This is a genomic window from Bradyrhizobium commune, from assembly GCF_015624505.1.
Taxonomy (GTDB): domain Bacteria; phylum Pseudomonadota; class Alphaproteobacteria; order Rhizobiales; family Xanthobacteraceae; genus Bradyrhizobium; species Bradyrhizobium commune.
Map to the genome: position 1 here is coordinate 1,871,111 of NZ_CP061379.1, position 57,671 is coordinate 1,928,781.

Annotated in this window: 49 protein-coding genes and 1 other RNA gene (2 of these 50 running past the window's edge); 37 read left to right on the forward strand and 13 right to left on the reverse strand. The window is 65.2% G+C overall.

Going from position 1 to position 57,671, the window contains the following annotated elements; genetic code table 11:
- Both IC761_RS08870 and IC761_RS08875 read left to right on the forward strand, forming a co-directional pair.
- Positions 1–1,296 carry the 3' portion of an MATE family efflux transporter gene (locus tag IC761_RS08870; protein WP_195802877.1) on the forward strand. 111 nt of this gene lie to the left of the window's left edge, so 1,296 of the gene's 1,407 nt are visible here — the last part of the coding sequence; its start codon lies beyond the left edge, outside the window; it ends in the stop codon at positions 1,294–1,296.
- A gap of 74 nt (positions 1,297–1,370) precedes the next feature.
- Positions 1,371–2,654 (forward strand): O-antigen ligase family protein, encoded by a 1,284-nt coding sequence (locus IC761_RS08875; protein WP_195802878.1) that lies wholly within the window; start codon positions 1,371–1,373, stop codon positions 2,652–2,654.
- On the opposite strand, the gene IC761_RS08880 is transcribed toward IC761_RS08875, so the two are convergent.
- Both IC761_RS08880 and IC761_RS08885 read right to left on the reverse strand, forming a co-directional pair.
- Positions 2,582–3,370: an FkbM family methyltransferase gene (locus IC761_RS08880; protein ID WP_195802879.1), complete on the reverse strand. Its 789-nt coding sequence runs from the start codon at positions 3,368–3,370 to the stop codon at positions 2,582–2,584. The two genes, IC761_RS08875 and IC761_RS08880, sit on opposite strands and share 73 nt — an antisense overlap.
- 203 nt (positions 3,371–3,573) lie before the next feature.
- Positions 3,574–4,317 carry a sulfite exporter TauE/SafE family protein gene (locus IC761_RS08885; RefSeq protein ID WP_195802880.1) on the reverse strand — a complete coding sequence of 248 codons (744 nt, stop codon included), beginning with the start codon at positions 4,315–4,317 and terminating at the stop codon, positions 3,574–3,576.
- Positions 4,318–4,543: 226 nt separating this feature from the next.
- Here IC761_RS08885 and IC761_RS08890 point away from each other — a divergent pair, with 226 nt between their 5' ends.
- Positions 4,544–4,804, forward strand: coding sequence for a hypothetical protein (locus IC761_RS08890; protein ID WP_195802881.1), 261 nt, complete (start codon positions 4,544–4,546; stop codon positions 4,802–4,804).
- Between the two features lie 7 nt (positions 4,805–4,811).
- Here IC761_RS08890 and IC761_RS08895 read toward each other — a convergent pair whose 3' ends face one another.
- Positions 4,812–6,182 (reverse strand): aminotransferase-like domain-containing protein, encoded by a 1,371-nt coding sequence (locus IC761_RS08895; protein WP_195802882.1) that lies wholly within the window; start codon positions 6,180–6,182, stop codon positions 4,812–4,814.
- A gap of 79 nt (positions 6,183–6,261) precedes the next feature.
- On the opposite strand from IC761_RS08895, the gene IC761_RS08900 reads away from it, so the two are divergent.
- Both IC761_RS08900 and IC761_RS08905 read left to right on the forward strand, forming a co-directional pair.
- The gene (locus tag IC761_RS08900; RefSeq protein WP_246791470.1) at positions 6,262–6,696 is read left to right on the forward strand and encodes a DUF983 domain-containing protein; all 435 of its coding nucleotides are present in this window, start codon (positions 6,262–6,264) and stop codon (positions 6,694–6,696) included.
- A gap of 75 nt (positions 6,697–6,771) precedes the next feature.
- Positions 6,772–7,485, forward strand: coding sequence for an alpha/beta fold hydrolase (locus tag IC761_RS08905; RefSeq protein WP_195802884.1), 714 nt, complete (start codon positions 6,772–6,774; stop codon positions 7,483–7,485).
- 103 nt (positions 7,486–7,588) lie between these two features.
- On the opposite strand, the gene rnpB is transcribed toward IC761_RS08905, so the two are convergent.
- Positions 7,589–8,005: RNase P RNA component class A (gene rnpB, locus IC761_RS08910), an RNA gene on the reverse strand.
- 150 nt (positions 8,006–8,155) lie between these two features.
- On the opposite strand from rnpB, the gene IC761_RS08915 reads away from it, so the two are divergent.
- Positions 8,156–8,506: a YciI family protein gene (locus IC761_RS08915; protein ID WP_195802885.1), complete on the forward strand. Its 351-nt coding sequence runs from the start codon at positions 8,156–8,158 to the stop codon at positions 8,504–8,506.
- Entirely contained in the window at positions 8,503–9,738 is a 1,236-nt protein-coding gene (locus tag IC761_RS08920) for an RNA polymerase sigma factor (RefSeq protein WP_438265097.1), read from the forward strand. The genes IC761_RS08915 and IC761_RS08920 overlap by 4 nt, the downstream gene beginning before the upstream one ends.
- 17 nt (positions 9,739–9,755) lie before the next feature.
- On the opposite strand, the gene IC761_RS08925 is transcribed toward IC761_RS08920, so the two are convergent.
- The gene (locus IC761_RS08925) at positions 9,756–10,778 is read right to left on the reverse strand and encodes a D-cysteine desulfhydrase family protein (protein ID WP_195802886.1); all 1,023 of its coding nucleotides are present in this window, start codon (positions 10,776–10,778) and stop codon (positions 9,756–9,758) included.
- 48 nt (positions 10,779–10,826) lie between these two features.
- Positions 10,827–11,609 carry an N-acetylmuramoyl-L-alanine amidase gene (locus IC761_RS08930; RefSeq protein WP_195802887.1) on the reverse strand — a complete coding sequence of 261 codons (783 nt, stop codon included), beginning with the start codon at positions 11,607–11,609 and terminating at the stop codon, positions 10,827–10,829.
- Between the two features lie 527 nt (positions 11,610–12,136).
- Between IC761_RS08930 and rsmH the strand changes: the two genes are divergently transcribed.
- The 20 genes from rsmH to ligA all read left to right on the forward strand — a co-directional run bounded on the left by rsmH (position 12,137) and on the right by ligA (position 38,351).
- Complete coding sequence (gene rsmH / locus IC761_RS08935; protein WP_195802888.1) at positions 12,137–13,126, forward strand: 16S rRNA (cytosine(1402)-N(4))-methyltransferase RsmH; 990 nt, start codon at positions 12,137–12,139, stop codon at positions 13,124–13,126.
- A gap of 3 nt (positions 13,127–13,129) precedes the next feature.
- The gene (gene ftsL / locus IC761_RS08940; RefSeq protein ID WP_195802889.1) at positions 13,130–13,522 is read left to right on the forward strand and encodes a cell division protein FtsL; all 393 of its coding nucleotides are present in this window, start codon (positions 13,130–13,132) and stop codon (positions 13,520–13,522) included.
- Positions 13,519–15,261: a peptidoglycan D,D-transpeptidase FtsI family protein gene (locus tag IC761_RS08945; protein ID WP_195802890.1), complete on the forward strand. Its 1,743-nt coding sequence runs from the start codon at positions 13,519–13,521 to the stop codon at positions 15,259–15,261. The genes ftsL and IC761_RS08945 overlap by 4 nt, the downstream gene beginning before the upstream one ends.
- 85 nt (positions 15,262–15,346) lie before the next feature.
- A complete protein-coding gene (locus tag IC761_RS08950) occupies positions 15,347–16,819 on the forward strand; it encodes a UDP-N-acetylmuramoyl-L-alanyl-D-glutamate--2,6-diaminopimelate ligase (RefSeq protein ID WP_195804597.1) in 1,473 nt (490 codons plus the stop codon).
- Entirely contained in the window at positions 16,816–18,195 is a 1,380-nt protein-coding gene (locus IC761_RS08955) for a UDP-N-acetylmuramoyl-tripeptide--D-alanyl-D-alanine ligase (RefSeq protein ID WP_195802891.1), read from the forward strand. Before IC761_RS08950 ends, IC761_RS08955 begins: the two co-directional genes overlap by 4 nt.
- A gap of 71 nt (positions 18,196–18,266) precedes the next feature.
- Entirely contained in the window at positions 18,267–19,370 is a 1,104-nt protein-coding gene (gene mraY / locus IC761_RS08960; protein WP_195802892.1) for a phospho-N-acetylmuramoyl-pentapeptide-transferase, read from the forward strand.
- Positions 19,371–19,377: 7 nt separating this feature from the next.
- Positions 19,378–20,778, forward strand: coding sequence for a UDP-N-acetylmuramoyl-L-alanine--D-glutamate ligase (gene murD, locus IC761_RS08965; protein ID WP_195802893.1), 1,401 nt, complete (start codon positions 19,378–19,380; stop codon positions 20,776–20,778).
- Between the two features lie 2 nt (positions 20,779–20,780).
- Entirely contained in the window at positions 20,781–21,185 is a 405-nt protein-coding gene (locus IC761_RS08970; protein WP_195802894.1) for a hypothetical protein, read from the forward strand.
- Between the two features lie 99 nt (positions 21,186–21,284).
- On the forward strand, positions 21,285–22,436 hold the full coding sequence (gene ftsW, locus IC761_RS08975) for a putative lipid II flippase FtsW (protein WP_195802895.1): 1,152 nt from the start codon (positions 21,285–21,287) through the stop codon (positions 22,434–22,436).
- A gap of 177 nt (positions 22,437–22,613) precedes the next feature.
- Complete coding sequence (gene murG / locus IC761_RS08980) at positions 22,614–23,714, forward strand: undecaprenyldiphospho-muramoylpentapeptide beta-N-acetylglucosaminyltransferase (RefSeq protein ID WP_195802896.1); 1,101 nt, start codon at positions 22,614–22,616, stop codon at positions 23,712–23,714.
- Positions 23,715–23,838: 124 nt separating this feature from the next.
- Complete coding sequence (murC, locus tag IC761_RS08985) at positions 23,839–25,242, forward strand: UDP-N-acetylmuramate--L-alanine ligase (RefSeq protein ID WP_195802897.1); 1,404 nt, start codon at positions 23,839–23,841, stop codon at positions 25,240–25,242.
- Positions 25,243–25,429: 187 nt separating this feature from the next.
- Positions 25,430–26,350 carry a UDP-N-acetylmuramate dehydrogenase gene (gene murB / locus IC761_RS08990; protein WP_195802898.1) on the forward strand — a complete coding sequence of 307 codons (921 nt, stop codon included), beginning with the start codon at positions 25,430–25,432 and terminating at the stop codon, positions 26,348–26,350.
- Positions 26,351–26,372: 22 nt separating this feature from the next.
- On the forward strand, positions 26,373–27,359 hold the full coding sequence (locus tag IC761_RS08995) for a D-alanine--D-alanine ligase family protein (protein ID WP_195802899.1): 987 nt from the start codon (positions 26,373–26,375) through the stop codon (positions 27,357–27,359).
- A 349-nt stretch (positions 27,360–27,708) separates the two neighbouring features.
- Entirely contained in the window at positions 27,709–28,749 is a 1,041-nt protein-coding gene (locus IC761_RS09000; protein WP_195802900.1) for a cell division protein FtsQ/DivIB, read from the forward strand.
- A complete protein-coding gene (gene ftsA / locus IC761_RS09005) occupies positions 28,746–30,068 on the forward strand; it encodes a cell division protein FtsA (protein WP_195802901.1) in 1,323 nt (440 codons plus the stop codon). The genes IC761_RS09000 and ftsA overlap by 4 nt, the downstream gene beginning before the upstream one ends.
- A gap of 87 nt (positions 30,069–30,155) precedes the next feature.
- On the forward strand, positions 30,156–31,937 hold the full coding sequence (gene ftsZ / locus IC761_RS09010) for a cell division protein FtsZ (RefSeq protein ID WP_195802902.1): 1,782 nt from the start codon (positions 30,156–30,158) through the stop codon (positions 31,935–31,937).
- A 361-nt stretch (positions 31,938–32,298) separates the two neighbouring features.
- Positions 32,299–33,261 carry a UDP-3-O-acyl-N-acetylglucosamine deacetylase gene (gene lpxC, locus IC761_RS09015; protein ID WP_195802903.1) on the forward strand — a complete coding sequence of 321 codons (963 nt, stop codon included), beginning with the start codon at positions 32,299–32,301 and terminating at the stop codon, positions 33,259–33,261.
- A gap of 243 nt (positions 33,262–33,504) precedes the next feature.
- Positions 33,505–34,419: an outer membrane protein assembly factor BamD gene (locus IC761_RS09020; RefSeq protein ID WP_195802904.1), complete on the forward strand. Its 915-nt coding sequence runs from the start codon at positions 33,505–33,507 to the stop codon at positions 34,417–34,419.
- Between the two features lie 13 nt (positions 34,420–34,432).
- Entirely contained in the window at positions 34,433–36,106 is a 1,674-nt protein-coding gene (recN, locus tag IC761_RS09025) for a DNA repair protein RecN (RefSeq protein WP_195802905.1), read from the forward strand.
- 94 nt (positions 36,107–36,200) lie between these two features.
- On the forward strand, positions 36,201–38,351 hold the full coding sequence (gene ligA, locus IC761_RS09030) for an NAD-dependent DNA ligase LigA (RefSeq protein ID WP_195802906.1): 2,151 nt from the start codon (positions 36,201–36,203) through the stop codon (positions 38,349–38,351).
- Positions 38,352–38,496: 145 nt separating this feature from the next.
- Here ligA and IC761_RS09035 read toward each other — a convergent pair whose 3' ends face one another.
- Both IC761_RS09035 and IC761_RS09040 read right to left on the reverse strand, forming a co-directional pair.
- Positions 38,497–39,777, reverse strand: a complete 1,281-nt coding sequence (locus tag IC761_RS09035) for a multidrug effflux MFS transporter (RefSeq protein WP_195802907.1) — start codon at positions 39,775–39,777, stop codon at positions 38,497–38,499.
- 219 nt (positions 39,778–39,996) lie between these two features.
- On the reverse strand, positions 39,997–41,826 hold the full coding sequence (locus IC761_RS09040) for an aminopeptidase P family protein (RefSeq protein ID WP_195802908.1): 1,830 nt from the start codon (positions 41,824–41,826) through the stop codon (positions 39,997–39,999).
- Positions 41,827–42,011: 185 nt separating this feature from the next.
- Between IC761_RS09040 and IC761_RS09045 the strand changes: the two genes are divergently transcribed.
- Both IC761_RS09045 and IC761_RS09050 read left to right on the forward strand, forming a co-directional pair.
- On the forward strand, positions 42,012–42,185 hold the full coding sequence (locus IC761_RS09045) for a hypothetical protein (protein ID WP_195802909.1): 174 nt from the start codon (positions 42,012–42,014) through the stop codon (positions 42,183–42,185).
- A 114-nt stretch (positions 42,186–42,299) separates the two neighbouring features.
- Positions 42,300–43,583 (forward strand): IS701 family transposase, encoded by a 1,284-nt coding sequence (locus tag IC761_RS09050; protein ID WP_195800564.1) that lies wholly within the window; start codon positions 42,300–42,302, stop codon positions 43,581–43,583.
- Positions 43,584–43,805: 222 nt separating this feature from the next.
- Here IC761_RS09050 and IC761_RS09055 read toward each other — a convergent pair whose 3' ends face one another.
- Positions 43,806–44,693 (reverse strand): 50S ribosomal protein L11 methyltransferase, encoded by an 888-nt coding sequence (locus IC761_RS09055; RefSeq protein WP_195802910.1) that lies wholly within the window; start codon positions 44,691–44,693, stop codon positions 43,806–43,808.
- A gap of 163 nt (positions 44,694–44,856) precedes the next feature.
- Between IC761_RS09055 and IC761_RS09060 the strand changes: the two genes are divergently transcribed.
- Positions 44,857–45,012 (forward strand): Flp family type IVb pilin, encoded by a 156-nt coding sequence (locus IC761_RS09060; RefSeq protein ID WP_438265134.1) that lies wholly within the window; start codon positions 44,857–44,859, stop codon positions 45,010–45,012.
- A gap of 298 nt (positions 45,013–45,310) precedes the next feature.
- Here IC761_RS09060 and IC761_RS09065 read toward each other — a convergent pair whose 3' ends face one another.
- A complete protein-coding gene (locus tag IC761_RS09065; protein ID WP_195802912.1) occupies positions 45,311–46,927 on the reverse strand; it encodes a phytoene desaturase family protein in 1,617 nt (538 codons plus the stop codon).
- Between the two features lie 103 nt (positions 46,928–47,030).
- On the opposite strand from IC761_RS09065, the gene IC761_RS09070 reads away from it, so the two are divergent.
- From IC761_RS09070 to IC761_RS09080, 3 genes are all read left to right on the forward strand, one after another.
- Positions 47,031–47,741: a hypothetical protein gene (locus tag IC761_RS09070; RefSeq protein WP_195802913.1), complete on the forward strand. Its 711-nt coding sequence runs from the start codon at positions 47,031–47,033 to the stop codon at positions 47,739–47,741.
- Between the two features lie 5 nt (positions 47,742–47,746).
- Entirely contained in the window at positions 47,747–48,139 is a 393-nt protein-coding gene (locus IC761_RS09075; protein WP_195802914.1) for a DUF6915 family protein, read from the forward strand.
- A 147-nt stretch (positions 48,140–48,286) separates the two neighbouring features.
- Entirely contained in the window at positions 48,287–50,569 is a 2,283-nt protein-coding gene (locus IC761_RS09080; RefSeq protein WP_195802915.1) for a spermidine synthase, read from the forward strand.
- Between the two features lie 13 nt (positions 50,570–50,582).
- On the opposite strand, the gene IC761_RS09085 is transcribed toward IC761_RS09080, so the two are convergent.
- Complete coding sequence (locus IC761_RS09085; protein WP_195802916.1) at positions 50,583–51,440, reverse strand: alpha/beta fold hydrolase; 858 nt, start codon at positions 51,438–51,440, stop codon at positions 50,583–50,585.
- Positions 51,441–51,771: 331 nt separating this feature from the next.
- On the opposite strand from IC761_RS09085, the gene IC761_RS09090 reads away from it, so the two are divergent.
- Genes IC761_RS09090 through IC761_RS09100 form a run of 3 tightly spaced genes read left to right on the forward strand, consistent with a single transcriptional unit; the run spans position 51,772 to position 55,137 of the window.
- The gene (locus tag IC761_RS09090) at positions 51,772–52,731 is read left to right on the forward strand and encodes an acyl-CoA desaturase (RefSeq protein ID WP_246791471.1); all 960 of its coding nucleotides are present in this window, start codon (positions 51,772–51,774) and stop codon (positions 52,729–52,731) included.
- 38 nt (positions 52,732–52,769) lie between these two features.
- On the forward strand, positions 52,770–54,152 hold the full coding sequence (locus tag IC761_RS09095) for an MBOAT family O-acyltransferase (protein WP_195802917.1): 1,383 nt from the start codon (positions 52,770–52,772) through the stop codon (positions 54,150–54,152).
- 28 nt (positions 54,153–54,180) lie between these two features.
- On the forward strand, positions 54,181–55,137 hold the full coding sequence (locus IC761_RS09100) for a hypothetical protein (RefSeq protein ID WP_246791472.1): 957 nt from the start codon (positions 54,181–54,183) through the stop codon (positions 55,135–55,137).
- Between the two features lie 12 nt (positions 55,138–55,149).
- Here the strand turns inward: IC761_RS09100 and IC761_RS09105 are convergent, their stop codons facing one another.
- Together IC761_RS09105 and IC761_RS09110 are read right to left on the reverse strand one after the other, a co-directional pair.
- Complete coding sequence (locus IC761_RS09105) at positions 55,150–56,850, reverse strand: fatty acyl-AMP ligase (RefSeq protein ID WP_195802919.1); 1,701 nt, start codon at positions 56,848–56,850, stop codon at positions 55,150–55,152.
- Between the two features lie 25 nt (positions 56,851–56,875).
- Complete coding sequence (locus IC761_RS09110; RefSeq protein WP_195802920.1) at positions 56,876–57,130, reverse strand: acyl carrier protein; 255 nt, start codon at positions 57,128–57,130, stop codon at positions 56,876–56,878.
- A gap of 219 nt (positions 57,131–57,349) precedes the next feature.
- On the opposite strand from IC761_RS09110, the gene IC761_RS09115 reads away from it, so the two are divergent.
- Positions 57,350–57,671, forward strand: the start of a protein-coding gene (locus tag IC761_RS09115) for a CHAT domain-containing tetratricopeptide repeat protein (RefSeq protein ID WP_195802921.1). Its footprint extends 2,876 nt past the window's final position; the window shows 322 of its 3,198 coding nt (coding positions 1–322); the start codon lies at positions 57,350–57,352; its stop codon lies off the right edge, out of view.

Genomic DNA, 57,671 nt, shown 5'->3' on the forward strand with positions numbered 1-57,671 from the left:
GTGTCGGGCCTGGGCGATGCCGCCGTTGCGGGTGTTGCCGCGGCCGGCAATGCCGGCTTTCTCGTCAACGCGCTGCTGCAGGTGCTCGGTGTCGGCGCGGTGGCGCTGATCGCGCATGCCGTGGGACGCAAGGACCGGCCGGACGCCAATCTGATCTTCAACCAGGCGGTCGCGCTGTCGGTGATATTCGGCCTGTTGACCCTGGTCGCGGGCGCAGCGCTGTCGCGGCGCTACATGCGTTCGGTTGCGGCGGACCAGGCCACGATCGAGGCCGGGACGACTTACCTGTTGTGGTTCATGCCGGCGCTCGCGCTGGAATTCGTCATGCAGGTGATTGCATCCGCGTTGCGCGCGACCGGCATCGTGCGCCCAGCCATGCTGGTGCGGGTCCTCGCTGTTATCATCAACATCGCGCTGGCGCCGGTGCTGATCTCGGGCTGGGGCACCGGCTACGCGCTCGGGGTTGCCGGTGCGGGGCTCGCGAGCTCGATAGCGGTCGCCATCGGCGTTCTGATGCTGCTGGCGTATTTCCGCAAGGTCGAGCGCTATGTCGCCTTCAATGCGGCGCAGTGGCGTCCGCAGCCGCGCCATCTGAAGCGCATCCTCAATGTCGGCTTGCCGGCCGGCGGCGAGTTCGCGATGATGTTCATTTTCATGGCGGTGGTGTATTACGTGCTGCGCGATTTCGGCGCGGCGGCGCAGGCGGGATTCGGGATCGGGCAGCGGATGCTCGGCCTGATCCAGATGCCGGCGCTCGCGGTTGCGCTCGCGGCAGGACCGATCGCCGGCCAGAACGTCGGCGCTGGCAACGGTGCGCGCGTGCGGGAAACCTTCGTCAAGGCGGCGCTGATCACCACCGTCGTGATGATCGGCTTCATGCTGCTTGCGCAGCTGAAGCCGCAGTTCCTGCTCGCCGGATTCTCCAACGACCAGGAGACCATGGCGATCGCCTATCTGTTCCTGCGGATCATCTCGCTCAACATGGTGGCGCAGGGGCTGATCTTCACCTGCTCGAGCATGTTCCAGGGCCTCGGCAACACCAAGCCGGTGCTCGTGAGCTCGGCAACGCGCGTCTTCACCTATTCGCTGCCGGCGATCTGGCTGTCGACGCGGCCGGGCTTCCGCATGGAGCACGTCTGGTACCTGTCGGTCGCAGCGACCACGCTGCAGGCGGCCTTGAGTCTGTGGCTGCTGCATCGCGAGTTCGGGAAGCGCGTTGCGCTGCCGCCGCGGGAGAAGGCTAAGGAGCCTGTCGGCGACGAGCCCGCCGCACCTCTCGCACGCGAGCTAGCGTAACCACGGCTTGTTCCATCCCCGCAGCTCCGGTTAGTTTGCCGGCTGCGGGGATGGATGGGCAGCAGAAGGGCTGAATGGACGGCGCAACGAACGAGCAGCGGCCGGTGTCCATGCTCTCCGCAATCTGGGCGGCGCGCTATCGTACGCCGGCCCGCTTCGTTGCGCTGATCGCGCTGCTGTTGCCATGGACGACGACCGGGCTGACCTTTGCGCTGATCCCCTGGCTGATCGCATTCGCCTTCGTCGATCTCCGCGAGTTTCCGCGCTCGCTGCTTCGTCCGATCTGCCTGCTGCCGATCGCGCTGGTCGTCCTCGCCGTCGTCGGCACGCTCTGGTCGGACGCGCCCTGGCCGGAGCGAATCCACGCGATCGGTCCGGCGGCAAAACTGCTGGTGATCCCGCTCCTGATCTACCAGTTCGAGCGCTGGCCCTACGGCAACTGGGTGTCTTCCGCGTTCCTGGCCTCCTGCGCGCTGCTGATGCTGTATTCGTTCGCTGTCGCGATCGACCCCAGCCTCTCGCTGAAACTCTATTTGTCGCGCGGGCCCTACAAGGTCGAGAGCGGGATTGCCGTGCGCAACTATATCGACCAGAGCCAGGAGTTCGCGCTCTGCGCGATTGGGCTGGTCTATCCGGTCGTGACGCTGTTTCGGGCCGGCCGCATTCGTGTCGCAGTGCTGCTCGCGGTGTTGGCGATCGGCTTCCTTGCCAACATGATGTTCGTCGTGGTCTCGCGCACCGCGCTGGTGACGTTGCCGATCCTGCTTGTGGTGTTTGCGCTGCTGCATCTGCGCTGGCGTATGGCGCTCCCCGCCGTCGGCGCGATGGCGCTGCTGGCCGTGCTGCTATGGAACGTCTCGCCAAATCTGCGCACGACCGTCGCAAAATTCGGTGGCGATTACGAACTCAGTGCCGTCGAGAACGAAGTCAGCGGCATGGGCTCACGTCTGGAATATTGGCGGAAATCGGCGCGGTTCATCGCCGACGCACCGCTGCTCGGTCACGGCACCGGTTCGATTCGCGACCTGTTCGCGAGCGCGGCTGCCGATGCGGAGATCGATCCGCTGCGCGGCGAGATCGTCAGCAATCCGCACAACCAGACCTTGAGCGTGGCCGTGCAGTGGGGTGCGCTGGGCGTCCTGGTGCTCTATGCGCTGTGGTTTGCGCATCTTCTGATGTTTCGCGGCGAGGGGCTGGCCTCTTGGATCGGCATGCTGGTGGTGGTGCAGAACGTGCTGTCCTCGCTCCTCAACACGCATCTATTCGACTTCACGTCGGGCTGGATCTACGTGCTCGGCGTCGGCGTCGCCGGCGGCATGGCACTATCGAGCTTTCGGAAAATGAAATTGTTGCAGTAGTCCTTGCGTTTCCAGAACCATTCGCCGTCCTGCCGCTGATGGATGGCGGCGTCGAATTGCGAGACCGGGAGCAGCCGGCGCTGGCTCACGAAGCTTCCCTGATAGCCGAGGCCTTCGAGAAAGGTGAAGACGTCCCCGACACTGCCGCTTGCGAGATGCCGGTTCTCGCATTCGAAAACCAGCAGAGGCCCGTCGTTGCGCAGGATCCGCTCGGCGCCCCTCAGCACCGCGAATTCGGCGCCTTCAACGTCGACCTTGAGCAGAGCGACCCTCTCGGTCGTCTTGAAATAGTCGTCCAGCGCAATCGTCGGGACCGACAGAATCGAGAAGGTCTCGGCATTCGCCTCGTTGCAACAAAGTGACGCGCCGGGCTGGTGCCCCTTTGGCACGTACAGATCCTGTTGGCCGGAATGCGAATAAACCGCCTTGGCTTCAACCGTCACGTTCGCTAGGTCGATGAGCGTGCAGATGTGCGAGAGGTTGCGCGCCAGATCCGGCTGCGCTTCGAACGCGATGACCCGGCCGTCGCGGACCCAGCGCGACAGCCAATAGACGAAGCTGCCCTTGTTGGCACCGACGTCGCAGGCGATGTCGCCGCGCCTGAGGTGTCGCCAGATTGCGAAAAGCTCCGTTCTCTCGTCGCGCAGCAGCGCCTTTAGCGCCCGAACCCGCAATCTGATGCTGACAGTCGTCAGCCAAGCCCCCCAAATCGACATCGGGCAACATATCCGTCAAAGAAAACCAAGCGATTTCGCAAGTGCAAATGTGTTCGAATTGCCTCGACACCTGAAGCGTCGGTAGTCCAATCGCCGACCGATAAATTGTCGGCGTCATGCAACGATCAAACGTAACTCGGAATTAAGCCCGCCGCAAATCGCCCTGACCCGGGCAACATAGCCTTCGATCGCTACGACAGTTTCTAATGGCCACCAATGCTGTTCCAGACGAGCGTGGCGCCCGACAGGAACAACAGGCCGAGCACGACATCGCCAAAATGCTTGTCGCTCAGCGCGTGATAGACGCGCGCCCCCAGCCATGCGCCGATCAGCGTGCCCGGAAATGCGACCAGCGCGAGCCAGACCACCTTAAAGGCGACGAGACCTGACGCCGTCTGCAACACCAGCGCGGTGGCAAGCACCGTGAAATTGAACAGCTGGAAGATGCCGCGCCGCTCATGCTTGTTCCAGCCGCGGATATTGGCCCACAGGATCGGCAGCGGCCCCGACAATCCGGCGAGCCCGCCCAGAATGCCGCCGGCAAAGCCGATCGCGCCGTCGGCGATGCGACCGCCGAACTTGAAGGCGAGCGGCCGCTTGTTGAGGTAAAGCGCGCTCGAGAAGAGCAGCAGCAGCACGCCGACGCTCAGCTTGAACACCTTTGGATCGGCGGAGGCGACCAGCATGGTCCCCAGCGGCACGCCGATCAATCCGCCGATCAGGAACGGCCACACCAGCGACAGATCAAAACCCTTCCACATCGACGGAAGCGTCGAGGTCTGCGCGATGACCGAGCAGATCAGCACCAGGGGCACCGCCAGCGAGGGCGGCAGCACATAGAGCCAGATGCCGAGCGCCATCAGCGCGGTGCCGAACCCTGCAAGCCCCGAGACGAAGCCGCCGGCCAGCGCGCCGAACAGCAGCAGCGCGTAGTTGGACGTTTCCACGATCCAAGTCCTGTCGTTCTCAACGATTCCGAGGCGTTGATCGTCGTCTGGCGCATAGCACGGATGCAGCCGGGGAGGTCAATTTCAAATCCGCACGCAAGCGTGATCCCCAAGGGCGGGCGATCCCGGAAGATGCGACTACATGACGGCCGTAAAGCAATTTAGGGGACCTGCCGCAAGCGATAACGCGCTTCGCTCGACCTCGGTTAGATGATGGAGCAAGACCATGACCCGCACGAAGATCGTCCTTGCGGCCGCGCTGTTGTCGGCTACGGCATTGATACCGACAATGGCCCAAGCCCAATTCTCCGAGCCGGCGGCCTATCAGGCCGCGCATCCCGATCGCGATGTGCTCAACGGCGGGCAACTCACGCCGGCAGGGCGCGCTGCCCGCGGCGAACCGGTGGTGTCGAGCGATGCCTACGCGGCCTATCCGTCGCCCGTTGTGCCGGCCGTCCGCACCCGCCATCGTCGTCAGCGTCAATAGAAGTTTGCTAGACGATCTGCCTCGTGTCGGCGGGCTTGTGCAGCGCGCCGACCAGGATGCGTAGCGCCTCCGTCAATTCCGATCTGTTGCGCGCGGCACCGAGCGAGACGCGCGCAGCATGCGGCGGTGTTCCGTCGACCGCGAAGGCGTCGCCGGCAACGATTGCGAGCCCGTTGCGCAGCAGATGCGCTGCGACGTCCGGTCGCCCCTCGGGCAGTCGGAGCCACAGATGATGGGCGGCCGGCTTCGCCTGAAACTGAAAACCCTTCAATGCGCGCTGCGCCAGCTGCTGGCGGCCGACGGCCTCGTTGCGGATCGCCGTGATGATGCGGTCGGCGATGCCGCTCTCGAGCCAGTGCGTCACCAGTGCGACCATCAGCGGCGCCGGCATCTGCACGGTGGCTTGCAAATAAGAGCGCATCTCCTGCTGTGAAGCACTGTCGGGCGTCAGCAGATAGGCCACGCGCAGCGCCGGCGCGATGCATTTTGACAGCGTGGTCGCGAGATACGTCCGCTCCGGAATGAGGTTGGCGATCGGCGAAGCCGCGCGATCGAGCAACCCGTAGGCATCGTCCTCGATCAGTGTGGTGTTCGCATCGCGGATGATCTTTGCGATCGCGCTGCGCCGCTCGGGAAGAAGCGTCGCGGTGGTCGGATTGTGCAACGTCGGAATGAGATAGACGGCCTTGGGCCTGTGCGTGCGACAGGCCTTTGCCAATGCATCGGGCAGGATGCCGCCCTCATCCATGGCCACACCGACGGGCTTGATTCCGAGCCGTGCTGCGGCGGCCTTGATGCCGGGGAAGGTGAGGGCTTCCGTCAGCACGATGTCGCCGGGCCGGGCCAGATGGGCGAGCAGGTTGAACAGAATCGTCTGCGTGCCCGGAAAGATCACGAGCTTGTCGGCATGCGCGTGGCCGACGCGGGCACGCATCCATCGCGCCGCGACCTCGCGCTCATGCGCGCTGCCGCCGGGCGGCTGGTAGTTGAGATGCGCGGTCAGGCCCGATTGCGCACGGATGGCTTCGAGGCCTGCGATGATGCGCTCGTCGAGCTGTGCTTCGAGCGGATGCGGCGGCACGTTCATCGAAAGGTCGATTGCCACGGGATGCGGCAGGTCGACCGCGCGGCGCGCGCTGGTCTCCGACACGAACGAGCCCTGGCCGACCCGGGCCTCCATGATGCCGCGGCGCCGCGCCTCGGTATAGGCGCGGGTCACCGTGGTCAGGTCGATGCCGAGCGCCCTGGCCAGCGCGCGCTGCGTTGGCAGTTGCTGGCCGCGCACCAGCCGGCCGGCGGCGATGTCGGCCTCCATGGCCTCGACGATGCGCTGGTAGCGCGGCCCTGCGAGCTCCGAGATTGTAGGGACCCAATCCATGCAATTTTGGCCCATATCCTTTGAATGTATGGATGCCGGATATTATTGTATGGATCAGCAAAACGGAAGAGGTGTGGTCATGGCGACCGGTTCAGTCTCTCTGGCAAAGGCGATGTGGCGGGGTTTTCGCGGCAAGTGCCCGAACTGCGGCGAAGGACATATGTTCGGACGCTTCCTCAAGGTCGCCGACAGCTGCGATCATTGCGGCGAGGAACTGTTTCACCAGCGCGCCGATGATTTCCCGGCCTATCTGGTGATGGTCGTGGTCGGCCATCTCGTGGTACCCGCGATCCTCGTGGTCGAGACCGCCTATGCGCCGCCGGTCTGGCTGCAATTGGCGGTGTGGCTGCCGGCGACGCTGTTCGCGTCGCTCGCATTGTTGCAGCCGACCAAGGGCGCCATCGTCGGTCTGCAATGGCAGATCGGCATGCACGGCTTCGCGGCGAGCAAGCTGCGGCGCGAATCAGGTCAGCTTGCGCCCGTGCTTGTGAAAGCAAATACACGCGCCGCCTGAGACACGTCGCGACGTTTACATCGCGTGGCTGCCCGCTACACTCCATCGCATCAAACAAGAACGATGGAAACGCCGATGGCTGCACGCGCAAAAACCTTCCTGCTCTGTCACGGCGCGTGGTCCGGCGGATGGGCCTGGAGGAAGATGCATCCGCTGATGGCGCAGGCCGGCCACCGTCTGGTTGCGCCGACCTACACCGGGCTCGGCGAGCGTTCGCATCTCGCTAATCCCGCGATCGACCTGGAGACGCATATCCAGGACATCCTCAACGTCATCACCTTCGAGGATCTCAGCGACATCGTGCTGCTCGGCCACAGCTATGGCGGCATGGTCGCGACCGGCGTCGCCGATCGCGCGCGAGAGCGCGTGACACAGTTGATCTATCTCGACGCCTTCGTGCCGCGCGACGGCGAGTCGCTGTTCGATCTGAATGAGGCCGGACGCGAGCCGATGCGCAAGGCCGCCGCCTCCGGTGACGGCTATCGCATCCCGCCGAACCCGCCGCCGCCGGACACGCCGCCAGCCGATCTCGACTGGCTCAATGCGCGCCGCATCAACATGGCGATCAAATGTTTCGAGACGAAACTGAGGCTCGAACACGGCGAGCCGGCGATGCCGCGCAGCTACATCTACTGCAAGCGGATTCCGCCGGACGATGTGTTCGGGCAGTTCGCGAAGCGTGCGAAGAGCGAGGAGGGCTGGCGCTATATGGAGCTCGACGCCAGCCACGCGCCCAACGTGACGGCGCCGGAGGCGCTGATGGCTGTGCTGAGTGAGATCGTCGCCTGACCACCCCCGTCATTCCGGGGCCTCGTGAAGCGAGAGCCCCGGAATGACCGCCTGCCAAAATGGTGAGGGGCCCGGCACGTTAGCGCCGAACCCCTCGTTGCAAGATATCAGCCGGCCTGTAAGCCGGGTTCTGTAGGGCACCGTCCGCTTGCGCGAACGATACGAGACGGCCATTCCTCTGGGACCATGTTTGCACATGGCCTCGAGCAACCTACCCGGACGGCGGGCCTGACATCGCCCCGCGGCGTTATCGCTTGCGCGAACAGCCCGCTACGCCGTCCCTATTCGGTTTTGCTCCCGGTGGGGTTTACCATGCCGACCCCGTTGCCGGCGCCGCGGTGCGCTCTTACCGCACCTTTTCACCCTTACTTCCTCCGAGGAGGGAGCGGTTCGTTCTCTGTGGCACTTTCCCTGGGGTCGCCCCCGCCGGACGTTATCCGGCACCGCATGTCAAGGGAGCCCGGACTTTCCTCCCCGGCGGCCTTTCGGCACCTGCCGGAGCGGCCGTCCGGCCGACTGACGGCCTAGGCAATGGGCATTTATGACGGTTTCGTCAAGCAGAGATCGCCGCGTACGCTGCGGCGTAAATAATTTATCCTGAAGATGTCGCTGGGTGTGCCCCCCGTTCGACTGGATGTCGGCGATCCAGCCGAACAACAGGAGTTGAGCCATGCAGTATTTGCTGCTGATCTACCGGAACGAAGCGGAATTGAGCAAGATGACCCCTGCGGACCATCAGGCGATGTCGGCCGAGTACGGTACTTACACGCAGTCCATCGTCCAGAGCGGCCATTTCAAGGCCGGCGATGGCCTCCAGCCGACCACGACCGCGACCACCGTGCGCGTGCGCGACGGCAAGACGCTGACGACCGACGGTCCGTTCGCGGAGACCCGCGAGCAGCTCGGCGGCTACTATCTCGTCGAAGCCAAAGACCTCGACACCGCCATTGCGCTCGCCGCGCGGATTCCCGGAGCCCGGTACGGGTCGATCGAGGTCAGGCCGGTCATGATCTACAAGTGATCTCGTCAACCGACATCGACAAGATTTTTCGCGACGAGGCGGGGCGGGCGCTGGCCACGCTGATCCGCCTCGTCGGCGATTTCGATCTCGCCGAGGATGCGCTCCAGGATGCGTTTGCGGTTGCGCTCGAACGCTGGGCGGCGGGAGAGCTCCCTGACAATCCGCGTGCGTGGCTCGTCAATGTCGGCCGCAACAAGGCGATCGACCGTGTCCGGCGGCAAGCGGTCTTTCGCGGCAAGCAGCAGGCACTCGTGCACGAGCTGGAGTCGAACGCGCAAGCGCCGGACGAGCCGCCCTTGATGCTCGACGACGACATGCTGCGGCTGATCTTTACCTGCTGCCATCCGGCCTTCGCGCCCGAGGTTCAGGTCGCGCTGACCCTGCGCACTGTATGCGGTCTCACGCCGGCGCAGGTCGCTCGCGCTTTCCTTATCAGTGAGGACGCGATGGCGCAGCGCCTGGTCCGCGCCAAGCAGAAGATCAGGCTCGCCGGCATTCCCTATGAAGTGCCCGAGCGCAGTGCGCTGACGCTGCGACTCAATGGCGTGCTCGCCGTGATCTATCTCGTCTTCACCGAAGGCTACGTCGCGACCTCGGGCGAGGATCTGATGCGGCCCGATCTCGCGGTCGAAGCGATCAGGCTTGGCCGGCTGCTCGACTGGTTGATGCCGGATCGCAGCGAGATCAAGGGGCTGCTGGCCCTGATGCTGCTGCACGATGCGCGCCGTGCCGGCCGCGAGACCGCGGCGGGCGATGTCGTGCTGCTGGAAGAGCAGGATCGTTCGCTGTGGAATCGCGCGCAGATCGAGGAAGGGCTGGGACTGGTGGAAGACGCGCTCAGCGCGCCCGGACGCCCGCAACCCTATGCGGTGCAGGCTGCGATTGCCGCGCTACATGCCCGCGCGCCGAGCTACGAACAAACTGATTGGCCGCAGATCGCCGGTCTCTATGAAGTGCTGCTGCGGATCAGCCCGTCGCCTGTGATCGAGCTCAACCATGCGGCGGCCGTCTCGATGGTCGATGGCCCGGCGCGCGCACTCGATCTCGTCAACGCGATCGCGGCACGCGGCGGGCTCGACGGCTACGAACTGCTGCCGGCGGTGCGCGCCGATCTGTTGCGACGGCTCGACCGCAAGGAAGAGGCGCGCGAAGCGTATCGCGCGGCGACAGCGGCGACGCAGCTCGAGCCGTTGCGGCGCCTCTATGCACGGCGCATAAAGGAGCTTGACTAGAGCGTGGACGACGGGACTCAGATGCCGAGCGCGCTTTGGTAGGCGAAGAGGGCGGGCGCGCCGCCGGTGTGCAGGAAGATGACGTCCTCGTCGTTGCGCCAACGCCCTTGGCGGATCATCGCGATCAGTCCGGCGAGCCCCTTGCCCGAATAGACGGGGTCGAGCACAAGCGCCTCCGATTGTCCCGCCAGCCGGATCGCTTCGATCGTGGCCGCGTGCGGCACCCCGTAGGCGGGGCCGGCATGGCCGGCGACCACTTCGACCATGGCCTCGTCGAAATCTGCGCCGAGCAGATCCGCCGCTTGCCGCGCAAGTGTCACCACATCGGCGCGCACCCGCGCGGGCTCGGCATCGATATCGATCCCGATGACTTTTGTGTCCGGCATGGCCACCGCCGCGCCGACGACTAGGCCCGCTTGGGTGCCTGCGCTTCCGCTGCAATGCACGATCGCGGACGGTGCGAAGCCCGACAGCGCCGCCTGCCGCGCGATTTCGGCGATCGTGGTGGCATAGGCCACCGCGCCGAGCGCATTCGAGACGCCATAAGGCACGAAATAGGGCTTGCGCCCCCTCGCGCGGAGATCGTCTACGAGCGTGCGGATGGCCGCATTGCGGTCGCCGGTCCAGGGCACGTCGTGCAGATGAGCGCCGAACAGCCGATTGAGAAAGGCGTTGCCCGAGGTCTCGTATTCAGGTGTCGGCGGCGCGAGGCGGCCGTGATAGACGGCGAGATGACAGGCGAGCCCGAGCTTTGCCGCAACCGCCGCAACCTGCCGCTGGCTGTTCGATTGCACGACACCGCCTGAGACGATCGTATCGGCGCCGTTTGAAACGGCATCGTGCAGGACATAATCGAGCTTGCGCAACTTGTTGCCGCCGAATCCAAGTCCGGTCGCGTCGTCGCGCTTGACCCACAGCCGCGGCCCGCCGAGCAGAGCCGTCAGCCGCTTCATGGGCTGGAGTGGCGTGGGAAGATCGGCCAGGCCCAGGCGCGGAAAAGCGGCGAGGCGGTCAGTGAGCGGCTTGCGATCGATAGGCATCGTTTTGTTCGTCCCGCTCGCGCGATGGCCGGACAATAGCCCGAAGCGTCACTTTGACGCCACCGCCGTCCCCTCTGCGGGCAGGCTTGCCAGCAGCGCCTGCAAGGTCGATAGCGTCGAGTGATCCGCAACGCCATCCAGTCGCGCCGGGCGAAAATGGCGCTGGAAGGCGGTGACGACTTCCATCGTCGATGCGTCGTATTTGCCGGTCAGCGGCACGCCATAACCATATCGCGCGAGCGCCTGTTGCAGGCTCAGCACCTCGTCGCTGATGGTGCCCAGCATCAGGCCCTCGCCGCGCACGACCGGCGCCGGCGTCACCCAGTGACCGACGCCGGAATTAGCCAGGGAATGCCACGGGAATTTTTCGCCGGGATCCTTCTTGCGCGCGGGCGCCACGTCGGAATGGCCGAGCACGCGCTGCGGCGATACTTTTCGGCGCAGCATGATGCCGCGGCACAGCGCGATCACGGCGGCGATCTGGCGCAGCGGAAACTCGGGATAGCCCCAATCGTGGCCGCGATTGACGATCTCGATGCCGATCGAGCAGGAGTTGATGTCGTCCTCGCCGGCCCAGGCCGAGACACCGGCGTGCCAGGCGCGCCGCGCTTCCTGCACGCATTGCACGATGCGGCCGTCCTCCAGCACGACGTAATGCGCCGAGACTTCCGTGCCCGCCGTGCACAGACGCGCCAGCGCGCCCTCGACATCGGGCATGCCGGTGTAGTGCAGCACGATCATGTCCGGCTGCCGTCCCTTGCTGCGCTCACCATGATTGGGCGAGGGGATGATGTCGGAGACGATCGAGGAATCGGGCTCGAACGTCCTCATGCTCGCCGCGGCCTTGGGAACCGGGAGAACGCGTTGACGCTTCGAATCAGCTCCAGGTGGCGTGGACGAACCGGACGACATAGACAGCTCAAGTCGGGCAGGAGAGTGGGCCAAGCTCTTATCTTTCAAGCCCTTATCTTTACTATTCCTTTACCGTCCGCCGCGCGCAATCGCGCAGCGCGGTTAACGCGTGCATTTTGCCCGCAATGTGTGGATGAAGCATCACCGGCGAGCGACCTTTTCGACTTGTAATCGAGCGATCAACGCTTTCTTAACGCTAAGGGCCGTTACTGAGAGGTGAAGAGCCGACCCGCGTCCGGAGGCGGCCAAAAGCGTTTTTGGCTCGAAATCCCATGGCTGCCCGACATATTCCACTGGGAACACCGGGTTTGCCGCCTGGGACGACCGGGCTGGGCAAGCATGTTGGACTGGGGCTTTGTCGTGGAACCGCCGCGACGCGGAATAATTCGAGGCGTGATGGGCTTTCTCGCCCCCGATGTCACCTGCGCGTTCGGCAGGCGTGGCGCATGAGCTCCGCGCCTCACATTCCCGTGCTTGGCCGCGAGGCGATCGATCATCTCGTCCCGCGCGCCGGTGGCGTTTATGTCGATGCCACGTTTGGCGCCGGCGGCTACAGCCGGGCCATCCTCGATGTGCCGGGAACCCGCGTCATCGCGATCGATCGCGACCGCACGGCGATTGCCGGCGGCTTTGAACTCGTCGAGCGCTCCGAGGGCCGGCTGACGCTGGTCGAGGATCGCTTCTCCAATCTCGCCGAGGTCTGCGCCGCGCAAGGTGTCGATGCCGTCGACGGCGTCGTGATGGACGTTGGCGTGTCATCGATGCAGCTCGACCAGGCCGGCCGTGGCTTCTCCTTCCGTCTCGACGGCCCGCTCGACATGCGGATGGGGCAGACCGGGCCGACGGCTGCCGATGTCGTCGCGCGCGCCTCCGACAGCGATCTCGCCGACATCATCTATCTCTTCGGCGAGGAGCGGCAGTCGCGCCGCATCGCGCGCGCTATCGTCGCGGACCGGCAGGAGACGCCGTTCACGACAACGCGTTCGCTTGCCGATCTCATCGGCAGGGTGGTGCGCTCGAAGCCGGGCGACATTCACCCCGCGACGCGGACGTTCCAGGCGCTGCGCATCTTCGTCAACGAAGAGCTCGAGGAGCTCCAGGCCGCGCTTGCTGCGGCCGAGCACGTGCTCAGGCCCGGTGGGCGCCTCGTGGTGGTCTCGTTCCACTCGCTGGAAGACCGTATCGTCAAAAATTTCCTTTCCGAGCGCGCCAAGACCGGCGGTGGCTCGCGGCATCTGCCGGAAATGGCGCAAGTCGCGTCGAGCTTCCAGCTGCTGACCCGGCGGCCGGTGATCGCGGGCGAAGCGGAAGTCGCGCACAACCCGCGCGCCCGTTCCGCCAAGCTGCGCGCCGCCGAGCGCACCTCAGCGCCCGCGCATGACGATTCTGAGCCATCGTCCTGGCCAAAGCTCTCCGACGTGATGAGGGGAGGCTAGCGCATGCGCGTCATCCACCTCCTCGTCATCGGCGCGCTGATTTTTGCGGCGGCCTATGTCTACCGGATCAAGATGGACTCCACCGCCCGCACCGAGAAGGTGCTGCGGCTGCATGCCGAGATCCGCGAGCAGCGCGATGCGATCGCGGTGCTGCGCTCCGAATGGGCCAAGCTCGATGCGCCCTTGCGCCTGCAAGGGCTGGCCGAGCGGCATCTGCCGCTCAAGCCGATCGGCGCGACGCAATATGATTCCCTGAAGAACCTGCCCGAGCGTCCGCCGCGGATGTTCAGGCCCGGCGAGCCCGATCCGATCGGGTCCATGATCAACACCATCGAAGCCGCGAGCGATCCGGACAGCGTGACGGGCTCTGTGCCGAAGCCCGAGGACAAGCAATGAGTGCTGTGACCCCGGCCAAACCGACTGAACCTTGGCGCCAGCGGCTGATCCGCAGCCTGCTCTACGGGCGCAATGTCGATCGTGCCGCCAAGGCTCGCGCGCGCGTTGGGCTCGCAATGCTCGCTTTCGCCGCGGTCTACCTCATGATCGGGGGCCGTCTTGTGATGTTCGCGATCGGCGCCGACGCCCACGGCGCGCGGCGCGCCGCGTCGCAAGAAGTCGTTGCGACCGCGCGGCCCGACATCGTCGACCGCAACGGCGCGATTCTCGCGACCGACGTCAAGGCGTCGAGCCTGTTCGGCGAACCGCGCCGCATCATCGACAAGGACGAGGCGATCGAGCTTCTGACCGCGACCGTGCCCGATCTCGACGAGGCCGAGGTGCGCGAGCGCCTGTCGGGACGGAAGGGCTTCGTCTGGCTCAAGCGCGAGATCACGGCCAAGCAGCAGCAGGACATCCACAAGCTCGGCATTCCCGGCGTGGGCTTCCTGCGCGAGAACAAGCGCGTCTACCCGACCGGCAACGAGGTCGCCCACCTCATCGGTCTCGTCAACATCGACAACCAGGGCATCGCCGGCATGGAGAAGTGGCTCGACAATCAAGGGCTCGCCGATCTCCATCGCGCTGGCCTTGCCACCGATCGCCTGCAAAAGCCGATCGAGCTGTCGGTCGATCTGCGCGTCGAGCATGCGCTGCGCGACGAGCTGCTCAAGGCCAAGGAGAAGTTTCACGCCAAGGCGGCCTCCGGCCTCGTCACCAACGTCAACACCGGCGAGATCGTAGCGATGGTGTCGGTGCCGGATTTCGATCCGAACAATCCGAAGGAAGCCCACGATCCCGACCGCATCAACCGCCTGACCACCGGCGTCTACGAGATGGGCTCGACCTTCAAGGCCTTCACGCTGGCGATGGCGCTCGACACCGGCAAGTACGGTCTCGACTCGCTATGGGACGCGCGCGGACCGTTGCACTACGGCAAGTTCGCGATTCATGACGACGAGCCGAAGGGGCGCTTCCTCTCCATGAAAGAGGTATTCACCTTCTCCTCCAACGTCGGCGCGGCGCGCATCGCGCTGTCGCAGGGCGTGGAGGCGCACAAGGCGTTCCTGCGCAAGATGGGCCAGATGGAGCGGCTGCGCACCGAGCTGCCGGAGAGCGCCTCGCCGATCCTGCCGCGACGCTGGAGCGACCTGAACACCATCACCATCGCGTTCGGCCATGGTATCGCGGTCGCGCCGCTACAGGCCGTGATGGGCGTCAGCGCGCTCGCGAACGGCGGCCTTCTGATTCCCCCGACCTTCCTTAAGCGCTCCGAGGAGGAGGCGCGGGCGATCGCAAAGCGCGTGATCAAGCCCGAGACCTCGGACAAGATGCGCTTCCTGATGCGGCTGAACGCAGAGATCGGCACCGCCAAGAGGGCGAATGTCCCCGGTTACTACATCGGCGGCAAGACCGGCACCGCCGAAAAGGTGGTCAACGGCCGTTATGCCAAGAAGCGGGTGCTGACGGCGTTCACTGCAATCCTGCCGGCGGACAAGCCGAAATATCAGCTCCTGATCATGCTCGACGAGCCGCAGCCGCTGAAGGAGACCTACGGCTTCATCACCTCGGGCTGGAACGCCGTTCCGACCGCGGGCAACGTCATTGCCCGTATCGGGCCGCTTCTCGGCATCGAGCCCCGCTTCGACCTGCCGCCCGCGGACCGCCTTATTCTTGCAGCATCCAGGACAACCCAGTAATCAACCGGGTGGACCGTTGCCGCCACTGAGTCGGGATTTTCCCTGGCGATTCGGCTTTCCGGCACGGCATGTCGACTGGAAGACCATGAAGCTGCGCGACCTCTTGGGTCAGGAAGTTTTGGGCAATGATGCCGCGATCGAGCCCGCTGTCGCGGCGCTCGAGGTGAGCGGCGTTGCGCTCGACAGCCGCGTGGTCAAGCCCGGTGATCTCTTCTTCGCGCTCGCGGGCAGCAAGACCGACGGCGTGCGCTTCGTCGATGCCGCAATCGCGGCCGGTGCGGTGGCCGTGGTCGGCGATCACGCACCGGCGGATGGCAAGGCGACGTTCATCGCGGTTGCCAATCCGCGCCGCGCGCTGGCGCTGGCCGCGGCAAAATTCTTCCCCCTCCAGCCTGCGACGATCGCCGCGGTGACAGGCACCAGCGGCAAGACGTCGGTTGCGGCATTCACGCGCCAGATCTGGGAGCGGCTAGGGCATGCCTCGGCCAGCATCGGCACCATCGGCCTCGTCTCGCCGAAACGCACGGTCTACGGTTCGCTGACGACACCGGATCCGATCGCGCTGCATCGCCAGCTCGACGAGATCGCGCGCGAGGGCGTGACGCATCTGGCGTTCGAGGCCTCGTCGCACGGCCTCGATCAATATCGCCTCGATGGCGTGCGCGTCTCCGCCGGCGGCTTCACCAATCTGACGCGCGACCACATGGATTATCATCCGACCGTCGCGCATTACCTCGCGGCAAAACTCAGGCTGTTCCGCGAGCTCGTTCCGCCCGGTGGTGCCGCGGTGATCTCTGCCGACCATGATTGCTCGGCGGAAGCGATCGATGCCGCGAGGGCACGTGGTCTGCACGTGATGGCGGTGGGACGCAACGGCGATGGAGAAGGCGAGGGCATCCGCCTCGTCCATGCCGAGGTCTCAGGCTTCTCGCAAGAGCTCTCGCTTGTACATCGCGACAGGGCGTATGCTGTCCGGCTGCCGTTGGTCGGTGAATTCCAGATCGAGAACGCGCTGGTGTCGGCTGGGCTTGCCATCGGCACCGGCAGCGATGCGGCCAATGTGCTTGCGAGCCTGGAACATCTCGAGGGCGCCAAGGGCCGGCTCGAGCGTGTCGGTGAGCGCAACGGCGCGCCGATCTTCGTCGATTATGCCCACAAGCCCGATGCACTGGCGAAGGCGTTGCAGGCGCTGCGGCCTTACGCGAAGCGCAGGCTGATCGTCGTGTTCGGCGCCGGCGGCGATCGTGATGCCGGCAAGCGTCCGATCATGGGCGAGATCGCGGCTGACAATGCCGACGGCGTCATCATCACCGACGACAATCCGCGCAGCGAGAAGCCCGAGGCCATTCGCGCCGCGATCCTCGCCGCCGCCAAGGGCGCCCGCGAGATCGGCGACCGCGCGGCCGCGATCCGCGCCGCGATCGAGGAGCTTCAGGACGGCGATGCGCTGCTGATCGCCGGCAAGGGCCACGAGACCGGGCAGATCGTCGGCAGCGAGGTGCTGCCCTTCAGTGATCACGAGGCGGTTGCCGCCGCACTCGGAACGGGGGTCGCATGAGCGCGCCATTGTGGACGGTTGCCGAGGTGGCGCGTGCGCTGGGCGTGACCGGATCATTCCCGGACACGCCAATCGACTTCGTCACCCAGGACAGCCGGCAGGTGAAGCCTGGGAGCCTGTTCGTCGCGCTCAGCGGCACGCCGAGCGGCGGTTTCATCTCGGCCTTCGCCAGCGCACGCGACGGCTGGGAGTTCGCCGACAAGGCGGAAGCTTCCGGCGCGGTTGCGATGATCGTGCCGCACGAAATCGCCGGCATTCGCATCCCGCAGATCGTCGTGAAGGACACGCTGATCGATGGCCTCTGGGGCCTCGCTCGTGCCGCACGCGCGCGCTTCAACGGCCCGGTGATCGGCCTCACCGGCAGCGCCGGCAAGACCAGCACCAAGGAATTTCTGGCGGCTTATCCGCAGGCCTATGCGAGCCCGTCGAGCTTCAACAATTTCTGGGGCGTGCCGCTGACGCTGTGCAATGCCAAACCCGACGCCAGTCTCTGGGTCGTCGAGATGGGCATGAACCAGACCGGCGAAATCGCGCGCCTCAGCGAGTTGACGCGGCCAACCGTCGCACTCGTCGTCAACGTCCAGCCGGTGCATCTCGAAAAGCTCGGCTCGCTCGAAGCCATCCGCCGCGAGAAAGTGTCGATTGCGCTCGGCCTGGCCGAGGATGGCGTGCTGGTGCTGCCGGCCGGGATCAAGGCACCCGACTGGAAGGGCAAGGTGGTGCGCTTCGGCGAGAAGGCCGAGGTGCACGAGGTCAAGCACGCGCCGCATGGCGAGAGCTGGCAGGTCGTGGCCGCGATTGGCAAGAAGGAGATCGCGTTCAGCCTGACGCCGGGCGCGCCGCATCGCGTGCACAATGCGCTCGCCGCGCTTGCGTCGATCCATGCCGCCAAGCTCGATGCCGCGACGCTTGCGATCAAGCTCGATCGCGTCGGCATCATGACCGGCCGCGGCGTCGAGCAATTGGTCGGCGGCGTTACCGTGATCGACGACAGCTTTAACGGCAATCCGGCGAGCGTTGCGGCCGCGCTGCAAAGCCTCCAGGCGCGTCGCATGACCGGAGGCCGCCGCGTCGCGGTGCTCGGCGACATGCTGGAGCTGGGCGACGATGCGCGTGGCTATCATACCGGCCTGACCGCACATCTCGCCGGTATCGACGGCGTCTACTGTGTCGGGCCGCTGATGCGCCACCTCTATGATCTGCTTCCCGCCGGCAAGGGACTCGGCTGGCACGACGACCCCGCCACGCTGAAGCCGAGCGATGTCGCGGGCCTGCTGAAGGCAGGCGATGTCGTGGTTGTCAAGGGCAGCAAGAAGATGTTCTGGGTCAACAAGTTTGTGCCGGGCCTAGTGGCCGCCTTGCAGGCAAAGGCGTAAACTGCTTGGCGCGTGAGGCGAAATCTGCGTCTGAAAAGTCCGCGTGCGAAAGGCGTCATAGGACCGTCTGAATGTTTTACTGGCTGATCGAGCTCTCCAACACATTTCCGAGCTTCGGTGCAATTCGCACCGTCCTGAACGTCTTCCGCTACATCACGTTCCGCACCGGCGGTGCCATCGTCACCGGCGCGTTGTTCGTGTTCCTGTTCGGGCCGTGGATCATCGATCATCTGCGCATCCGCCAGGGCAAGGGCCAGCCGATCCGGACCGATGGTCCGCAGTCGCATCTCGCCAAGAAGGGCACGCCCACCATGGGCGGGTTGATGATCCTGTCCGGCCTCACCGTCGGCACGGTGCTGTGGGCCAATCCACTCAACCCCTATGTCTGGATCGTGCTGGCGGTCACGCTCGGCTTCGGCTTCGTCGGCTTCTATGACGATTACCTCAAGGTGACCAAGCAGACCACGAGCGGGTTCGGCGGCAAGCTGCGCCTCTTGATCGAGGCGATCATCGCGATGGTTGCCTGCTACGCGCTGGTGCGGCTCAATCGCGATCCTGCGTCGACCGCGTTGACGATACCCTTCCTGAAGGACACGGTGCTGCATTTCGGCTGGTTCTTCGTTGTGTTCGGCGCCTTCGTCATCGTCGGCGCCGGCAATGCGGTGAACCTCACGGATGGTCTCGACGGCCTCGCCATCGTCCCCGTGATGATCGCGACCGCGAGCTTTGCGATGATCGCCTATCTCGCCGGCAACGCGGTGTTCGCCGACTATCTCCAGATCAAATATGTCGCCGGCACCGGCGAGCTCGCAGTGCTCTGCGGCGCGCTGCTCGGCGCCGGCCTCGGTTTTCTCTGGTTCAATGCGCCACCCGCTTCGATCTTCATGGGCGACACCGGCTCGCTCGCTCTCGGCGGCATGCTGGGTGCGATCGCGGTCGCGGTGAAGCACGAGATCGTGCTCGCGGTGATCGGCGGCCTGTTCGTGCTGGAAGCGGTCTCCGTCATCGTGCAGGTAGTGTCGTTCAAGCTTACGGGCAAACGCATCTTCCGGATGGCGCCGATCCATCACCATTTCGAGCAGCTCGGCTGGACCGAGCCGCAGATCGTGATCCGGTTCTGGATCATCTCGGTGATGCTGGCGCTCGCCGGCCTGTCGACCTTGAAGCTGCGGTAATCGATCGATGATCCCGGTCACGTCTTTCGCGGGCAAGACAGTCGCGGTGTTCGGCCTCGGCGGCTCGGGGCTCGCCTCCTGCCACGCGCTCAAGGCGGGCGGCGCCGAAGTTATCGCCGGCGACGACAACGCCGACAATGTCGCCAACGCCGCGCAGACCGGTTTCATCACCGCGGATCTGCGCAACGTGTCCTGGGCGAATTTCGCGGCGCTCGTGCTTGCGCCCGGCGTGCCGCTGACGCATCCGGTGCCGCATTGGAGCGTGCTGAAAGCGCAGGAAGCGGGCTGCGAGGTGATCGGCGACATCGAGCTGTTCTGCCGCGAGCGGCGGCGGCATGCGCCGAACGCGCCGTTCGTCGCGATTACCGGTACCAATGGCAAGTCGACCACGACGGCGCTGATCGCGCATCTGACGAAAGTCGCCGGATACGACACCCAAATGGGCGGCAATATCGGCACCGCGATCCTGTCGCTGGAGCCGCCGCGCATGGGCCGCGTCCACGTCATCGAGATGTCGTCCTACCAGATCGACCTCACGCCCTCGCTCGATCCCTCCGTCGGCATTTTGCTCAATGTCAGCGAGGACCATATCGACCGTCACGGCACTATCGCGCATTACGCCGCGGTGAAGGAGCGTCTCGTTGCAGGCGTGCAGCCAGGCGGCACCGCGATCGTCGGCGTCGATGACGGTTTTTGCCGCGACATTGCCGACCGGCTCGATCGTGCCGGCAAGAAAGTCGAGCGCGTCTCGGTGAAGAATCCGCTCGCGACCGGCTTCTCAGTCGAGCACGGCACCATCGTGCGCGCGTCTGGTGGCGCGAAGAGCGAGGTCGCAAAGCTCGGCGGTATCGGCTCGCTGCGCGGCCAGCACAATGCGCAGAACGCGGCCTGCGCCGCCGCCGCCGTGCTCGCGATGGGCATCGGCCTCGATGTGCTTCAAAACGGTCTGCGCAGCTTTCCTGGCCTTGCGCATCGCATGGAGCAGGTCGGCCGCCGCGGCCAGGTGCTGTTCGTCAACGACTCCAAGGGCACCAACGCGGATGCCACCGCGCATGCGCTGTCGTCCTTCGCCGACATTTTCTGGATCGCCGGCGGCAAGCCGAAGGCCGGCGGCATCACCAGCCTAACCTCCTTCTTCCCGCGCATCCGCAGGGCCTATCTGATCGGCGAAGCCGCGCAGGAATTTTCCGGCACGCTGGGCACGCAGGTGGCGCACGAGATCAGCCAGACGCTCGACATCGCCGTCGAGCACGCCGCGCGCGACGCGGAAGCCTCGGGCCTCACCGACGCCGTCGTGCTGCTGTCGCCGGCCTGCGCCTCCTACGACCAGTACCGCAATTTCGAGATCCGCGGCGCCAAGTTCCGCGAGCTGGTGCAGGCGATGCCGGGCGTGAAGCCGGTGGTGTGAGGATGTCGCGGCGACGCTGGATCGGATTAGTGGTCGCCGCTCTTGCCGTTCCGATCGCCGCGGGCTTTGTCTTCGTTGTCCTCATCGACAATGTCATGAGCGGGTTCGGCGCGTGCCGCGTCGTTCGCCAGCGCGCGTTCGCCTCCCCAAGCGGCAGTCAGTTGGTCGTCGTGGTCTGGAAGTCGTGCGGCGCGACGGTGCCCGACAGCACGCAAGCCAGCGTCGTGGCTCGCGGCCGGACGTTCTCGCCTGACAATACGCCGACGTTCTTGAGCCTTCGGGAGCACTCGGATGTTGTCGTCTCCTGGGTAGGAGAGCACGCAGTCAGAATCGGCGTCATTCCCGGATCAATCCAGATCTACAAGCGCGATCAGCACGCGGGGGATGTCACGATCAACTACGACTAGGGCCGCGGTTGGATCTATCGCCAAAGTTATCCATTCCATTAACCCCCCGGTAACCAACCTCGGCGACCAATGGACGATCTCTGTCCGAAAGCGGCCGCCATGCTCTCCCGTGAAGAACGCACCCCCTTTTCCGAGTGGTGGTGGACCGTCGACAAGCCGCTGTTCGGCGCGATCCTGGTGCTGATGCTGACCGGGGTCATCCTGTCGCTGGCGGCGAGCCCGCCGGTGGCGACCCGCATCGGGCTCGATCCCTTCCATTTCTTCAGCCGCCACGTGATGTTCCTGGCGCCGTCCTTCATGGTGCTGCTCGGCGTCTCCTTCCTGTCGCCGCGCGCGATCCGCCGTTCGGCGCTGATCATCTTCACGCTCAGCATCATCCTGATCGTGGTGACGCTGGCCATCGGCCCCGAGGTCAAGGGCTCACGACGCTGGATCACGCTGCTCGGTGTCAACATCCAGGCCTCCGAAATCGCAAAACCGTCCTTCGTCGTCATCGCCGCATGGCTGTTTGCGGAGTCGACAAAACGGCCCGAGATGCCGGCGACCTCGATGGCGCTGGTGCTGCTGTTGATGCTGGTCTCGCTCCTGGTGATGGAGCCGGATTTCGGCCAGACCATGCTGATCCTGATGGTGTGGGGCTCGCTGTTCTTCATCGCGGGCATGCGCATGATCTGGGTGTTCGGCCTTGCGGGTGCCGCCGCAGCCGGCCTGTTCAGCGCTTACTTGTTCGTCCCGCACGTTGCGGGCCGCATCAAGCGCTTCATGAATCCGGCGTCAGGCGACACCTTCCAGGTCGATACCGCGATGGAAGCCTTCTACAATGGCGGCTGGTTCGGGCTCGGGCCGGGCGAGGGCATCGCGAAACGCAGCCTGCCGGACAGCCACACCGACTTCGTGTTCGCGGTGGCCGCCGAAGAGTTCGGCATTATCCTGTGCCTCGCCATGCTGGCGCTGTTTGCCTTCGTCGTCCTCCGCACGCTGTCGCGCGCCTATGCGAACGAGGACATGTTCTCGCGCTTCGCGGCCTCCGGCCTGGCGATCCTGTTCGGCGTGCAGGCTGCGATCAACATGTCGGTCAACCTCCAGCTCATTCCGGCGAAAGGCATGACGCTGCCGTTCATCTCCTATGGCGGCTCCTCGATCGTGTCGCTCGCCTATGGCGTCGGCATGATGCTCGCGCTGACACGGCTGCGCCCGCGCACCGAGGTCGAGGCCAGCGGCCACGCCGAGGCGATGCGGAGTTACGCGTGACAGGTCTCGTGTCCCGGACAAGCGCAGCGCCGAGCCGGGACCCAGACTGTCGCCACCATAGGCCCGGTTCAGCAGCGCACCACGCCGCGAAGAGGCGGCGCGCTGCGTTGCGCCCGGGGGCACGAGCATCGTGTAGCCGGCTCGCAATGACGGCAAAGGCCTTGTAAAAGGGCGGTTATGGACACGTCCCCCTTGATTCTTCTCGCTGCGGGCGGCACCGGCGGTCATCTGTTTCCGGCCGAAGCGCTCGGCGTCGAGCTGATCCGGCGCGGCTTTCGCGTGCGTCTCGTTACGGATGAGCGCGCGCTGCGCTATAGTGGGCTGTTCAGCAAGGACATGATCGACGTCGTCGCCAGCGAGACAGCACGCGGCCGCAATCCGTTTCAGCTCGCTTATGCCGGCCTCACGCTCGCCACCGGCACGCTGTCCGCTTACAGCCTGATCAAGCGATCGAAGCCGGTCGCCGTCGTCGGCTTCGGCGGCTATCCGACATTGCCGCCGCTGGTCGCGGCAAAGTTCGCCGGCGTGCCCGGTATCATCCACGACGCCAATGCCGTGCTCGGCCGCGCCAACCGTTTCCTGTCGAGCCGGGTCCGCGCCATCGCGACGTCTTTGCCCGGCGTGCTCGACCGCGATCCGGCGCTATCAGGCAAGACCACGACCGTCGGCACGCCGATGCGGCCGGCGATCCTTGCCGCCGCCGCCGTGCCCTATGCCGCACCGGAGGTGAATGGCCCGCTGCGCCTGCTCGTCGTCGGCGGCAGCCAGGGCGCGCGCATCATGGCCGACATCGTGCCGGGTGCGATCGAGCGGCTCGAGCCCGCGCTGTGGAGCCGGCTGGTCCTCACCCAGCAGGTCCGTGACGAGGACATGGCGCGCGTGCGCGCGGTCTACGACAAGCTCAAGATCAATGCCGAGCTTGCGCCGTTCTTCACGGATTTGCCGGCGCGGCTCGCCGCGAATCATCTGGTGGTGTCGCGCTCCGGCGCGGGCACGGTGGCCGAGCTTGCCGCGATCGGCCGGCCCTCGATCCTGGTGCCGCTGCCGGGCTCGATCGACCAGGACCAGTTCGCCAATGCCGGCGTGCTGGCCAAGGTCGACGGCGCCATCCGCATCCCGCAGACCGAGTTCACCTCCGACCGCCTCGCCGCCGAGATCTCCGGTTTTGCGGCCGAGCCGGCGCGCCTCACCGCCATGGCTGCCGCGGCGAAGGGGGCAGGCCGGCTCGATGCCGCCGAGCGGCTGGCCGATCTGGTGGTCAAGGTCGCGGGACGTTGACGCGAAAAAGCCCTTGTCTTCGCGTTCCAAAGCGGGGCATCCAGTAGGAAAGGCGCGCGGCTGATTTGGCCGTGACCTTCGCCAGATGCCGCCTGCGCAAGGCGGCGAGGTCAGGGAACAGAGCATGAGACTGCCGCGCGAGATCGGACCCATCCACTTCGTCGGGATCGGCGGGATCGGCATGAGCGGCATTGCCGAGGTACTGGTCAATCTCGGCTATACCGTGCAGGGCTCGGACGCCTCCGACAATTACAATCTCGACCGCCTGCGCAAGAAGGGCGCGAAGGTTTCGGTCGGCCACAAGGCGGAAAATGTCGATGGTGCCGAGGTTGTCGTCGTCTCCACCGCGATCAAGCGCGACAATCCGGAATTGATGGCGGCGCGCGAGCGGCGCATTCCCGTGGTGCGTCGCGCCGAGATGCTGGCCGAGCTGATGCGGCTGAAGAGCTGCGTCGCGATCGCCGGCACCCACGGCAAGACCACGACCACCACCATGGTGGCGACGCTGCTCGATGCCGGCGGTCTCGATCCCACCGTGATCAACGGCGGCATCATCAACGCCTACGGCTCCAACGCGCGTCTCGGCGCCGGCGACTGGATGGTCGTCGAAGCCGACGAGAGTGACGGTACGTTTTTGAAGCTGCCGACCGACGTTGCGATCGTCACCAATGTCGACCCCGAGCATCTCGATCACTTCAAGACGTTCGACGCCGTGCAGGACGCCTTCCGCCATTTCGTCGAGAACCTGCCGTTCTACGGTTTTGCCGTGATGTGCATCGACCACCCCGTCGTGCAGACGCTCGTCGGCAAGATCGAGGATCGCCGCATCATCACTTACGGCCAGAATCCGCAAGCCGATGTGCGGCTCCTTGATCTGACGCCGATGGGCGGCGGTTCGAAGTTCAAGGTCGCGTTCCACGATCGCAAGACCGGCGCCGTGCACGAGATTGCCGATCTGATGCTGCCGATGCCGGGACGCCACAACGCGTCCAACGCGACGGCTGCGATTGCGGTGGCGCGCGAGCTCGGCGTTACGGACGATGCGATCCGCAAGGCAATCGCCGGCTTCGGCGGCGTCAAGCGCCGCTTCACCAAAACCGGCGAATGGAACGGCGTCACCGTGATCGACGATTACGGCCATCACCCCGTCGAGATCGCGGCGGTGCTGAAGGCGGCGCGGGAATCCACCAACGGCAGGATTGTCGCCGTGGTGCAGCCGCATCGCTACACCCGCCTGCAATCGCTGTTCGAGGAATTTTGCACCTGCTTCAACGATGCCGACGCGGTTGTCGTCGCCGACGTCTACGCCGCGGGCGAAACGCCGATCGAGGGCATCGACCGCGAGCATTTCGTCTCGGGCCTACGCGCGCACGGTCATCGCGAGGTGATCCCGCTGCCGGCGTCGTCGGAGCTTGCCGGCATCGTCAAGGGTCTCGCGAAGTCCGGCGATCTCGTCGTCTGCCTCGGCGCCGGCAACATCACGCAATGGGCCTACGCGCTGCCCGGCGAATTGAAGGCGCTGGGGTGAGTACTCTGATGAGGGTCTCACAAGCCGCCGCAGAGCAAACTGCGCTCCCTCCCCCCTTGTGGGGGAGGGCGGGGGAGAGGGGTGGCCGCGGGCGAGGTCTGAGTTCGTGGCTACCCCCCTCCCTGACCCTCCCCCACAAGGGGGGAGGGAACGGGAATTGTGTGCCTTCCTCACCTGAGGAAGCGGCATGAGCTTCCCCGACATCACCCCCGACCTCAAAGCCGCGATGCCGGATCTCCGCGGCCGGTTGCTCGCCAACCAGTCGCTCGCCGAGCTGACCTGGTTTCGCGTCGGCGGTCCGGCGCAGGTGCTGTTCACGCCGGCGGATGAGGACGATCTCGCCTACTTCCTCGCGCATCTCGCTTCCGACATTCCGGTCTATGTCGTCGGTGTCGGCTCCAATCTGATCGTGCGCGACGGCGGCATTGCGGGCGTGGTGATCCGGCTGGCGCCGCGCGCCTTTGGCGATGCGACTGCGAATGGTGACGTCGTCACCGCCGGGGCGGCCGCGCTCGACAAGCGTGTCGCGGAGGTTGCGGCCTCCGCCAATATTGGCGGGCTCGAATTCTACTTCGGCATCCCCGGCACGATCGGCGGCGCGCTGCGGATGAATGCCGGCGCCAATGGCGGCGAGACCAAGGACGTGCTGGTCGAGGCCACCGGCGTCGGGCGCGACGGCACGAAGCACGCCTTCTCCAACGCCGACATGAAGTTCGTCTACCGCAATAGCGGGGTCGATCCCGCCATCATCTTCACCTCCGCGCGGTTTCGCGGCGAGATCAGGGATTCCGAAGCGATCCGCGCGCGCATGGCCGAAGTGCAAAGCCATCGCGAGACCGCGCAGCCGATCCGCGAAAAGACCGGCGGCTCGACCTTCAAGAATCCGCCCGGCCATTCCGCCTGGAAGCTGGTCGATGCTGCCGGCTGCCGTGGCCTGCGTGTCGGCGGCGCGCAGGTCTCCGAGATGCACTGCAATTTCCTGATCAACACGGGCGATGCCACCGCGCACGACATCGAGACGCTGGGCGAGACCGTGCGCGAACGGGTGAAGGCAAATTCCGGAATTGAGCTACACTGGGAAATCAAGCGGATCGGAATTCCGGACTAACGCAGACAGGCGACGACAGCACATGCGCATCACCATCCTCTTCGGCGGCTCCAACCGCGAACGTCTGGTTTCGGTCGCCTCGGCCCAGGCGCTGCATCTGGCGCTGCCCGAGGCCGACCTCTGGTGGTGGGACGTCGAGGACAAGGTGCACGTCGTGCAGTCCAAGCAACTGCTCGAACACGCCCGTCCGTTCGAGGACGAGTTCAATCCCGGCACGCGCGGCATTCCGCTCGCGCAGGCGCTCGACCAGGCCAAGGCGGAAGACCGCGTACTGGTGCTCAGCCTGCATGGCGGGCGCGCGGAGAACGGCGAGTTGCAGCTGATGTGCGAGGCGCGCGGCGTGGCCTTCACCGGGTCGGGCTCAGCCTCCTCGCATCTCGCTTTCAACAAGATCGCGGCCAAGCGGTTTGCTGCGCTCGGCGGCGTGACGCCGCCGGAGGGTATCGCGCTCGAAAATATCGACGAGGCCTTTGCCGAATATGGAAAGCTGATCGCCAAGCCCGCGCGCGATGGCTCGAGCTATGGCCTGATCTTCGTCAACGCCAAGCAGGATCTCATCGCCGTCCGCAACGCGGCCAAGCAGGAAGAATATGTGATCGAGCCCTATATCGCCGGCACCGAGGCGACCTGCGGCGTGCTGGAGCGGCCCGACGGCTCCATCATCTCGCTGCCGCCGATCGAGATCATTCCGGGCGAGGGCAATTTCGACTACGCCGCAAAGTATCTTTTGAAGTCGACCCAGGAGATCTGCCCGGGCCGCTTCGCGCCGGAGATCACCGCCGCGCTCAAGGCGCAGGCGATGCTGGCCCACCGCGCGATGTCCTGCACTGGCTATTCCCGTTCCGACTTCATCGTCTCGGACAAGGGGCTGGTCTATCTCGAGACCAACACGCTGCCCGGGCTGACCAAGTCGTCGCTCTACCCCAAGGCGCTGAAGGCCGAAGGCATCGCGTTCGTCGACTTCCTGAGCGGCCTGATCGAGCTGGCCCAGCAGCGGATGCGGAAATAGTTAGGATTGGTTAACGGCTGGACGGGCGAAACGGGCCGGTTTGGTGGCCAAAACCGGTAAAATGCCGGACATCGTGGCATAACTGCCTCACATGGCTGGGCAAAAAGCGTCGCCCGTTAACGAACTTTACCTTTTGTTTACCAGGAAGTCCGAAGGTTAACGCTGGCGGTGCATATGACGTTTTGGCTGCCGGCGCGTGAGCTGTGGCGGATGTCTCCGTTACCAGCGAATGCTTTGAAGGGGAGCGGTTTCTTCTGCCGAAGACCATCACCCGGCCCGGCACGTTCGAGACGTCATGTTCGCCAGGACCCGCGCGATGTCGCGGGCAAACTGTTGACGAGCTCGTGCAATGGATGGTGCAGGAAGCCTCACCCGGTCGTTTCTGAGATCGCTGAGGCCCCAAGCTGACCTGAAGGCGGCCGCTATTGGAGCGGTCGTGCTTCTGCGCGAGTGGGTGCAAGAAAAGCTCGACCGCAAGCGCGCGGAAAGACTTCACGAGAAGCGCGCTGCCACCAAGCAAAAGATCAAGGCCAAGGCCGTCGTCGAGCGCGAGCCGCCGCCGCGCGTGGTCGCGCTGGTCGAACGCTATCTGCCGCGCCGGGTCGGGATCGGCATGACCGTGCTGCTCCTGGTCGGAAGCTGCGGCCTCGGCATCGTCAAGGGCGGGCACCTCCAGGATTTCATCACCGCCGTCAGCGACGCCCGTAATGCCTTGGCCAATTCGGCCGGCTTTCGCATCACCTCGGTCGTGATCAATGGCCGCAAGCAGCTCAGCCAGGACGAGATCCTCGCGATCGGTGGCGTCAGCGGCCGCTCCTCGCTCCTGTTCCTTGATGCCGACAGCGTCCGCGACAAGCTCAAGGCCAATCCCTGGATTGCCGATGCGACCGTGCTGAAGCTCTATCCCGGCCGGCTCCTGATCGACATTACCGAGCGCCAGGCGTTCGCGCTGTGGCAGGAGGGCGGCCGGCTCTCGGTGATCGCCGACGACGGCGCCGTACTCGAACCCTACGTCTCGCGCCGGTTCCTGACGCTGCCGCTCGTCGTCGGCAAGGGCGCCGAGACCCAGGCCCGCGATTTCCTCGCGCTGCTCGCGCGCTATCCGCAGGTGAATGCGGTGACCAGGGCCGCGATCTTCGTCGGCGAGCGGCGCTGGAACCTGCGGCTGAAGGATGGTCTCGACATCCGCCTGCCCGAGCAGGACGTCGGCAATGCGCTGGCCGCGCTGTCCAGGCTCGACAAGGAAGACCGGCTGTTCTCGCGCGATATCGTCGCCGTCGACATGCGTCTGCCCGATCGCCTCGTGGTGCAGCTGTCCGACGACGCCGCCAAGGCGCGCGAAGACCTGTTCAAGGACAAGAAGAAAAAGAAGGCCGGGGACGCTGCATGACCGGTCTCGATCGCACCCAGACGCCGAAGACGCGCCAGATGCCGCACAAGCGCGGCGGCCTCGTCGCCTGCCTCGACATCGGCACCAGCAAGATTGCCTGCATGATCGCGCGGCTGAAGCCGTCGGCACCGAGCGAAGCCCTGCGCGACCGCACTCACGCGGTGGAGCTGATCGGTTACAGCCAGATCCAGTCGCGCGGCATGAAGGCCGGCGCGGTGGTCGATCTCGCCGAATGCGAGCAGGCGGTGCGCCAAGCCGTAGGCCTCGCGGAGAAGATGGCCAAGGTCCGGGTCGAATCTGTGCTGCTATCGGTCTCCGGCGGCCGGCTCGCAGGCCAGCTGGTCGAAGCCGCGGCCGATATCCGCGGCGGCGCGGTGACGCCTGCCGACGTCAGCCGCGTCACCTCCACCGGCATGCGCCACGCCACCGGCGCGGGCCGCACCGTGCTGCACGCGCTCCCGGTCGGCTACACGCTCGACGGCGCCAAGGGTATCCGCGATCCCCGCGGCATGGTCGCGCGCCAGTTCGGCGTCGACATGAACGTCGTCACCTGCGACGCCACCGTGGCGCGGAACCTGATGCTGGCGGTGGAACGCTGCCATCTCAATGTCGAAGCCATGGCGGCGAGCCCCTATGTGGCCGGCCTGTCGGTCCTGACCGACGATGAGGCCGACCTTGGCGCGGCCGTGGTCGAGATGGGCGCGGGCACCACCACTATCGCCGTCTACTCGGGCGGCCGCTTCGTGCACGCGGCCGGTTTTGCGGTCGGCGGGCAACACATCACCATGGATCTCGCGCGCGGACTCTCCGCGACCATTGCCGATGCCGAGCGAATCAAGACGTTATACGGCACGGTCCTCACCGGCGGATCGGACTCGCGTGAGCTGATGTCTGTACCGACGGCCGGTGACGAGCAGGATCTGCCGCAGATCGTTTCGCGCGCCACCATCGCCAACATCGTCAAGCACCGTGCCGAGGAAGTCTTCGAAATGGTTCGGGACAAGCTGAAGGATTCGCCCTTCGCGGCAGAGCCCAAGGGCCGCGTCGTGCTCTCGGGCGGCGCCTCGCAGCTCACCGGCCTCGTCGAGCTCGGATCGCAGATTCTCGGCCGGCCCGTGCGGGTCGGACGTCCGCTCGGTTTCGGCCGGCTGCCCAACGAGGCGAAGAACGCCGCGTTCGCGGTGCCGGCCGGCCTCCTCGTTTACCCTCAATATGTTCACCAGGAACATGTCGAACCGCGGCATACGCGGCAGCAGGTCAAGACAGGGACCGGCGGTTATTTCGGAAAGGTCGGACGATGGCTACGCGAGGGTTTTTGATGACTCCTTTCCGCAATTCCAGATTTTCACCAACTCCCGCGGCCGCCGGCCGGGGCGAATCCACGCGCGCGTGATCGAGAGGCAAACATGACCATCAGCATCAATGTTCCTGATATTCACGAACTGAAGCCCCGGATCACCGTGTTCGGCGTCGGCGGCGCCGGTGGCAACGCCGTCAACAACATGATCACGGCGGGCCTCCAGGGCGTCGACTTCGTGGTCGCCAACACCGATGCGCAGGCGCTGACGATGTCGAAGGCGCAACGCATCGTGCAGATGGGCACCGCGGTCACGCAAGGCCTGGGCGCTGGCTCGCAGCCGAACGTCGGCGCCGCCGCCGCGGAGGAGGTGATCGACGAGCTGCGCGACCATCTCTCGGGCGCCAACATGGTGTTCGTCACCGCCGGCATGGGCGGCGGCACCGGTACGGGTGCAGCGCCCGTCATCGCCAAGACCGCGCGCGACATGGGCATTCTCACCGTCGGCGTCGTGACCAAGCCCTTCCACTTCGAGGGCGGCCGCCGCATGCGCACCGCGGAAGCCGGCATCAACGAGCTGCACAAGGTCGTCGACACGCTCCTGATCATCCCGAACCAGAACCTGTTCCGGGTGGCCAACGAGAAGACCACCTTCGCCGACGCGTTCGCGATGGCCGACCAGGTGCTCTACTCGGGCGTCGCCTGCATCACCGACCTGATGGTCAAGGAAGGCCTGATCAACCTCGACTTCGCCGACGTCCGCGCCGTCATGCGCGAGATGGGCAAGGCGATGATGGGCACGGGCGAGGCCTCCGGCGACAAGCGCGCGCTGACCGCCGCCGAGGCCGCGATCGCCAACCCGCTGATCGACGACAGCTCGATGAAGGGCGCCAAGGGCCTCCTGATCTCCATCACCGGCGGCAAGGACCTGACCCTGTTCGAGGTGGATGAAGCCGCGACCCGCATCCGCGAGGAAGTCGACCAGGACGCCAACATCATCGTCGGCGCCACCTTCGACGAAGCCCTCGACGGCCTGATCCGCGTCTCGGTGGTTGCCACCGGCATCGAGCAGGCCGCGATCGCCCGCAACAGCCAGGCGACCAGCGCGCCGGTTGCGAACGCAGCGCCGCAGCAGGCTCCGGCGCCTGCTGCTGTGGCCGAGAGCCGTCTCGCCGACCTGACCGCGCGGCTGCGCGCCGACAACCAGCGCATGGCCGAACGCGCCCAGAAGCTGGAAGCGCAGATTCCGGCCGCAGCGCCGGTTGCACCCGCTGCGCCGCGTCCGAATGTCGAGCGTGCGGCGCTCGCCGCCATCGCCGCTGCGGTTGCGGACGTTCCGCAGGCGCCCGCGCCGCAGACCTATGGCGACGTCACGGTGCGGCCGATTGCCCAGAAGCCCACGCTGTTCCCGGAGCCCGAGCAGGCGCCGCTGGCCATGCATGAGCCGATGACGCCGGAAACCTTCATCCCGCCACAGGCCGAGCGTGCGCCGGCCCGCGCGCCGCGGATGCCGCGCCTCGACGAACTGCCGATGCCGGCCCAGGCCGAGCTTCGCCAGGCCCGCGGCGAGGTCGAGGACGAGACCCCGCAGAAGACCCGGCTGTCGCTGCTCCAGCGTCTCGCCAATGTCGGCCTCGGCCGTCGTGACGAGGAGACCGAGGCGCCGATCGCCGCCCGGACCGCTGGTCCCGCGATGCCGCCGCTGCCCGATCGCAAGCCGCAGCGCACCGTGGCGCAGCAAATCGCGGCCAGCGAGCCGGTGTCGGAATATGCCCGCCGCCCGGCGCCGCAGGGTCTCGACGCTCATGGTCGCCCGGCACCTGTTGCGCCGGCGCCACAGGGCGACGACCATCTTGATATCCCGGCCTTCCTGCGGCGGCAGGCGACCTAAGGATTGTTACAATAAGGCGGACGCAAAAAGGCCCCGGCGGGATGCACGCCGGGGCCTTTCCTTATGTTCCGTGCATATCCGGGTTGCGCGCTCAAGCAACTGATTTTAAATCATTAATTACTTGTTTGGTGGTTCAGTAAAGCTGCCGATACCGGTCCCGAAACCCGGCGCAATTTGGTTAAGCCTTGGCGCGAATACGGCAGGTTTGGGGTAACAATCGGTAAAAAAGCGTGAGTTGGCGCTGTTTGGGGCAGTGACTATGGTTTGGCGTGACTTGGGGATACGGATTCGGACGGGCGGCCTAGGCCGGTTAGTCGGGTCTTGTATAAGTCGCGTTGGGTCGTAGTGGGGCGGGTTCCTGATGAAATTTAGCCGGCAAACAACGCTTCGTGCGCAAGCCACCGTGGCCGGCGTCGGCGTTCATTCCGGTCTTCCCGTCACTCTCACGCTTGGACCTGCACCCGTCGATGCAGGTTTTATTTTTGTCCGCACCGGACTTGAGGGAAGTGACCGCGAGGTCCAGGCGACCGCCGAGCAGGTCGTCGCGACGGATCTTGCTACGGTGCTGGGTGATAATGACGGGCCACTCGTTTCGACCGCTGAGCATGTGCTTGCTGCACTGCGAGGCATGGGGGTGGACAACGCCACCATCGAGATCGACGGCGCGGAAGTGCCGATCATGGACGGCAGCGCAGCGGCCTTCGTCGCGGCGATCGATCAGGCCGGGATCGTCACCCAATCGGCCCAGCGCCGGTTCATTCAGGTTCTGAAGCCGGTCTCGGTCGCTATCGGCGACTCCTTCGGCGAGATACGGCCCTATGCCAACGGCTTCCGCGCGCAGATCGAGATCGATTTCGCCAATCCCGTGATCGGCCGGCAAGCTTATGAGTTCGAGCTTGTGCCGGAACGCTTCCGCCGTGAGATCGCTCGCGCCCGGACCTTCGGTCTAATGTGCGATCAGGCGCGGCTCTGGGCCGCAGGCTATGGTCGCGGCGCATCCTTCGACAACACCGTGGTTTTCGACGAAGAGCGGCTGCTCAATCCCGAGGGCCTGCGCTATGCCGACGAATGCGCCCGTCACAAGGTGCTGGACGTGATCGGCGATCTCGCGCTGGCCGGCCTGCCGCTGCTTGGCGCTTATCGCTCGGTGCGTGGCGGCCACAAGCTCAACCACGCCGTCCTGACTGCGCTGCTCGCCGATCGTACCGCCTGGCGGGTCGTGGAGGGCGAGGCCGCCCGCCGCACCACGCGTCCCGTGGTCGAGGTCGGCGGCGGCATCGTTGGCGGCCGGATCGCCGCGGCCTACGGGCCGGACGTGTCCTAGGACCTGTTGCCGCGGGCGACGTGTCGGCGGCTTCTCCGGGAAACTCCTGGTAACCATGATCCACTAGGATTGCGGCAAGTTCGCCTTAATCCGGGCGGAATGCCTGCCTATCCGGTAGGTTAACGATCGTTTTTCGGTTACACGGGCGTGGTCGCATGGCAGGCACCACGGGCACATTTCGCGCCCATGACGGGGATCATGGGCTGGCGGGCACCGCATCACAGGGCGTCAGGTCTTAAATTCATGTCGGCACAGCGTATGACGCGCGGATATCTTTCGGTTTGGCCCAACGCCTCGTTGAAGGCTTCGATCGGGGCCCGTGCGCTGCTTCAGGCTGCCACCCTCTTCGTGCTCGCGCTGCCACTGGCTGGCTGCGGCACCGGTGCGCTCTGGGACAAGTTCACGGCCAAGGACGACACCTTCGTCGAGGAGCCTGCCGACAAGATCTACAATGAGGGCTTGTTCCTCATGAACGAAAAGAAGGACATGAAGGCGGCGAACAAGAAGTTCGAAGAGGTCGACCGCCAGCATCCCTATTCCGACTGGGCGCGCAAATCGCTGCTGATGTCGGCCTACGCGTCCTACCAGGGCGGCGACTATGACAGCTGCATCGGTGCGGCGACCCGCTACGTCACCCTGCATCCCGGCAGCCCGGACGCGGCCTACGCGCAATATCTCATCGCCGCCTCGCATTACGACCAGATTCCGGACATCAGCCGCGACCAGGCCCGGACCGAGAAGGCGATCGCCTCGCTGGAAGAGGTGATCCGCAAATATCCGAACTCGGAATACGCGACCTCGGCCAAGGCCAAGATCGAGGGGGCGCGCGACCAGCTCGCCGGCAAGGAAATGAATGTCGGCCGCTACTACATGCAGAAGAAGGACTACACGGCCGCGATCAACCGCTACAAGGCCGTGGTGACGCAGTATCAGACCACGCGCCACGTCGAGGAGGCGCTCTACCGGCTCACCGAGGCCTATATGGCGATCGGCATCGTCGGCGAGGCCCAGACCGCAGCCGCCGTGCTCGGCCACAATTTTCCTGACAGCCGCTGGTACAAGGACGCCTATAATCTTGTAAAATCCGGCGGTCTCGAACCGAGCGAGAATCAGGGGTCCTGGATCAGCCGGACCTTCAAGAAGATGGGTCTCGGCTAGGAAATTTGGTTCCATGCTGGCGCGTCTGTCGATCCGTGACATCGTCCTGATCGAACGGCTCGATATCGAATTCGCCACCGGGCTTGCGGTTTTGACCGGCGAGACCGGTGCGGGCAAATCCATCCTGCTCGATGCCTTTGCGCTGGCGCTCGGCGGCCGCGGCGACGCCGGCCTCGTGCGCCATGGCGCGGAGCAGGGCCAGGTCACTGCCGTCTTCGACGTTCCGAAGAATCACCCTGCGACGAAGATTCTGGCCGAGAACGGCCTGGACGATACCGGCGAGATGATCTTGCGCCGGGTCCAGCTGGCCGATGGCCGCACCCGCGCCTTCATCAACGACCAGGCGATCAGCGTGCAGACGCTGAAGGCGGTCGGCGCGGCGCTGGTCGAGATCCACGGCCAGCACGATGAGCGCGCGCTGGTCGATGCCGCCACCCACCGCCGCCTGCTCGATGCCTTTGCCGGGCTCGAAAAGGACGTCGCTTCCGTCGAAGCCCTGTGGGAGGCGCGCCGCACCGCCAGCACTGCGCTGGAAGCGCATCGCGCCGGCATGGAGCGCGCCGCGCGCGAGGCCGATTATCTGCGCCATGCCGCGGATGAGTTGAAGCAGCTCGCGCCCAGGGACGGCGAGGAGACCTCGCTCGCCTCGCGCCGCACCACGATGATGCAGGGCGAGAAGATCGCCTCCGACCTGCGCGAGGCGCAGGAGGTCGTCGGCGGCCATAATTCGCCGGTTGCGGCGCTGTCGGCCGCCGTCCGCCGGTTGGAGCGCCGCGGCGTCAATTCGCCGGCGCTGGTCGAGCCCGCGGTCAAGGCGATCGACATTGCGATCAACGCGCTGGAAGAGGCCGACCAGCATCTGCTGGCGGCGCTCGCCGCAACCGACTTCGATCCGGCCGAGCTCGAACGCATCGAGGAGCGGCTGTTCGCCTTGCGCGCCGCCTCGCGCAAATATTCGACGCCGGTTGACGGGCTCGCCGCGCTCGCCGCCAAATATGCCGCCGACGTGGTGCTGATCGATGCTGGCGCCTCGCAGCTGAAGAAGCTGGAGCAGGCCGCGATCGAGGCCGATGCCCGCTATGCTGCTGCGGCGAAAAAGCTCTCGGCGGCGCGGCAGAAATCGGCCGAGAAGCTCAACAAGGCCGTCAACGCCGAGCTCGCGCCGCTCAAGCTCGAACGCGCAAAATTCATGACCCAGGTCGGGACCGACGAGGCCGCGCCGGGCCCGCAGGGCTTTGACCGCGTCGAGTTCTGGGTGCAGACCAATCCCGGCACCAAGCCCGGTCCGCTGATGAAAGTGGCCTCCGGCGGCGAGCTGTCGCGCTTCCTGCTGGCGCTCAAGGTCGTGCTGTCCGACCGCGGCTCGGCACCGACGCTGGTGTTCGACGAAATCGACACCGGCGTCGGTGGCGCGGTCGCCGACGCCATCGGCGCTCGGCTGGCGCGGTTGGCCGGCAAGGTCCAGGTGATGGCCGTGACCCACGCCCCGCAGGTTGCCGCCCGCGCCGACCAGCATCTCCTGATCTCGAAGGATGCCCTCGACAAGGGCAAGCGCGTCGCCACCCGCGTCAACGCGCTCGCCGCCGACCACCGCCGCGAGGAAATCGCGCGCATGCTCGCCGGCGCCGAGATCACGGCCGAGGCGAGGGCAGCTGCGGAGCGGCTGCTCAAGGCGGCGACGGCTTAGTTGTTTGTCGCGGACGCAGCGCGCTGCGCTGCATCCGGGGAACAATCCCCAACGTGCCTTTACCATCCCGCCCGCCCCGTCGTATCCAAGCATCATGGCCAGAGCAGCAAAATCCACAAAGCCGCTTCGCGACGTCGCCGACCTCACCAAGGCGCAGGCCAAGGTCGAGCACATGCGGCTCGCGCTCGAGCTCGAAGAGCATGACAAGCGCTATTATCAGGACGACGCGCCGACAGTCACCGACGCCGAATACGACGCGCTGCGCCAGCGCTTCAACGCGATCGAAAAGCGCTTTCCCGAATTCGTCAGCGCGGACTCGCCCTCACAGAAGATCGGGGCGGCGCCGTCAGGCCGTTTCAAAAAGGTCCGGCATGCCGTTCCCATGCTGTCGCTCGACAACGCCTTTGCCGAAGAGGACGTGCGCGACTTCGTCGGCCGCATCGTGCGCTTCCTGAAGCTCGACGACGACAAGATCGACTTCTCCGCCGAGCCGAAGATCGATGGTCTCTCGATGTCGCTGCGTTATGAGGGCGGCGAGCTCGTGACCGCGGCGACGCGCGGTGACGGCGCGGTCGGCGAGGACGTCACCGCCAACATCCGCACCCTCGAGGACGTCCCGCAAAAGCTCAAGGGACGCAGCATCCCCGACACCTGCGAGGTGCGCGGCGAGGTCTACATGTCCAAGAAGGCCTTCCTCGCGCTCAACGAGCGGCAGAAGGCGGCCGGAGACACCATCTTCGCCAACCCGCGCAATTCGGCCGCAGGCTCCTTGCGGCAGAAGGATCCGACCATCACCGCCTCACGCCCACTCGGCTTCTTCGCCTATGCCTGGGGCGAGATGAGCGCGATGCCGGAAGAGACGCAGACCGGCATGATCCGCTGGTTCGAGCGCTGTGGCTTCAAGACCAATCCGCTGACGAAGCTGTGTCACTCCGTCGAGGAATTGCTCGCCTTCCATCATTCAATTGAGGAGCAGCGCGCAAAACTCGACTACGATATCGACGGCGTCGTTTACAAGGTCGATCGCCTCGACTGGCAGGAGCGGCTTGGCTTCGTTTCGCGCACGCCGCGCTGGGGCATCGCACATAAATTCCCGGCCGAGCGCGCCATGACGGTGCTGCGCGACATCGAGATCCAGGTCGGCCGCACCGGCTCGTTTACGCCCGTCGGCAAGCTCGAGCCGGTCGGCGTCGGCGGCGTGATCGTGCAGAACGTCACGCTGCACAACGAGGACTACATCAAGGGCATCGGCAACAAGGGCGAAGTCTTGCGCGAGGGCCGCGATATCCGGATCGGCGATACTGTCGTGATCCAGCGCGCCGGGGACGTGATTCCGCAGATCGTCGACGTCGTCCTCGACAAGCGGCCGAAGAGCGCCAAGGAGTTTCACTTCCCGAAAAAATGCCCGTGTCCGCTGCACACCGACGTGGTGCGCGGGGAGACGGCCGCCGGCGAAGAGGAAGCGCGCGCCCGCTGCACCGGCGAGTTCGCCTGTCCCTACCAGAAGATCGAGCATCTGAAGCTGTTCGTGTCGCGGCGCGCCTTCGACATCGACGGCCTCGGCGAGAAGCAGCTCCAGTATTTCTTCGACGAGGGGTGGGTGAAGGAGCCCGCCGACATTTTTACGCTGGAGAAGCGCAACGCGAAACTGAAGCTCGAGGAGATCGAGGGCTACGGCGAAACCTCGGTGCGCAATTTGTTCGGCGCCATCGAGAGCCGGCGCAGAATCGCGCTGGAGCGTTTCGTCTACGCGCTCGGCATGCGCCATGTCGGCGAGACCACCGCGCTGGCGCTGGCGCGCGGCTATGGCTCGTGGGATGCTTTCCACGAGGCCTGCCTCAAGGTCGCCAAGGGCGACGAGGAGGCGATGGCCGAGATGGACGCGCTCGACCAGATCGGCGACACCGTGATCAAGAGCATCGCGGATTACTTCGGCGAGAGCCACAATCGCGGCATCGTCGAGCGCCTGACCCGCGAAGTCGAGATCGTCGACGCCGAGAAGCCGAAGAGCAACTCGGCCGTTGCCGGCAAGACGGTGGTGTTCACGGGCTCGCTGGAGAAGATGACGCGCGACGAGGCCAAGGCGACTGCGGAACGGCTCGGCGCAAAGGTGTCGGGCTCGGTGTCGAAGAAGACGGACCTTGTCGTCGCCGGCCCCGGCGCGGGCTCGAAGCTCGCGGACGCCAACAAGCACGGCGTCAAGGTGCTGACCGAGGATGAGTGGCTGGCGCTGATCGGGGAGTGAGGTTTCTCCTCGTCATTGCGAGCAGCTTGTAACCCGGATGGAGCCCAAGCGAAATCCGGGGGCTGGTGTTGTTGCACGCGCTGACCCGGATTGCGCTTCGCTCCATCCGGGCTACGAAACGAAATGACGAGGAGGCGGCCGCCCCTCACATCATCCCCGCCTCGTCCTCCTCCGCCTGCGCGATCAGCGTCTTGCTCACCACGACCTCGCGGCGGGGGACGACGAAGATCATCATCGAGGCGCAGAGCAGCGAGATCGCGAGAATGGCCGACGTCAGCGGCAGCGTCGTGGCGGAGTGGCCGCCGAGATAGGCGCCGAACTGCGACACCAGTGCGCCGACGCCCTGTTGCAGGAAGCCCATCGCCCCCGAGGCGGTGCCGGCGGCTTCGGGGCGGATGCTGATGGCGCCGGCGGCGGAATTCGCCATCACGAAGGCGTTGCCGACCATCACGATCATCTGCGTGCCGAACAGCCAGCCAGGCGCTTCGTTCCAGCCGGTGAAACTCCAGAGCAGGTTCAACAGGCTGCCGCAGAGTTGCAGGCCCAGCCCGAACCAGATCAGCTTCTCCAGCGAGTGCCGCGGCGCAAAGCGCACGCACAGCAGATTGCCGACGAGATACGCAAAGCCGGTCGTTGCGAACCACGCACCATATTCGGCGCTGCTCCGCCCCATCTGGGTCACCACGATGTAGGGGCCGCCGCCGGCGAAGGCGAAGATGATCTGCGAGGCCAGCACCTGGCACATCACATAGCCGACGAAGGCGCGGCTCTTGATCAGCATGCCGACGTCGCCGCGAAAACCGCCGCTTCCGGCGGCGCGGCTGCGGCGCGTCTCGGGCAGCGCGAAGGCGATGCCGACGGCCACCGCAATCGCGCCGATCGTGACGGCGTAGAAGATCGCGCGCCAGCCGAACGCCGTCTCGATCAGGCCGCCGGTGAGCGGCGAGACCATCTGGCCGATCATAAGCGCTGCGACCACGAGGCTGATCATGGAGGCGACGCGGTCGCGCTCGTAGATGTCACGAATGATGGCGCGGCTTATCACCATGCCGGAGGCGCCGCCCAAGGCCTGGAAGAAGCGCGCCGCGATCAGTTGCGGCAGTGTCTCGGCGAAGATGCAGGCGACGCTCGCCGCGACCATCAATGCGAGGCCGCCGAGCAGCACCGGTCGCCGCCCGAACTTGTCCGACAGCGGCCCCATGATCAGCTGCGACAGCGCGATGCCGACCATGTAGAGCGACACCGTCATCTGTGCGATCGAGATGTCGCGCCCGAAATTCGTCGCCAGCACCGGCAGCGCCGGAACCAGGATGTAGAGCGAGATCGGCGCGATCCCGGTCATGACGACAAGCAGCAGCAACACCACGCGCGAGGTCGCGATGTTCTTCATCGCCGTTTCCGGCGGCCTGCTGATCATGCCGTGCATGCGTATCCGTCTCTCGAAGTCGAGTCGGACTGTAGCGTGCTCGCACAAGACGGATATCGGTGTTTCGGAATGCGGCCATACCGATTCCGGGACTGTTATAATAACAGTGCGCGGGAAGTCGTCGTTTTGCGGAGAAGCTGCACAAGGAACGTGCCAACGCCGCCGTGATCGCGGCCGAAAGCGGCAGAGCCTTGCGCTAGTCGCGTAGCGCCATGCGCGCTACGCCTTGAGCTCCGCCGTCGCCTGATCGAGCCAGGCCCGCGTCGCCTCGTCGAGCGCCGGCCGTACTTCGGCTTTCACGCGCGCGTGGTAGGCATTGAGCCAGGCGAGCTCGTCCCTGCTCAACATCGCCACATCGATCAGCCGGCGGTCGATCGGCGCCAGCGTCAGCGTCTCGAACGCGCTCATCGCCTTCTCGGCGCCCTTGATGTCGGCGGCGACCACCAGCTCGAGGTTCTCGATGCGGATGCCGAAACCGTCGGTCTTGTAATAGCCGGGCTCGTTGGAGAGGATCATGCCGCGCTTCAGCGGCGTGGTGCCGAGCTTCGAGATTCGCGCCGGGCCCTCGTGGACCGACAGATAGCTGCCGACGCCGTGACCGGTGCCGTGCTCGAAATCGACGCCGGCGGCCCAGAGATATTGCCGCGCCAGCGTGTCGAGTTGTGCGCCGGTGGTGCCGTCGGGGAAGACCGCGCGCGCGATCGCGATGTGGCCGCGTAGCACGCGGGTGAAGCGGTCGCGCATCTCTCCTGTCGGCTCGCCGACGGCAATCGTGCGGGTGACGTCGGTCGTGCCGTCTTCATACTGCGCGCCGGAATCGATCAGCAGCAGATCGCCGCGCGCGATGCGCCGGTTGCTCTTGCGGGTGACGCGGTAATGCACGATGGCGCCGTTCGGGCCGGTGCCGGAGATGGTCGGGAACGAGACGTCCTTCAGCGCGCCGGTATCGCGGCGGAACGTCTCCAGCGCCTCGACCGCGTCGATCTCGGTGAGCTTGCCGCTTCCTGCCTCGCGATCGATGAAGGCGAGGAAGCGCGCCAGCGCCACGGCATCGCGCTGGTGCGCGGTCTTCGTGCCTGCGATCTCGGTCGGGTTCTTGACCGCCTTGAGCAGCGCGATCGGATCGTTGCCGCGCAGCGGCTTGCCGCCGGAGCTCACGATCAGCCGGCTGAGCGCCTCGGCCGCGGTTGCATTGTCGAGCGCAATGGTGGCACCGCTCTTGGCCAGCGCCATCAGCGTCGGCGCCAGCGCATCAGGCTCGCGCACGTCGGCCGTTTGCTCGAGATGGTCGCGCGTCAGGTTGGAAAGCTTGCGGTGGTCGATGAAAACGGTCGGCCGGCCGTCCTTCGGCACCACCGCGTAGGACAGCGGCAGCGGCGTATGGGCGACATCGCCGCCGCGAATGTTGAAGGTCCAGGCCACGGCATGGCTGTCGGAGAGCACCAGCGCGTCGGCGCCGAGCTTGTCGATCTCGCTTTTGATCTGCGTCAGCTTCCCGGCTTCAGCGACGCCGGCATATTGCAAGCCGTGGACCGCGACCGGTGCCAGTGGCGGCTGCGGCCGGTCCTGCCAGATGGCGTCGACCGGGTTGCTGTCGACGGCGACCAGCTCGGCACCAGCCTTGGCGCAGGCGGCGGTCAGGCGCTCGGTTGCCGCAAAAGTGTGCAGCCATGGATCAAATCCTAGGCGATCGCCGGATTTGAGATGGGCCGAGATCCAGTTCTCGGGTGGCGGATCGATCAGCGACTCCACCGCCCAGGCCTTGGCATCGACCTGCTTGGCCGCCTGAATCGTGTAGCGGCCGTCGACGAACAATGCCGCCTCGCGGATCAGCACCACCGCCAAACCCGCCGACCCCGTAAAGCCGGTCAGCCAGGCGAGCCGCTCTTCCGAGGGCGCGACATATTCATTCTGCTGCTGATCGGCGCGCGGTATGACGAAGCCGGTCAGCTTGCGGCGGGCGAGCTCTTCACGGAGCGCTGCCAGGCGCGCGGTCAATGCGACGCCCGCCTCGGGCTCCTCGAATGTCTGGAAATGCGCTTCGAACATGGCTCAGTTTAGGATCATGGAGATCAGTCCGCAATGTGGACGCATTTGAGGTCGCATCTGGCATGGACTGTGCTTGAAAAAGTTCCATTCGAATCGAGTGGAGTACAGGATGCGGCTGTTGCGCTTCGTCCGGATAACAGGGAAATTCGAGCAAGTGGTTCATCTCAACGGCGAGGGGACACACGATGCCAGCGTTCACGTTTGAGAAGATCTCGCCGCCGGTGCGCCGCGCTCCGGCCGCTGCGACACCGAAGAAGCCGCGCGGCCTCATCAGCCAGATGATCGACCGTTTTGCCGCGCGCCGCGCCAGGCGTGCGTTGCGCCGATCGGCGCGTGGTGACGAGAAGGTGGCGAAGTAGCCAAGTCGACGATGCCGTAGGGTGGGCTAACCTTACTGAGTCATTCGGTCGCGCCCGCGGGGGCGTAGAATCAAATATTTGAAGAGATTCAATGTTTGGCACACGGGGGGCCAGATGGATCTCAATCAGGGTGAAGGCAGCGAGGCACGGTTTACGGCGTATGTGGCGGGGCTTGGAAGTGTGATCGGTCAGGCCGTGCGGATGAGACCACTGCGTGACTATTGCACCGGCTTGATGCTGCCGGGTGAACGCAAGAGCGTCGAGCCGATGGCGGCGCGCACGGCCCCGGCGCGGACGGCAGCCCAGCACCAATCACTGTTGCATTTTGTCGGTAACGCGACCTGGTCGGACGCGGACGTGCTTGCCAAGGTCCGCGAGATGGCGCTGCCCGCGATCGAGAAGAGCGGGCCGATCGAGGCGTGGATCATCGACGACACGTCATTCCCCAAGCAGGGCAAGCATTCGGTCGGCGTCCACCACCAATATTGCGGTCAGCTCGGCAAGCAGGCCAACTGCCAGGTGGCGGTGTCTCTGTCGATCGCCAACCATGCCGCCAGTCTTCCAGCGACTTATCGGCTGTATTTGCCGGAGACTTGGGCGAAGGATCGCGCGCGCCGGAAGAAGGCGGGCGTTCCGAAGGAGATCAAGTTTAGGACCAAACCAGAGATCGCGCTGGAGCAGATACGTTGGGCTTGCGAGGCCGGCCTGCCGCGCGGTGTCGGATTGATGGACACGGCCTATGGCAATGACTCGCGGCTACGCGCGGGAATGACAGCCTTGGGCGTGCTCTATGTAGCCGGCATTTTGCCTAATACATTGATGTGGCGACCCGGCACTCGCCCACGGCGCAAGGACAAGCCGCTGAACAATACCGGCCGACGCGACGAGCCCGATCTTGTCTCGGCCAAGGAAGTGACGCTTGCTCTGCCGAAGCAGGCCTGGCGTACGGTGACGTGGCGGGAAGGCTCGGCCGACCGGCTGTCCTCGCGCTTTGCACGTGTGCGCGTCCGTGTCGGGTACAACAAACTGATCCCCGAGAAGCTGTCGCCGGAATGGCTGCTGATCGAATGGCCCGAGGGGGAAGCAGAGCCTACCAAATACTGGCTCTCAACGCTGCCGGAGACCATCAGCTTCGAGCGGCTCGTCGATCTCGCCAAGCTTCGCTGGCGCATCGAGCGCGACTATCAAGAACTCAAGCAAGAGGTCGGGCTCAGTCACTACGAGGGACGCGGCTGGCGTGGCTTCCATCACCACGCAACTCTGTGCATCGCAGCCTACGGCTTCCTGATCGCCGAGCAGGCGACGATTCCCCCCTCAGGACCTCGTTCCGCCGCGCCAGTCCCGCTACCTCGCTTACCCGACGATTATCGACCCAGAGGCTCCGCCCACGCGGCCTGAACGCCACATCCCGAACTCGATCGCAACCATGCGCGCCCGGTTGATCCGCGCGCTCATCAAAACCCTGCCGCGATGTCCGTGCTGTGGCACCAGCGCAGCGTCAAATGGACGGCGACGACCATGACGCAGTAAGATTAGCCGAAGGCGTAACCCACCGCTTCTGTCTCTGTGGAAATCAAAGAGGTGGGTTACGCTACGCTAACCCACCCTACAGCACCTCGCTCAATCCATCTTCCGCAGCAACAAGCTGCTCCACCCCTCGATCCGCAAATGCCGCAGCGGCACCAGGCCGCGGGCGCGGTAGGCGGCGATCACGGCAGGCGCCTGGTGCGTCAAGAGGCCGGAGAGGATGACACGCGCGCCGGGCGCGAGATGCCGCGTCATCGGCCCAGCCAATTGTCGTAACGGATTGGCAAGGATGTTGGCCAGGACCAGGTCGAACGGCCCGCATTTGGCAAAATCGGGCGCGGCGAAGCCGGTGGCGTGGATCACCCGCACATGGCGACCTGCTTCATTCAGCGCCGCGTTCTCGGCCGCGACCCGCACCGAGGGCGGGTCGATGTCGGAGGCGAGCACGGCGCGATGCAGCGTTTTCGCCGCCGCAATGGCCAGTACGCCGGTCCCGGTGCCGAGATCGAGCACGCGCTGCGGCCGCGCATGTTTCAGGACATGGTCAAGCAGAAGTAAACAGCCACGCGTGGTTCCGTGGTGACCGGTGCCGAAGGCGAGTGCCGCTTCGATCTCGATTCCGAGCTTGTTTGGTGCCACGCGATCGCGGTCGTGGCTGCCGTGGACGACGAAGCGCCCGGCCGGCACCGGGACAAGATCTTCCAGGCTCGCCTTGACCCAGTCCTTGGCCTCGATCGTGTCGAAGGCGAGCGTGGCGGCGATCTCGTTTCCTGCTGTGGTTGCAACGAGTTCGCGCAGCAACGGTTGGTCCGGCGCCTCGGCGAAATGCAGCGTGACATCCCATTGCCCGTCCGGCCGCTCGAATGCCGCGACCGCCGCATCGCCGTCGAAAAAGACCTCGGTCAGGACGTCGACGACGCGCCTGGCCGCGGCTTCATTGCCGATCGAAAAGGACGCGCGATGGGTGGGGGACGGCTGCATTCTGGGGTTCCGCTGGGTTCAATTTTTGGAACTTTTGTTCCCAATTTCCGTACAACTTGCAGTTTTCCGATTAACTTGACCGTAGGTTGTATTCCGTAGATTCCCGGATGTTGGAAACAACCAACACACCCTGGAATGGAAATGGAGGCGAGTCTTGAAGCGCATGGTTTTGAAGTTCTGGTCCGATGAGTCCGGCGCGACCGCGATCGAATACGGCCTGATCGCGGCCGGTATCGCGCTGGCAATCATCACCGTGGTGAACAACCTCGGCACCAGCCTGAACGACAAGTTCGGTTCGATTAGCAGCTCCCTGAAGTAATTTCTGCCTCCCATTTCCCAGTGGGGCGCCAATTATCTTCATAGGCTGGCTGCTTTCTTGACGATCGCCCGCTGGGGGAATTGCCCTCCGGCGGGCGGTGTCGTTTTGGGGCTGGTTCTCACCGAATAGCCCACAGGCTGTCCGCTCGTTTTCCCGGACGCTGTCCACGGCCTTATCCCGCCAATGATCCCCAGCTTTTCCACGGCCTTGTACCCGGCTTGGCCGGCCCGACCGCGACGGGTCTCCACTGCCTTCCCGCAGCTCCGCCAACAGACATGTCCACAGTCCATCCACAGCCCTATCCACGGCTTGCGAACAGGCCGCGGTGATCCCTTAAAATCGCCTGCGCTGCGTTGTGGCCGGGTGCGCCGGTGACACCACCGCCGGGGTGAGCGCCGGAGCCGCAATGGTAGAGGCCTCTCAATGGCCCGCGATAATCGGCATGGCCGAGCATCGGCCGCGCCGAGAACAGTTGGTTCAGCGTCAGCGCGCCGTGGAAGATGTCGCCGCCGATGAGGCCGAACTGCCGCTCGAGGTCGAGCGGCGAGAGGATCTGGCGGCCGAGCACGCTGGACGCAAAGCCCGGCGCGTAGCTGTCCACCGTTGCGATCATGAGATCAGCAACCTCCTCGCGATGATCGTCCCAGGATTTTCCGTCGGGCAGCTCGGGCGCGACGTGCTGGCAGAACAGGCTTGCGACATGGTGGCCTGCCGGCGCGAGCGTGTCGTCGAGTGTCGAGGGGATCAGCATCTCGATGATCGGCTGCCGGCTCCAGCCTTGTGCGCGCGCATCGAGCCAGGCGCGGTCCATATAGCCGAGGCTTGGGGCCAGGATGATGCCGGAGGTGAGGTGATCGCCGTCGCCCGGCAGTGCGGTGAAAGAGGGCAGGCGGTCCAGCGCCACGTTCATGCGGAAGGTGCCGGAGCCGTTCTTCCAGTGCCGGATGCGGGCGAGGAAGTCTTGCGGCAGCGCATCAGCCGCAATCAGCCGCGTATAGAGCAGCTTTGGATTGACGTTGGCCGCGACGTATTTCGCGCGGATCGTCTTGCCGTTCTCCAGCGCCACGCCGACGGCGCGGTCGCGCTCGACGACGACCTCGCGCACGCCGGCATCAAGGTCGATCGTGACGCCGCGGTCGCGCGCGGCGCGCGCCATCGCCTGCGTGATCGCGCCCATGCCGCCGATGGCGTGGCCCCAGACGCCCTTCTTGCCGTTCACCTCGCCGAAGGCGTGATGCAGCATCACATAGGCCGAGCCCGCGGCGTAGGGGCTGGCATAATTGCCGACGATGGCGTCGAAGCCGAACAGCGCCTTGACGAGGTCGTGCTCGAACCGCTCGTCCAGCATCTCGCCGGCCGAGCGGGTGAAGAGATCGAGCAGGTCGCGGCTCTGCTCCAGCGTCAATCCGCGCAGGATGTTGGCCGTCGTCAGCGCGTTCGCGGCCTCGCGGATCGCGCCAATGCCAAAACTGTCGAGCAGGTTCGGCGGCGCACGCAGCACGAACTGCCGCAGCACGTCCGCGATGTTCTCCAGCTCGCGCGAAAATCCGTCGAGCGCATCCGCGTCACGCGCGCTGAGCCGCGCGACGGACGCCTTCGTCCGTCCTTCGCCGGTGAGGAGATAGCTGCCGTCGGGGGCGGGCAGGAAATTCTGCGCGCGCCGCTCGACCACGCGCAGGCCCTGCTCGGCGAGCCCCAGGTCGCGGATCACCTGTGGATTGAGCAGGCTCACCGTGTAGGCCGCAACCGAGTTGCGGAAGCCAGGGTGAAACTCCTCGGTCACTGCGGCACCGCCGACCACGTTGCGGCGCTCGACCACGTGGACGCGCAAGCCCGCCGCCGCGAGATAGGCTGCGCAGGTGAGGCCGTTATGGCCAGCGCCGATGATGACGACGTCATATTGCTGATCGGACATCCTGCTCCTATAGGCCGTATGCAACGAATTCGCCACCGCCCGCGACACGTTCCGTGCGCTAGAGTAAAAAGCGTATCGATCCAGGTCAGCAATTGGAGCGTTCATGCCCTTCGTGTACGATTATAGTCAGGTCGAATGGCCCGACGACGATGGCGATCTGCCGCCGCCGCGCGTCAGCGAGTTCGTCTATCTGCCGGCGCCTGAATATGGCGGTGTGCACGAGCCGGCTCATTTCACCCTGGACGTTCCGCCGGAGCCCGCGGTGGTGCGGCGCAATCCGGTGCGGATGAGTCTTTGGGACCGCCTGCTGGGCCGGCGTCGCCCGGCGGAGCAGGTGCGTGCTTCGGTCGAGGCCGACATGAAGGCACAAATGGCTCGAGGGGTCTTTTCCAGCCAGCGTCTGTTCGCGACTACGGTCCCGGTGCTCCGCGCGCTCGGCGTCAAGCAGCTTTACGGCCGGTATGACGGCGGCAATGATGAAGGGTTTTCCTGGCTCGACAACGCCTTGATGCGTGACGGCACGCGCATCGATGCTGACACGCTCGCTCAGCGGCTGATGGAGCAGAAATTTCTTGATGAATTGACGGCCAAGGGCGTGATGAAACGGATTGACCGGACGAGCGAGCTCGACCAAGTCAGATCTTTCATCCGCGACTGGATGTGCACGGAATGGGCGAACTTGCTCCTCGGCGGAAGCTACGGCACCGGCGAATATGTCATGTACGGCGCCTTTGTCGTCGATCTCGACGACTGCACCGTCATCGACGACCCCAAGGCCGATCCGGTCGTCAGCAACATCGAGATCACAGGGTAAGTTCGATGGCGCATCCCTATCACCATGCTGTCCGTTCGGCGCGTTTGTTCGGCGGCGTAGCTGAGGATTATCTTGCAATCCATGATTGGTTCGACGAGAGCAAGGCGCATCTGGCCGACGTGCGTCATCGTGCGCTCCGCCACCATAGCGAGGGCATCTTCCTGTGTGAGACAATTTTTGGTGCAACGCTGACGAACAGCATCGGCAAGCAGGTGCCGGTGCGGACGGTCGGAGAACAACACGTCAAGGACGATCTCGGCTGGATCCCGTCGGTCAAGGATTGGTTGCAGCATATCGAGGTCCAGCCGTGGATGGGGCGGACACCGTTCCGGCCGCAGACGGACGAAGCCGGATCGCTTGTCCCCGCGGAGGTCGCCGACGACGGTGGAACAGCCTGAACGGCACGAGCGTTCGGCGACGCCGCCGGTCGTGGACCGCGCAAGTCATTTCCCCGGCATCACGAGACCATTTATTGCCCGTTCAGGCGCGGTGTGCTCCATTGCGCGCGCCCGGCGCCCGCCGGGGGATTGTTGGCCGGAGCTTCCATGGATTCGATCGTGCAACCCGGCGCCACGGAGCAGCCGTCCTCGTCGCGCAACCGGCTGCTGCTGACGGTCTATACGGCCGCGATCTTCGTCAGCGCGCTGCTGTTGTTCTCGGTGCAGCCGCTGTTCACGAAAATGGTGCTGCCGCGGCTCGGCGGCTCGCCGGCGGTGTGGTCGGTGGCGATGGTGTTCTTCCAGTCGCTGCTGCTTGCGGGTTACGCCTATGCGCATCTGCTCATGCAGATCAAGAGCCGCGTGGTTCCGGTCGTGGTGCATCTGGTGCTACTGATCGCGGCCTTCGTCACGCTGCCGCTCGGCATCGCTACCGCCTGGGGCGAGCCGCCCGCGTCCGGCTATGCGTTCTGGCTGCTCGGCCTGTTCGTGATGTCGATCGGGCTGCCGTTCTTCGCGCTCGCCGCCAACAATCCGCTGCTGCAAGCCTGGTTCGTCCGCACCGGCCATCCTGACGGACACGATCCCTACTTCCTCTATGCCTCCTCCAACATCGGCAGCTTCCTCGCGCTGCTGTCCTATCCGTTCCTGCTGGAGCCGATGTTCACGCTGCACACGCAGAACCGGCTCTGGACCGGTGGCTATGGCCTCCTGATCCTCCTGATCGCGGCCTGCGGCGTGCTGCTGTTGCGCTCGCCGAAGCTGGCTGTTGCTAATGCGCAAGCGGAAGAAGCCAGTGCACCGGCACCGACGCTGGTGACGCGGCTGCGCTGGATCTTCCTTGCCGCGGTGCCGTCGGGCCTGCTGATCGCGGTGACCGCGCATATCTCGACCGACGTGGCGGCGGCGCCGCTGCTGTGGGTGCTGCCGCTGTCGCTGTACCTGCTGACCTGGGTGGTGGTGTTCCAGTCGCGCCCGCTGCTGCCGCACAAATGGATGCTGATGCTCCAGCCGGTCGCGATCGCGGGCGTCATCTTCCTGCTTGCCTTCGGCGGCGAGCAGAATTTGCTGCTCACGCTCGGCGGCCATCAACTCTGCTTCTTCGTCATTGCCATGGCCTGCCATGGTGAACTGGCGCGGACCCGGCCGGCCGCGAAATATCTCACCGGCTTCTACGTCGCGCTGTCGTTCGGCGGCATGGTCGGCGGTCTTTTTGCGGGCCTTGTTGCGCCCTTCACCTTCTCCTGGATCGCCGAATATCCGATCCTGGTCGCGCTCGCGGCGCTGTGCCGGCCGTCGGAGGACGAACGTCTTGCCGGCATCGTCAAATGGTACTGGCTGGTGCTCGCCGCGCTCGCGGTGGCGCTGGTTGCTCCGTCGTACATGACGGGCGATCTCTCGACCTGGTTCGAGGATCACCGTGTCTGGATCGCTGGTGCCGTCGGCGTCCTGGCCGCGCTATTGGCGCTCGCGCTCAACGCCGGCCGCTGGAAGATCTTTGCCACCGTCGCGTTGGCGCTGGCCTTGACGCGGATCTATCCGGCCGACGAAGGCCGCGTCACCACCGTGCGCAGCTTCTTCGGCGTGCACAAGATCGTGGAGACGCCGGGTGGCTATTTCCATGTGCTGATGCACGGCACCACCATTCACGGCGCCGAACGCTTTCGCAACAATGACGGCACGCCGGTCACCGGCCGGCCCGAGCCGATCACCTATTATCACAAGGACGGCGGCATCGGTCAGGCCATCACCGCGGTCCGCGAGCGCAAGGGCGCGCCGCTGAAGGTCGCCGCGATCGGCGTCGGATCGGGCACGCTCGCCTGCGCGGCCGAGCCCGGCGAGGACTGGAAGTTCTTCGAGATCGACCAGTCCATGGTCGATGCCGCGCGTGATCCGAAGAATTTCCGTTACATATCGAGTTGCCAGCCGGACCTCAAGCCGGTGATCGGCGATGCGCGTCTCACTTTTGCGAAGGAGCCCGACGGCGTCTACGACCTCATCATCGTCGATGCCTATTCATCCGATGCGATCCCGATTCATCTTGCTACACAAGAGGCGATGAAGATCTACAAGGACAAGCTCTCCCCGCATGGCGCCGTGGTGATGCACGTCTCCAACCGGCATCTCGATCTCGAGCCGGTCGTGGTTGGCATTGCCGATGCGAATGGTCTGAAAAGCTGGGTCTACGACGAGGATTCGGGCCGCGATTCCGACTACATCTTCTCGACCGACGTCGTCATCTCCGCGCGCGATGAGGCCGATGTCGGCAAGCTCGCCGCCTCCAAGCAATGGGAGGAGACCGATCCGGACGAGAAGGTGCGGGTCTGGACCGACGACTATTCCAACATCCTCGGTGCGCTGTACCGGCGTTTGCGGTTCGGGGAGCAGTAGCTCCTCGTGGCCCTCAATTCCCGGGCACTGCCGCCGCGAGCTGGTCGATCGTGGGCCGCGGCTTTGCCAGGCGCGGCAGGTTGAACGGGCTGTCGTCCTCGCCGAGGTCGTTGAGGAAGTCGTGCACCGCGCCCTCGATGAAGCCCTTGACCTGATCCGAGCCGCGGTCGCTGAGATCGTTGTGCTGGAATTCGGTCCTGACCACCTGGATGCCCGCCTTGGCGCAGGTCTCGTCGTCGGGGACGACGCCAGGATCGGCCTTGAACTGCGGATCCTTCGAGCGGAAGGACAGAATCTTGACCTTGCCGTCGGTGACGAAGGGTACGCGCAGATTGTCGAGCGTGACGACCTTCTTCACCAGCTCCGGATGCAGTTTTGCGAAATACATCGAGATGTCGCCGCCGTTGGAATGTCCCACCAGGGTCAAATGGCGGTAGTCAGCGTTCGGATAGCTCTTCTTGAGCTCGTCGATCGTGAACAGGATGTTGGCGATGCCGCGATTGTATTGCGAGCGGCGGCCGACATATTCCTCGCCGGCTTTCGTCACCATGGGATCGTCGCTCGAAAGATCGTGCTGGATGCTGACGACCAGATAGCCGCGGGCGGCGAATGTGTTGGTGAGGAACGAATACTCGGTGTGCTTGACCGTGTTGCCGTGGCTGAGAATCACGACCGGCAGATCGATCATTTCCGCCAGTGATTCCATCTCGCGGTCGCGGCGAACGGAGACCTCCACGGTCACGTCGCGGTCGCCGCGTAGAATGTCGGCGAACGCCATGGTGCTGTGGTGGATCGCCCATTTGCCGGCAATGAAATAGAGGAAGCCCATCAGCGCCGCGACTGAGGCGAAAACGGCAATGCCTCGCTTCATGACAATCTCCGCATCTTGATGTTCAAAATCCCGTAGAGGGGGGAGCCAATGGCCCGCCGACCCCCATGCCTGACGTACCCGCAAAACTCCCCGCCGGACGTCCATGAATGGTCCGGAACCGTATTGCGGGGTTTTTACAGCCGGATGACCGGCTTGTCCGGTGCGGCCAATGGAGCGAATTCTCTCGCAGAAGTGAGGGGATTGCCCGTTTTTCGGGCGGCCGGCCCCTCCCGGCAGGTCAAGGGGAAGACCTGTTGAAATCCCTGGGCGGCAGCTTGGGTTGCATGCGCCCGGCGGCTATGTACTTATGGCCGCATTGGAATCCTGCCCCGTGCAACACAAACGCGATCACCGCATCCTCCGCAGCCGACATTTTCACAAGATGCAGCGGCGGCATTTCCTGGTTTTCGATGTGCTGCCCTTCGTCGTCACACTGGTTGCGCTAGGACTGCTGTTCTACCGCCCGATCGGTCCGATGGAGTTCGGCCTGTTGTTCAGCTTCTGGTTGATCACCGGCCTTGGCCTGACCGTCGGCTATCACCGCCTGTTCACCCATCGCGCCTTTGCGACATCGACCACGATGAGCGCGGTCCTGATCGTCATGGGATCGATGGCCGGCCGCGGCCCGATGCTGTCCTGGGCGGCGATGCACCGGCGGCACCACGAACTGTCCGATCATGACGGCGATCTGCATTCGCCGCGCCTGCATGGTGACGGCCTGCTGGGCCGGCTGCGCGGCCTTCTGCACGCGCACCTGACCTGGATGACCGAGCACGATTATCCCAACGTCGCCCATTATGTGCCGGACCTGATGGCGAACCGCACGCTGGTCGCGGTCAACAGCTATTATTACAGCTCGGCCGCGCTCGGCCTGCTGCTGCCGGCCGCGATCGGCGGCCTTGCCACGATGAGCCTGTGGAGCGCGCTGAGTGGCCTGCTGTGGGGCGGCGTGGTCCGCATGTTCGTGGTCGAGCAGACCATGTCCGCCATCAATTCGATCATGCACACATTTGGCGCCCAGCCCTTCGTCACCCGTGACGACAACAGCCGGAATCTCGGCGTGATGGCCTGGCTCGCCTGGGGCGAGGGCTGGCACAACAACCATCACGCCTTTCCTTACTCAGCGGCCTTCGGCCTGCGCTGGTTCGAGTTCGATCCCGGCTTCATCTTCATCCGCGCGCTGGAAGCGCTTGGGCTCGCCTGGGACGTCAAGGTGCCGAGCGAAGAGAAGATCGCGCGGCGCATGCTGCGGCAGCCGGGCGATGCGGCGCCCGACCTGGAGACGGGCTAAGGCCCGACGTCCGGCGATGACGGCGCAGCGCTGAACCGATGCTGTTCAACGACTACCCCTTTCTCCTGGTCTTCCTGCCGGCAGCGCTGCTGATCTGCCGTCTGGCCGATCCCTATCCGCACTTGCGGATCGGGGTGCAGGTCGCGCTGTCGCTCGCCTTCTATGCCTGGGGCAGCCCGTCCTTCATTCTGCTGCTGATCGCCTCGATCGCCGTCAACTGGCTCGCCTCGGTTGCCTCCGGACGGATGAAGTGGAAGGCGGTGCTGAAGATCGTGATCGTGCTCGATATCGGCGTGCTGGCGCTGTTCAAATACGCCAATTTCCTGCTCGCCAATCTCGGCCTGGTGCTCGGCTCGAATTTGCCGACGCTCGACATCGGGCTGCCGCTCGGCATCTCCTTCTTCACCTTCCACCACATCATGTATCTGGTCGACCTGAGGCGCGGCAAGGCGCCGCTCTATGCGCTCGACCGCTACGCGCTCTACATCGCCTTCTTTCCGCAGGCGATCGCGGGGCCGCTCGCGCGCTGGTCGGAAGTGATGCATCAGTTCGGCCGTCAGGTCTATGTGCCGGGCTGGCAGCGCCGGTTCTGCATCGCGACCTGCTTCATCACGCTCGGCCTGTTCCAGAAAGTCGCGATCGCCGACAGCATCGCGCATCTGCTCGATCCGATCTATGCGCAAGCGGCGGACGGACCGCTCGGACGCGGCGACGCCTGGCTCGCCTTCTGCTTCTCCTTCCAGATCCTGTTCGACTTCTCCGGCTATTCCGACATCGCGATCGGCCTCGGCCTGCTGTTCGGCGTGCAGCTGCCCTACAATTTCAATGCGCCGCTGCGCTCGACCAACATCCAGGATTTCTGGCAGCGCTGGCACATCACGCTGATGCTGTTTCTGCGCGACTACGTGTTCTATCCGCTGGTCAATTTGCGCCTGCTGCCGCGGCGCTGGTTGCCGGTGCAGTTCTTCGGCGCGATGCTGGTCACCATGGCGCTGTGCGGCCTGTGGCATGGCGCGAGCTGGACTTTTGTGCTGTGGGGCGTGCTGCACGGTCTTGCTCAGGTCGTTTGTTCGTTGTGGCGGCGCTACGGCCCGCACTTCCCGTCCTGGCTCGGCTGGGCGCTCACGGTGTTGTTCGTGCTCGCGACCGGCGTGATCTTTCGCGCCGGCTCGGTCGAGGCTGCGTGGCACGTCTTTGCCGGGCTGGCCCAGCCGTTGCCGCTCGCACGCGGGCAGCATTTGTGGCCGCTGATCTTGGCGCCGTTGTCCGCCTTCCTGCTGCCGGCAAGCCAGGACATCGTTGCGTTCCTCACGCGCCGTCCGAATCCGTTTTTGGCCGGCGTGCTCGGCATCGGCCTGTTCGCTTTGCTGCTCCACATGGGTGGTCGGGATCTTCATGAGTTCGTCTACTTCAAGTTTTGACACCGATCCCGCTTGGGGCAGAAGCCTGATGGCGTGCCTGGGCGCGCTGACCGGCGCCGCATTGCTGGTGCTCGCGCTGATGGTGCTGGTCGATCCCTATGACAGCGGCAAGCTTGGACTGCTCGGCATCGACGGCGTCGACAATCGTCTCACCCAGATCACGGCGGCGAGCCGCGCACGCGACCCGAATTTCAACGCGGCCATCCTCGGCAATTCGACGGCGCAGTTGATCGAGCCGGCGGAATTGTCGCGCGCGACCGGCCTGCGCTTCGTGCAGCTCTACATGACCGGTTCGGCTCCGCGCGAGCAGCTCGCGGTGCTCGACTTCTTCCTGCGCAATCACCGGCAGGTTGGGGCGCTGGTGATCGCTGCCGACCCCGGCTGGTGCGTGCATGCGCGGCCGAAAGAGGAGGGCGCGCCATTTCCCTACTGGCTCTATGACAGGAGCGTCGTCACCTACGCGGTGCGGCTGATCTCCTGGCAGGCGATCGAGCAGGCATTTCAGCGGCTCGGCATCGGGCTCGGCTGGCGGCAGCGGATGAATCCGGACGGCTTTGTCAGCTATGAGGACATCTGGCCGCCCGGCCAGTTCAAGGAGATCGGTCAGCCCAGGGATCCTGCGCCGGCAGCATCCGCCGAGGCGCGTGCGGCATTTTCCGAGATCGCTGCACTGGAGGAGATCGTCAGAAAGCTGCCGGCCGACGTACCGATCGTGATCATCGTGCCGCCGACCTTTGCGGCCACCGTGCCGAGGCCCGGCACGGATGCCGCGCTGGAGCGCAGCGCCTGCGACGCCGCGCTGAAGACAATCGTGGCGGGACGGCCGCGCAGCAATTTCATCAGCTATCGCGTCGACAACGAGCTGACCCGCGACCGCGGCAATTTTGCCGACTTCATCCACTATCGTCCGAAACTCGCGCGCGCGATCGAGCGGGGCATCATCGCGAGCCTGCGCGACGGCGAGAAGGCGAAGATCGATTTCTGAACCGCAGGCGGTTCAGGAAATCTCTTCGAAGCCGCCGTCGCGCCAGAGTTTTCGTGCCAGCTTGCGCTGGATCTTGCCGCTGGTGGTTTTTGGCAGGGCGCCCGGGCGGATCAGCGCGATGTGCCGGGCGGAGAGTTCGTGATTGTCGACGACGGCCTCGCGGATCCGGCCCTTGATCTCTTCGGCGTCGATGGTGTGGCGCGCGGTGCGCTCCACTTCCTGCACGATGACGAGGCTCTCCTCGCCATGTTCGTCAGGGACAGAAAACGCCGCGCCGCAGTTTTCGCGCAATGCGCTGTCCAGCGCCTGCACCGTGCGCTCGATGTCCTGCGGATAATGGTTGATGCCGCGGATGATGATCAGGTCCTTGATCCGCCCGGTGACGAACAATTCGCCTGTTGCGTCGAGGAAGCCGAGATCGCCGGTGCGCAGCCACCTTCCGTCCTCGCCGGCAATCGCCGCATTCAGCTCCTCGCGCGTCGCCACGTCGTTGCGCCAATAGGCGCGGGCGATATTGGCGCCGCTGACCCAGATTTCGCCGACGCGGTCGGCGGGAAGCCGCAGGCAGCGCTCGGGTTCGACAATGGCAATATGTTCGCCGACAAGCGCGCGCCCGCAGCTGACCACGATCTGCGCATCCCCGGAATCGATCGGCATGGCTGCCGCGTGGGCCTGAAGCGCTGCGCGGCTGATGCTGCGTGTGACATAACCGCCACCGCGTGTCCCGCCGGAGATCAACAGCGTCGCCTCCGCCATGCCGTAGGCCGGATACATCGCGCGCGGATCGAATCCATGCGGCGCGAATGTCGTGACGAATCGCTCGATGGTTTCCGCATGCACCGGCTCGGCGCCATTGAGCGCGATCCTGAGCGAGGACAGATCCGTGCCCTCCATCTGGTCGGTGCGATAGCGGCTGACGCAGAGGTCGAAGCCGAAATTCGGGCCGCAGGCGACCTCGGCACGATAGTGCGAGATCGCGCGCAGCCAGCCGAGCGGCCGCTGCATGAATGCGTTCGGCGCCATCAGCACGCAAGTCGACCCGACATAGAGCGCTTGCAGCGCGTTCAGGATCAGTCCCATGTCGTGATAGAGCGGCACCCAATTGACATAGGTCGATTGCCTTGTGTTGCCGAGCGCGAGCCGGATCATCTCGAGATTGGCGAGCAGATTGGCGTGGCTCACCATCACGCCCTTCGGCTCGGATGTGGAGCCGGAGGTGTATTGCAGGAAGGCGACGTCCTCGGACGTCGGCTCGGGCAGATCGACCTCTGCACCGGCTTCTCCGGTAAGGTCGACCTCGATCCAGCGGATGTTCTCCTGCGCGAAACGCGCCTGCAAATCGCCGCGCAGCGCAAAAGCGGAGGTGGTCAGCGCCAGCGCCGGCTCGCAATTGGCGAGGATCGCGGCGCTGGCATCACGCGCGCTGTTTCGGCGCGGCATCATCATCGGTACCGCGATGATGCCGGCGATCAGGCAGCCGAGGAACGCCACCATGAATTCGATGCCCGGTGGAAACACCAGGATGGCGCGGTCGCCGGGGCGCGCGATGGCGGTCAGGCGCATCGCAAGCGCGCGCGAGGCCTCATGCAATTGGCGAAAGGTGAGGGCGGCCTCTTCCGTCCCGCGATCGGAGACGAAGACATAGGCGCGATCGTCGCCCCGGTCCGCCGCACGCCGGGCCAGCAGCGCCACGAGCGAGCGGAAAGTGTCCATTGGTCTGTGCCGGGTTCAACCGCCCTCAGGCGGCGGAGCGGATCGCGCGCTTGTTGGCGAGATATCGCGACAGCCCCTCAACGGTCGGGTGGTCGTAAAAGTCGTCGGTCGACAGTTCGAGGTCGAGCTTCTCCTCGAGTTCCATCATGAAATAGACAAGCATCGCCGAATCAAGCCCGAGGCGATTGAATTTTGTGCTGAGGTCGACCCGGTCCCTCGAGATTCGCAGGATATTGGCCAGCGCAGTAACGCAAAAATCCGAAATCTGCTCGCGTGTCATTTCATTTCCCAGAAACAGTCGGTACGACAATACGGGCGACCCCGGGGTTGTCAATTTGGCCGGAACGCCGAAGCGTTGAAGGTTGGGGACTGTTGCTTTCCTGCGTCGTTTTGCTGCTCATTTCGTCCCCGGCTCCCGCGATTTACCGCGGTCGACAGGAGCGGCGCCCGCCCCTATCCTCCCAAAATTGCCATCTGACGCGCGTGACGGGATTTTCGCATGAGCCGCGCCCGCTTGTTTGCTGCATTTTTGATTCTGGTCCTGCTGCCCTTCCGGGCCATCGCCCAGCGCGGCAATGATTTTGATTCGCTGCTCGCGCAGATGAATGCAGCGACGCAGGAAGGGCGCTGGGCCGACGGGCTGGCGGCGGCCCAGAAGCTGGACGTTCTGGTGCGCCGCCGGCAGGGCGCCGACAACATGAACTATGCCGGCGTGCTCCATAACGAGGGCATGTTCCTGCACAATCTCGGCCGCTACCCAGAGGCCATCGACAAGTTGAATGCGGCGCTGGCGATCAAGCTGCGCAACAACGACGTCGCCT

Coding starts and splice junctions, on each gene's coding strand:
- IC761_RS08875 (WP_195802878.1), top strand. CDS start 1,371: ATGGACGGCGCAACGAACGAGCAGCGGCCGGTGTCCATGCTCTCCGCA.
- IC761_RS08880 (WP_195802879.1), bottom strand. CDS start 3,370: ATGTCGATTTGGGGGGCTTGGCTGACGACTGTCAGCATCAGATTGCGG.
- IC761_RS08890 (WP_195802881.1), top strand. CDS start 4,544: ATGACCCGCACGAAGATCGTCCTTGCGGCCGCGCTGTTGTCGGCTACG.
- IC761_RS08895 (WP_195802882.1), bottom strand. CDS start 6,182: ATGGATTGGGTCCCTACAATCTCGGAGCTCGCAGGGCCGCGCTACCAG.
- IC761_RS08900 (WP_246791470.1), top strand. CDS start 6,262: ATGGCGACCGGTTCAGTCTCTCTGGCAAAGGCGATGTGGCGGGGTTTT.
- IC761_RS08905 (WP_195802884.1), top strand. CDS start 6,772: ATGGCTGCACGCGCAAAAACCTTCCTGCTCTGTCACGGCGCGTGGTCC.
- IC761_RS08915 (WP_195802885.1), top strand. CDS start 8,156: ATGCAGTATTTGCTGCTGATCTACCGGAACGAAGCGGAATTGAGCAAG.
- IC761_RS08925 (WP_195802886.1), bottom strand. CDS start 10,778: ATGCCTATCGATCGCAAGCCGCTCACTGACCGCCTCGCCGCTTTTCCG.
- IC761_RS08930 (WP_195802887.1), bottom strand. CDS start 11,609: ATGAGGACGTTCGAGCCCGATTCCTCGATCGTCTCCGACATCATCCCC.
- rsmH (WP_195802888.1), top strand. CDS start 12,137: ATGAGCTCCGCGCCTCACATTCCCGTGCTTGGCCGCGAGGCGATCGAT.
- ftsL (WP_195802889.1), top strand. CDS start 13,130: ATGCGCGTCATCCACCTCCTCGTCATCGGCGCGCTGATTTTTGCGGCG.
- IC761_RS08945 (WP_195802890.1), top strand. CDS start 13,519: ATGAGTGCTGTGACCCCGGCCAAACCGACTGAACCTTGGCGCCAGCGG.
- IC761_RS08950 (WP_195804597.1), top strand. CDS start 15,347: ATGAAGCTGCGCGACCTCTTGGGTCAGGAAGTTTTGGGCAATGATGCC.
- IC761_RS08955 (WP_195802891.1), top strand. CDS start 16,816: ATGAGCGCGCCATTGTGGACGGTTGCCGAGGTGGCGCGTGCGCTGGGC.
- mraY (WP_195802892.1), top strand. CDS start 18,267: ATGTTTTACTGGCTGATCGAGCTCTCCAACACATTTCCGAGCTTCGGT.
- murD (WP_195802893.1), top strand. CDS start 19,378: ATGATCCCGGTCACGTCTTTCGCGGGCAAGACAGTCGCGGTGTTCGGC.
- IC761_RS08970 (WP_195802894.1), top strand. CDS start 20,781: ATGTCGCGGCGACGCTGGATCGGATTAGTGGTCGCCGCTCTTGCCGTT.
- ftsW (WP_195802895.1), top strand. CDS start 21,285: ATGCTCTCCCGTGAAGAACGCACCCCCTTTTCCGAGTGGTGGTGGACC.
- murG (WP_195802896.1), top strand. CDS start 22,614: ATGGACACGTCCCCCTTGATTCTTCTCGCTGCGGGCGGCACCGGCGGT.
- murC (WP_195802897.1), top strand. CDS start 23,839: ATGAGACTGCCGCGCGAGATCGGACCCATCCACTTCGTCGGGATCGGC.
- murB (WP_195802898.1), top strand. CDS start 25,430: ATGAGCTTCCCCGACATCACCCCCGACCTCAAAGCCGCGATGCCGGAT.
- IC761_RS08995 (WP_195802899.1), top strand. CDS start 26,373: ATGCGCATCACCATCCTCTTCGGCGGCTCCAACCGCGAACGTCTGGTT.
- IC761_RS09000 (WP_195802900.1), top strand. CDS start 27,709: ATGGATGGTGCAGGAAGCCTCACCCGGTCGTTTCTGAGATCGCTGAGG.
- ftsA (WP_195802901.1), top strand. CDS start 28,746: ATGACCGGTCTCGATCGCACCCAGACGCCGAAGACGCGCCAGATGCCG.
- ftsZ (WP_195802902.1), top strand. CDS start 30,156: ATGACCATCAGCATCAATGTTCCTGATATTCACGAACTGAAGCCCCGG.
- lpxC (WP_195802903.1), top strand. CDS start 32,299: ATGAAATTTAGCCGGCAAACAACGCTTCGTGCGCAAGCCACCGTGGCC.
- IC761_RS09020 (WP_195802904.1), top strand. CDS start 33,505: ATGTCGGCACAGCGTATGACGCGCGGATATCTTTCGGTTTGGCCCAAC.
- recN (WP_195802905.1), top strand. CDS start 34,433: ATGCTGGCGCGTCTGTCGATCCGTGACATCGTCCTGATCGAACGGCTC.
- ligA (WP_195802906.1), top strand. CDS start 36,201: ATGGCCAGAGCAGCAAAATCCACAAAGCCGCTTCGCGACGTCGCCGAC.
- IC761_RS09035 (WP_195802907.1), bottom strand. CDS start 39,777: ATGCACGGCATGATCAGCAGGCCGCCGGAAACGGCGATGAAGAACATC.
- IC761_RS09040 (WP_195802908.1), bottom strand. CDS start 41,826: ATGTTCGAAGCGCATTTCCAGACATTCGAGGAGCCCGAGGCGGGCGTC.
- IC761_RS09045 (WP_195802909.1), top strand. CDS start 42,012: ATGCCAGCGTTCACGTTTGAGAAGATCTCGCCGCCGGTGCGCCGCGCT.
- IC761_RS09050 (WP_195800564.1), top strand. CDS start 42,300: ATGGATCTCAATCAGGGTGAAGGCAGCGAGGCACGGTTTACGGCGTAT.
- IC761_RS09055 (WP_195802910.1), bottom strand. CDS start 44,693: ATGCAGCCGTCCCCCACCCATCGCGCGTCCTTTTCGATCGGCAATGAA.
- IC761_RS09060 (WP_438265134.1), top strand. CDS start 44,857: ATGGTTTTGAAGTTCTGGTCCGATGAGTCCGGCGCGACCGCGATCGAA.
- IC761_RS09065 (WP_195802912.1), bottom strand. CDS start 46,927: ATGTCCGATCAGCAATATGACGTCGTCATCATCGGCGCTGGCCATAAC.
- IC761_RS09070 (WP_195802913.1), top strand. CDS start 47,031: ATGCCCTTCGTGTACGATTATAGTCAGGTCGAATGGCCCGACGACGAT.
- IC761_RS09075 (WP_195802914.1), top strand. CDS start 47,747: ATGGCGCATCCCTATCACCATGCTGTCCGTTCGGCGCGTTTGTTCGGC.
- IC761_RS09080 (WP_195802915.1), top strand. CDS start 48,287: ATGGATTCGATCGTGCAACCCGGCGCCACGGAGCAGCCGTCCTCGTCG.
- IC761_RS09085 (WP_195802916.1), bottom strand. CDS start 51,440: ATGAAGCGAGGCATTGCCGTTTTCGCCTCAGTCGCGGCGCTGATGGGC.
- IC761_RS09095 (WP_195802917.1), top strand. CDS start 52,770: ATGCTGTTCAACGACTACCCCTTTCTCCTGGTCTTCCTGCCGGCAGCG.
- IC761_RS09100 (WP_246791472.1), top strand. CDS start 54,181: ATGGCGTGCCTGGGCGCGCTGACCGGCGCCGCATTGCTGGTGCTCGCG.
- IC761_RS09105 (WP_195802919.1), bottom strand. CDS start 56,850: ATGGACACTTTCCGCTCGCTCGTGGCGCTGCTGGCCCGGCGTGCGGCG.
- IC761_RS09110 (WP_195802920.1), bottom strand. CDS start 57,130: ATGACACGCGAGCAGATTTCGGATTTTTGCGTTACTGCGCTGGCCAAT.